Below are 57,671 nucleotides of genomic sequence, written 5' to 3'. Positions count from 1 at the left end.
GCCGTACCCCATTTCCATTTTAATGAATTATTGTCCGCTATCGGAGTAACATCGGATGTCCCACCAATCACAATTAAAATTATTATGTCTTTTGTTTGGGCTATTAACCCCCATTGCCGGATTTGCAGCAGATATTGATGGTTCAAGCCTCAGCCTGGCGTGGGGGATCCCGTTTGTGGGTATTTTGCTTTCCATCGCCTTGTGTCCGCTGCTTATTCCCACTATCTGGCACCATCATTTTGGTAAAATTACTGCCCTGTGGTCGATACTGTTTCTGATTCCGTTCGCTATGACTTTTGGCATGGATAACAGCGTGGGGCTGGTTGCCCATGCTATGTTTGCTGAATATATTCCGTTTATTATTTTGCTGTTCTCACTGTTTACCGTTTCCGGTGGCATTCTGGTGAAAGGCAATTTGCATGGTTCTCCGGCATTAAATACCGGGTTACTGGCGATTGGCGCACTGTTGGCTTCATTGATGGGAACCACCGGCGCCGCCATGCTGCTGATTCGTCCATTAATTCGTGCCAATGACAACCGTAAGCATCGGGTTCATGTGATTATTTTCTTTATCTTCCTGGTGGCCAATATTGGCGGTGGGCTAACGCCGCTGGGAGATCCGCCGCTGTTTATCGGTTTCCTGAAAGGGGTCGACTTTTTCTGGACTGCCCGACATATGCTCATGCCGGTGCTGATTTGTACCCTGGTGCTGCTGACGCTGTTTTATCTGGTAGATAGCTATTACTACAAACGTGAAGATGAGATAGAACCGCGAGATCCAACGCCGGACTCTAAGCTACGCCTCTACGGTAAAGTTAACTTTATTCTGCTGTTTGGCGTGGTGGCCAGCGTGCTGCTTTCCGGCTTCTGGAAACCGGGCATCGAGTTCAGCGTACTGGGTGTGCATATTGAATTACAAAACATCGCCCGCGACCTGCTGCTGTTAGTGATTGCTGGTCTGTCGATGATGCTGACCGCCAAACAGATACGTTCCTCCAATCAGTTTAACTGGGAACCGATTCTGGAGGTAGGCAAACTGTTTGCCGGTATCTTTATCACCATTGGCCCGGTATTAGCTATTTTACGCGCTGGTCACCAAGGCCATATGGCGGGTTTAGTCTCGCTGGTTTCCGATCCTCAGGGGGCACCAATTAATGCCATGTACTTTTGGCTGTCCGGTGCATTATCTGGCTTTCTGGATAATGCGCCGACCTATCTGGTGTTCTTTAATTTAGCCGCCGGTGATGCGGCAACCCTGATGGGGCCAATGCAGCAAACACTGCTGGCCATTTCGATGGGTTCCGTATTTATGGGCGCCCTGACTTACATCGGTAATGCACCAAACTTTATGGTGAAAAGTATTGCCACTCAAAGCGGCATTAAAATGCCAAGCTTCTTTGGCTATATGAAGTGGTCGTTTGGAATTCTGATACCGTTATTTTTAGTGCTGACAGTGATTTTCTTTTTGGGTTAAGCAATATATTAAAATGCCCATAGTTAAAGCTTGAGTAAATTTCGTCCACTAATAGTTCAGTGCTCAACTCACCAACTGTGCAAGTGGCCGAGCAAGGGGCGTTAAAAGGCGAACGCCCCCTGCACCCCCGCGCCTTCGCACCCGAATCCAGGTCGCCTGACGGCGACTTCCCTCCGCCTTCGTTCGGGCTTACACACCGACACTGATTCGCTCCAGGCGAAGCAGTGCCTCGCCAAACATCCCTGTTTGGCGTGCTACCCTCTCTCAGTTGTCGGCTGAATTCCAGTGCTCTGATAGAAAAACAAAAGACCAAAGACCAAAGACCAAAGACCAAAGACCAAAGACAAACCGATAATATCGACTAATGGTATATGCGCTACACCATCCACTTAGTCATCCGTCATCACATAATAATTCAACGCCTGATGCTCAGCAGTAAACAGCTCTCCCGGCGTCAGGCCGGTAAAAAAACGACAGGTTTTAATAAAGTGAGGTTGGTCGGTGTAACCCTGTTCCAGAGCGCTATCCAGCACCGGGTGTCCGGCCAATATCTGGCGTAGAGTATGTTGGAAACGTGCAGTGCGGCAGAAGTAGCGGGCATCAACGCCAATAAAGTGACGAATACGCCGTTCCATAGTACGAGGGTTAAGTGCCAGCGCTTCACGAACCGTAGAGACATGCTCGCCATAATAGAGACGATTCGCCGCCAGTGTCATATGCGGAAGATGCATCAGGCTATCCCCCAGCATCTGTACCAACCAGCGCTCCAGCCGGTAAACCTGACTGATAAAAGGAATGCCCAACAGCAGTGGTGTCGGGTGCTTTAATCGAATATCAGCTAAAAATAGCGGGTTATCACTCAATTCTTCCAGCGATAAGCCAAACAGCGGGAATGTCGTACCGCAGCGCAGGCGCGCCGAAATAAACCTGATATCTGGCTGCCCTGCGGCTGAACTTAGCCGCAGACGGCAACGGCGTGGGCTAAGCAGCACCATATCCCCCGTTTTAACCAGATAGCGGCTAGTCATAATGCCGCTCTCGGCAGCCATAACATCCAGCAGCAGATTTCCACCCAAATTACATAGCAACTCACCGCCGGTTCCGGGAAACAGTTCCGGCAATGCCACACTGGCTGGCAAATGCCAATGCCAGTAACGCGCTATCCACGGGGATAGCGCATTACAAGGCTCTGCGGTTTGCCTCAGCATATTGGCTTACGCCCGGTTAGCATTGGCCATTGCGGTCTGTTCATCCAGACTGTCTCCGCTGCGAAATCCCAACCCCGGATGGGTATCAAAACGCACCACGCCGATTTGCATCCGCCCTCTGGCAGCCTCAACCACACGCGCTACACCCTGATGACCAAATCCGGCACATAATTCAATGGCACTAATCCCCTCTTGATGCAATTCATCTAACAGATTGCAAGCCTGCTGGTAGCTGCTGACAGCGATAGTTTTCAGGTGAATCTTTGGCGTTTTCACCCACGCGCTATTGGTTTGTGGATCCGCATCGGGTGCAGTAAAAATAAACGCTGCTTTAAATACATCAGTCATTGAGCTATCTCCATATTAGTGATGACTCGCTAACTGTATGGTTTGTTCAGTGAATAAGATTGTACCAAACCGACACTGCCCCACTATTTTTTAAGTAATCTACGACTTATAGCGCAACGCCTCGATCAGCAATGAGAAAGCAGTGGTATGCTGTCGGCGGCTTGGATAATAGAGATAATAACCGGAGAAAGGCGCACACCATTCATCCAGCACCCGAATCAAACTGCCATTAGCAATTTCATATTTGACCGAATCTTCAGGAACAAAAGAGATCCCCAGACCAATAACCGCCGCTTCAATACGCTGGCGCAGCGTGTTAAATGTAAGCTGTCCGTCAACCCGCACTTTTAACTCCTGCCCCTGTTTTTCAAATTCCCAGGCATAAAGGCCGCCCATTGTCGGCAAGCGCATATTGATACAACGATGATTTTGCAGATCCTGCGGCGTAGTGGGAATACCATACTTTTCCAGATAAGAGGGAGAAGCCACGACCACCAGCCTGACATCCGGCCCGATGCGTACGGCTACCATGTCTTTGGCTACTTGCTCACCCAGGCGAATACCGGCATCGAAGCGTCCGGCAACAATATCGGTCAATGTGTTGTCGACGGTGATCTCCACATGAATATCCGGATACTCCACCAGAAAAGTACGAAGCACCGGCCAAAGGATAGAATCAACCGCATGCTCTCCGGCAGTGATACGAATATTCCCGGCCGGACGTTCACGCATATCCCTCAACGCATTGAGTTCATTTTCAATTTCAGCAAACTTTGGCTCCAGGCTCTCCACCAGTTTTTCACCCGCTTCGGTTGGTGCCACGCTGCGGGTAGTACGCGTTAGCAGGCGTATCTCCAGCCGCTCCTCCAACCCACGAATAGCATGACTCAATGCAGATTGTGATACCCCCAATTTAGCCGCCGCTTTGGTAAAGCTCCGCTCTCTGGCGACCACCAAAAATGAGATCAGATCGTTGAAATTCTCTTTTAGCATCGTACACCCGGCTATTTATCCGTTGATATTGCTTCACTATATCGATTGATGAATTCAATTCATATACACATGCGCATTTATCTATCTAATCCTCAGGCTGACCATTTGTTACCTTTCTGTCACCGACATGATTAGTCCCCCTCATCGCAGGAGAAGATAAAATGCAAAAACGTAAACTGGGTAACACTGGTCTGGAAGTATCTGCTATTGGTTTAGGCTGTATGGGAATGAGCTTCGGCTACGGCCCTGCAACGGACAAGCAGGAGATGATCTCCCTGTTGCATAAAGCCGTCGACCTCGGCGTGACCTTTTTCGATACCGCTGAGGTATATGGCCCCTATACCAATGAAGAACTATTGGGAGAGGCACTATCACCGCTGCGGGATAAAGTCGTGATTGCCACTAAATTTGGTTTTCAGCCCGACCCTAATGGTGGCCCACGATGGATTGGCCTTAACAGTCGGCCTGAACACATTAAGAAAGTGGCAGAAGCCTCACTTAAACGCCTGAAAACCGATGTTATCGATCTGTTTTACCAACATCGGGTTGACCCCAATGTCCCCATTGAGGATGTGGCCGGTGCGGTTCAGGATCTGATTAAAGAAGGTAAAGTGAAGCACTTTGGTCTGTCAGAGGCCGGTGCCGGAACGATTCGCCGTGCGCATGCGGTTCAGCCCGTCGCAGCATTACAGAGTGAATATTCACTGTGGTGGAGAAAACCAGAACAGGAGATCTTACCCCTGTTGGAAGAGTTAGGTATTGGGTTGGTGCCATACAGCCCACTGGGTAAAGGCTACCTTACCGGCAAAATTAATGAAAATACCCAGTTCGACAGTAGCGACTTCCGCAATACCCTGCCGCGTTTTACCCCACAGGCGTTGAAAGCCAATCAGGTACTTATCGCGCTGATACAGGATATCGCACAGCAAAAAGGTCTGACTCCGGCGCACATTGCGCTGGCCTGGCTGCTGGCGAAAAAACCATGGATTGCACCGATTCCTGGCACCCGTAAACTGGAACGTTTGGAAGAGAATATTGGCGCGGCTAATGTGACGCTCAGTACCACCGATCTGCAAGAAATCGATAGTGCGGCTGCAAAAGTTGAACTGACTGGTGAACGTTATCCTGAAGCGCTGGAAAAGCTGACCGGACTCTGATTTAAAACAAACCCCGCCGGGACAAACTCGACGGGGGTTATTTATGTTTGTATTCGGTCACTTTTTTAAACCGGACGCGGCGTAACCCGAACCGGTTGCCCGCCCTGGTTTATCATCTGAGACTTCCAGTAGAAGCGTGGAGGTAAATCAGAAGTCAACGTAAATGAAGCCTGTTTCAGAAAAGTATGAACAAATCCTGCCAGCTCAACCAGCGCAAAATCTTTACCTCCGCATATGCGAGGCCCGTGGCTAAATGAGATACCAATACCGCTCTCTTTATCATTTAGGGGAGAGTTATTGTCATCCCTGAGGTTGAGTTCAGCCGGGCTCTGATAGATGTTTTGGTTGCGCATAATACCAATAAACGAAATGATAATATTTTGTCGTTCGCTGATTTCATCGCCACCAATTCTATCCTTACCTAATGCCTGCCGAATAATGATAGGTATTGGTGGATACAGGCGCAGCGCTTCAGAAATAAAGGTCATCAACCCCGGCATTTGGCTCAGCTGTTGCCAGTTAGTCGGATGAGGATGATTTATCACTTCCTGATAAAGCTTTTCTTGCTGTTCAGGGTAGCTCGCAAGCAGGTAACACACCCAGCCGATCGTCGCCGCCGTTGACTCTGAACCTGCCGCTAAAAACGCCATCAGTTCATCTTCCAGTATCACCTGATTTTCCGGCTCGGCTTCCGCCTTAAGAATACGTTCTAATAGCGGGTTGGTATATTTGGGATCTCTGAATATTTGCAGATCTGCGTTAACCTGTTGGCGCAGTGCCCGTAGTTTAACCAGCCGTCTCCGGTGTTGAGTATTCAGTGTACCTGCCGGTATAAAAGAGAATTCCGAGCTAAATTCCATCAACTCTGCAATGTTATCAATATTCATGCCGGACTCTTCCAGTGAAACCGGGAAGAAACTCTCAAGAAATACCGCCATGGCCATGTGACGAAATATGCCGTCATCCAGCGTTGTCTGCCCGGCGCGACTGTTATCAATTAGCTGCGCCAACCCTCGCTGTGCATGGTGAATAGAGAGTTTGACCGTTTGCCTGTCATCAAAACGATTTAAAAATGGCTGGGTTAAATTTTTATGCAGCTTCCAGATCTGACCATTTTCAAAAAAACGTGATGCTCCCAAAGCCTGTTTGAACCATGCCATGTTTTTTTCATAGTTCTCATAGTTACGGCGTAAAACATACTCGGCATCCTCTCTGTTTTGAATAATCAAAGTCGGTACGCCATTGAGCTCAAGAGAAACATTCTTACCATTCTGCTCATCGGCTAACGAGTATAAATAATGACAAATATCCGTACTTAAGTGGTGCATCTTGCCTCTTTCTTTTTATAACCATACTAAATATAAGGTTTAAATTATCAACGGCTAACGCCTTGTGAATTTAGTCACAACTATTTGATAAGTTACAGAGCGACTCTTCACTTCATTTTTTCAATACAGTAACAAATCAAATGTGTTTTAATGATTATAAAACCACAACTCCAATATATTTTAGTTATAGCAGATCAAATAAAGATAAGTTAACCAAATAGCGCATCATCACAATCAATGACTTCAATACCAATGAAAGTGAAATAATGTTATAAATAAATTAGTTACAATTAAAATGAATTGAGTATCAAATAATAAAAATTAAAATTACAGATAAAATATAATCGCCAACTATCATGTATATATACCTAATAGTTAGTGTTATTCATATTTATTATATGTATTTCATTAATCAGCCATGAAAATTAGCTCACCCTATTAATGTCATCAATGATTAATGGGTGAGTTCAGTATATTAAGCTATCCAACAGGAATATCCGTGACTGATACCCGAAAGAATTGATAATTTTATCAATATATTCAGTTTATATGATTACTGTTTATACCGATATCCGTCATCTTCTGGCTTAATCATGAAAAGTAACACTTTGATTCAGAGGTGCACGCCCCATTTTAAATTGATTGGCCGGTGCATTTTGGTCTTCATAACCAAATGAGATACCAAACAGCAATTTATATTCTGGCGATATATTCAGGAACTCGCGAATAGTTTCAGCATAGAAACCCAGTATGGTTTGTGGAATACCCGCCAAGCCCCGGGCCGCCAGTGACAGTAAAAAAGTTTGTCCATACATACCAATATCACCGGCAGTGCGTACGTTATCGCCAAACGATGGCATAAACAGAAAAGCAGCATGAGGTGCACCATAAAATGTCAGGTTGTTTTTTACTACCGCTTTTCTGGCTTCCAGATCGTCACGAGCAATACCGATAGATTGGTAATAAGCTTTGCCCTGTTCTTTTCTTCTTTCACCATAAGCACCGCCAAATGCCTGCATATCAAAACTAAAATCGGGAGAGTGCAAACCCTGTTCATCCGCCTGTAATAGCCGTTGGCTCAAGGCTTCTCTTTTGGCACCAGAGACAATATGAACATTCCACGGTTGAGTATTACAGTTTGAGGGAGCCAGTTGAGCATCACTTACAATGCTGGTTAACGTATCCTGAGGCAAAGGGTTAGCCAGGAAATGGCGAACAGAGTGGCGAGCGCGAACCGCCTGATCGAATGGAAGTAGAGTTTGCAAGAGGGTCTCCTTATGCGGTTTGGATAGTCGCTGCATCGTTATCGCGGCGACCTTGAAAACAGGTTGATATTATAACTTTCTCTAATTCAATAATAATCAGCACTTGTTTCCATATATAATGGAATAAAACGCTCGAATAGAACAACAAAGGGGGAACAAAAATGGATAGGCTAAGTGCGCTTAATGCTTTTGTTCGCACCGCTGACCTGGGTAGCTTTGTTGCCTCAGGCCGGGCGCTGGGGCTAACCCCCTCGGCGGTAGGTAAAGCCGTCACCCGGCTGGAACAACAGCTTGGGGTTCGCCTGTTCCAGCGTTCTACCCGCAGTATTCGTCTAACCGATGAAGGTGCTCTGTTTCTTGAACGCTGTCGTAGGATCCTCGACGATCTGGATGATGCTCATGCCGCTTTGACACAAACTCAGGAAGTGCCCGGAGGGGTACTACGTATTAGTGCCCCCAATGTCAGCTACCATCTGCTGCTACCGGTATTGCCTGAATTCATCCGGCGCTATCCGGAAATAGAACTGGAATTAGACTTTAACGATCGAATGGTTGATCTGATTGATGAGCGAATCGATGTGGCTATTCGAGGAGGAGAACTGTCGGACTCTCGTCTGATGGCCCGACCGCTGTATTCATTTCAGTTACTTCTCTGTGCCTCACCAGACTACCTTGAACGTTATGGGACTCCCATCAGTCCGCAGGAGCTTGAACAACACAGTGCTATTCGGTTTCGTTTCCCCAACAGCGGCAGAATGCAGCGCTGGCCATTAAAAACGCCGGATGATGAACACGCACTGCGAATGAAACATACCCTCACCTGCAATAATGTTGATGCGCTGTGCTCTGCTACTATTGGCGGGCTTGGCATTGGTTGTATTCCCGATTTTATGGTGACGGAAGCGCGAAGTAACGGAACCCTGTGTACCGTGCTGGATGAATATATTGAGGGCCCCACTCGGTTTAGCCTGATTTGGCCGTCGAACCGGCATTTGTCGCCAAAGGTTAGAGTATGGGTGGACTTTCTTAGTGAGAAACTGAGATAAGAATACTCAATTGTAGATTTAGAAATATTGGGCTAACTTGCTGATAGACTTTATTAATTACTACCATTCACATTTATTGGAGAATCATTCCTATGGTGCCCTTTGGTCTGACACCGGAACAGTTTGCTCGCCATTATCGACGCAGTTTAGAAAATTGCTCGCTTTTCCTGATCCAGAGATTAACTGAGCTGTTCACACAGCCAATAACCGAAAACGTCGACCGTGCAGAAGTTCAGATATTTCTGGAGCAAGATGGTATCGCCGCCCCCTCTTTTTGGATTTACTATCAGGGAAAAAATAATCGCGTGGACTCCTCTGATCTTTCAATTTTTCCCGGTCGTTCGCTGGAAATTGCTGATTATCTTCCTGGTCTTAAGCCGTTTGATGAACAATATTCCACTGACGATGAATTTGGTGGATTAGATATTATGGGAAACCTGTTGAAAACATGGTTTGCTGAATGTTGGTGGAAAGCCAGTGGATGGTGTTACTCGATTCCTGTCATGCTGTATATTCATGATGGATACGGAGATAACCAAACTATTGCGCTATCAAAACATACCGGACAAGGCAATTAATTCGATTCACATACAGAGATTAAATCGCCATACGTGAATCGAATTGGTTAAGTTTTAGAAGTCAATTTTCAACTTAGCGTAAACACCATTTGAGGTGATATCGCTGTTGTAGGCTCCGGTATATGACACCCCGAATGAAGCTGATTTGGTTATTTGCGCTTCAACACCCACAGCAGCTCCCGCCATAGTCGAAAGTTTGCCGCCCTTGATATTCGCTACACCGGAATCCACAAGATACATGGTCGCCTCCGCGGTGTTATCTCCGGCGAAGTGCATGCCATAGATATCGGCCTTCACTGTCATTGGTAACTCACCAACGGTAAACGGCAGGCCGCCGCGCACACCAAAGGTGGTGACCAACAGATCCTGATCGTCAACTTTGGTTTTGAATGCCATATCGCTGACAGTTTCAGTGTAATCATCAGATTTGATATGCATCCAACTGAAACCCAGATGAGGTTCAATAGAGTAACTATTGGTATTCAGTCCCAAATATGCAGCTTCAGTGAAGATTTGTGCAATATCGGCATCCGCAGAAACCGAGTTGCTACCAATATCATTCACCACCACTAAATTACGTTTTGCATCCGCATCCTGATGGGTATACATCAAACCATAACTCAGTGAAGCGACCTCTGCGAAGTTGGTAATACCGTACAAACCAAGGTGCATATCATTGCTGTCCACTTTGCCATGTACCCCACCTTTAAACTTGGTAGAACCAGCACCGAAGAACATTCCCATCTTAGTACTGGCAGCGATGTCCGCTTCCACACCAATCAGAGCGGCATAGAAATCCACATCCATATTGGACTGACCGTAATCCACCTCAGACCAACTGCCGATACCCGCCATCCACAAGCGAGCAGAACCATCGGCCATTTCCACTTTACGACCATTGCCCGATCCTGCTGCCTGATCTTTAACTACCTGAGTGGTAGTCATGGAGTTAACAATGCTGGCGTTGCGCGTATTCAGATACATATCGCTGCCAAGGGAGTTGAAGGTATTGCGAACCTCATCTTTGGTTGCCGTTAACAGCTTATCGTACAGGCCACCTGAACTTAGAGCGGCAGGAGTCACGGAGCGTGATGCCACTGGCGTAGCGCCGGATGTCTCAATCGCGCGCGCAATTGCCCGACCGTTGCGGTGATCGCCATAGGTCGCAAATGAAACATCGTTATTGCGCCCGAAGGTGGCACTGATGGTATTGTCGGAAATCACTAAATCGGTCTTAAAGAAAGCATAGTCCGGCGTGATTATTGCTTTATCCGCATCGGTTAAGCTATCCGCTGTCACACTCCCCGTTGCGGTAATGCCATGTAAATAGGCATCGTTAAATACGTCTCTGCGAGTGGAGCCTACGGTAATCATTGAGCCATCGTTAAAGGTCAGTGCACCTACGTTGACATCTTCTTCGGCGCTGATCACGTAGGTACCACCGGCGTTTACTTCGATATTGGCTTTGTGGCTTTCCGTCGATGCCAGTTCACCTTTTAGCGTAAAGGTGTCGTTATAGCTGGATATCACGCCAAACTTACCGCCATTGACGATCACTTTGCCGTCACCAAATGATTCCGTGAAGCCATACAGGGAACCCCCTTCTACTGTAGTACCTCCGGCATAAGTATTATCACCGGTCATCACCAACGTACCTGCCCCCTGTTTCACCAGTGAAGCGGTATAAAGACCCGCATCAATTTTGGCCTGAATCGCTGCGGCTCGTTTATCGTAATATTCCTGACGCCATTTTTCAGCATCCGCCAGATCGATGATGTGATCGGTTGGATCGTCATTGCCATCACTGACAACAAAGTCATCACCCAACTCATAGTCACCACCGGCAGCAATTCCGTGAGTTTGATAGGCCTGCAACCACGTCAGATCCTCTTGCTGACGGGTATCCAGCCCTTTCTGGCTGATATCGTTACTCCATACATCCAGCGGGGTAGTCGCCATGTTGTACTCGAATTTGCCAAGGAACTGACCCGGGCCGTACATCCCTTTATCCAGATCGGGAATACCCCAGCCGTAACGAATATCCGGCACGCCATCTGCTGCAGTCCAGCCATTTAATACGCTGCCGTCCGGATTCAGGTGGTTGGCGGTGGTAAACATCACATCACGCACCTGAAGCGCACTCATATCCTGATAGCGGGACAACAGAACGCCCATCGCCCCGGCGACATGCGGTGCCGACATAGAGGTACCGGATGAGTTTCCCCAGCCTGCTTCACCGGTAGTACTATTTACCGTCGTTGAGTAAATAACGCTGCCCGGAGCCACCACCGTCCACCACTTGGCATCACCGGCTTCGTTCCAGGTATAAGACAGTGCATAGTTATCAGTTCCGGCTACACGCTGTAACCCGGCCACTGCAATCCAGTGCTGTTCAGCCTCCGGATTAAAATAGGGGTAAAGTGCACGATAGAATGGGTTAGCAAAATCACGGTTGCCGGTGGTAAAAATCTGCACCACCGACGTGTCTTTTACCGCATCGTAAGCTGCATCAACAAATGATGGGTTATCGCCGTACATTTTGTTGAAATAGAAATACTCATATTCTGACTGATTGATATTATCCGCCGGCAAGTGAACGCCGGTATTACCATTGTCGTTGCCGGTGGTACCCCGATCAACAATACGGATGTTGGTTCCCCAACTGTTATTAATCACTTCAGCACCCGCATCTACCATGGCTTTCCAACCGGTGTAGAAGTACTGATAATCCTGGAATGGGCCATAGTTGTTGCTATCAGTCCCCCCGTTGTTACCGACATAAATATCAGAACCCCAGGCAACGCCGTGCATGCCTTCACCGTCACGGTTGGCACCAACGGTGCCGGTAACGTGAGTACCGTGACCGTCGTTAAGACCGAGAACCCATTCGCCAGTGATATCAAATGCTTCTCCTTTTTCATAAGCACCTTGCTGGCCTTCTGTTGCCACCTGTGGATAGCGTAAACCGGAAGATCCGTATACTCCGGAAGCATGCACCGCATGGAAGCGGTCGCCGTTCAGATCGGCGTGTTTAAACAGCAAGGCTCCGGAATCCATTACTCCCACTCTGACGCCTTGTCCGTAATAACCTAAGGCATAGGCACTTGAGGCTTTCATTGCCTTCAGTCCCCAATCTTTACTGTATTCTTCGGTTTCCCAACTGGTTTTATCGCCAATTTGTCCTGTTTCAACATAGGCAGCAGAGGCACCACCGGACATGGATAATGTTGCCGCAGCAATAGCCAAAGCAACCGCAGACTTCGTTAACCCTGTGGTTTTTTCCTGTTTTTTATTGGTTGTAAGCGATTTTTGGTGAGCACTATCAAAAAATGTGTCGAACATCGTATTCATATAAAAATTCCTTCAAGCGAGGCTTATATAAACGTTTCTGTTAGTGGCGACGATGCCACTTTCTATTTTGATTAAACGCGGTACCAAACTACGGCGGTAAGTTTGCCCACTTATTGAATAGTTACATATTGATAAATATCAACATACATTTTTACAATTTGGGAATAGTTTTGTTTTTGTGATGTGCTTCTTATATTGATATTCACGATATATTTTTTAATATTTTAATAATTATTTAGTTATTTTGTTTGGTTATTCGTTATGAAATGGGATATAGCACGATAGAAAAGCGTTGTTTTTGAGTGAATAGATCAGGAAATGGTGAGTGATTGAAGCGGGGAATATTTCGTCCACAAGATAGTATAGAGCGTTGCTCGGCTATCATGCGGCAGCGGAACAAAAAGCCCTTAGACGCGCACCTCAACTGACATCCTTGTCAGTCGTGCTCTCCTCTCTCCGTCTTTAGCTGATTTCCAGTACTCAGTAAGAAGGACAAGAGCAAGAGCAAGAGCAAGGGAAAAGGCTAAAAGCTAAGAGTCCGGGGGTTATTATAAGTCTTCATAAGCTTTTCGGTCAGCCCAGGCTGGCATAGCGGAGAGGTAAAGAATTGCCCGGCGACGGGACTCTTCCAGACCCACTTTCTGCCAGCTGTCCAGATAAGCGGCAGTACCCGCTATTGCGTCTTCCCAGAGAATCAGATTTCCATCTTTATCCGTACAGCAGGCACAGTAAATATCACTGGGGCCTTTTGCTTCAGGAAAACTCAGCGGCATGCTGCAGGAGAGACAGAATTTTTCATTTTCCAGCATAACGATCTCCTTTGATGATTGAACATTCGAGGATGATTAAACGTTGTGAGGTCATGTAAAGCAGGTGGCTATTCACCTGTTTAATTGCAGCTACTACTATAAATTAAAACCTCTCCCTTTTATTGCGAGAGATCTGGCAATTCTGACAGCTAGTTATTGTGAAATCCTTATGCCATAACATGGTTTTTATTCAGGGAATGATGATCATGGCCAGAGCGAAACGTAGCAACCTGATGGTGACCCTTATTGTTCTTGCTGTTGTTGGGTTCTTCTTCAAATCAGAGAAGCCAGCGACGGTAGATAAACCATCTTCTCCGCCCCCACCAATCGCTTTATCACAGCCTCTATCATCGAATCAAACCTCCCCATTATCACCTGAAACTCAGGCTGTAACCCAATATGTGAATGCCGAAAAACTTAACGTACGTACAGCCCCTAATGGAAAAGTCGTCACTTCACTTAAGCAAGGGCAAAAAGTCTTGGTTCACGAACAAAGAGATAGCTGGTCGAAAATAACCCCCAATACAGAACCGGCCAGATGGGTATCCTCTGCTTTACTGTGCAATACGGATAATTGCTATATAAGCAATAAAAAGCAGGCAATTGCCCCGGTGGTTTATCGTTCTCAACCAAAACCACAGCCAGCATCCCGCTCGATTAACTATTCCGACAGTGGATGTCCATGCTCTTCGGGACGTATTTGTATTGGGCCTCGGGGTGGGCGCTATTGCATTACTTCCGGTGGAAATAAAAGGTATGGTGTTTGATATACGTAAAAAAAACGGCGTGCCATATGACACGCCGTTTTGCATTGCATTACGTTATCGGTTTTTAATTAGAATGCGTACCGAACGTTAATGCCTCCCTGCATACTGCGATAGCTTTGATCGCCAACCTGACCACCTACGCTCACTGTGGTACTCCAGTTGTTATCAAATTCACTCTGAAGACCCAGTTTCAACTCAGCACGGTTTTTCGGCATATCTTGCTTAACAGTATCCTGATCCATCTTAACGGAAGCTCCGTCTTGACTGTACCACCAGTTAACTTCAGCAAACGGACGATGAGTATAACTCTCACCTTTAATTTTGCCCGTTACACGAGAACCTAAACGAGTACTCCAGTTATCATTTTTCTGGCCATCAACTTTAGTCTTACCAGAATCAACAAAACTGTCGGCTGAGTAATCATTATAAACAACCTGGGCCTGAGGAATTAAACGCCATTCGTTCATAACGTTATCGTTAAGTACAAAGCTGTAGCCCGTTTCCAGTGATGATGTCATCGAAGTAGAATCATACTTGTCGGTTGACATTGAATCGCCGCTGGAGGTGTTATTGTACCAACCATACTGAGACCAACCGTCAACATAGGCACCTTTCTGATCTTTAGCATCAGCAAACCAGGTCGCATACATACCCAGACTGAAACCTTCAACCGTACCAGTAGCGCTGTATTGCTTACCGTTCATATTGGCATTGCTGCTGGTATCAGAGTCCACATCACCCCAACTGCCCATCACACCAACAACAGTACCAGTATCACCTGCGGTATAGCTCAGTAAGTCACCACCAACTTGAATCAGGGTGTAATCACTGTTGGTATCAAGAGCGCCATTACCGGCTTTATTATCAACACGACCACCGATAATACGACCCCATGTGCTGCTATCTGCACTTCTGAACTGGCTACCCTGACGATCAAACAGTGTCAGTGATTGTAATACGCTGGCCATTGACTGGTTGCTTAAATAGATACCGGCTTCAGGACGCAGCTGTGGTTTATTCTCTGGGCCAACAGAACGCAGATACCAGTTACCGTTTTCTTCATACGGAAGACCCTGATACAGGCTGTATTCATAAGCACCTGCCACTACGCGGTTAGCCAATGTGAACTGACCGTTTGATTGTCCACCAACACTAATAACTTCGATGCCTTTCTTAGTTTGAGCACCTTCGCCACCGGCGTTGTTCACCACTACGTTAGTGGTACCAGAGGTATCACCAGAGATAACTAACTTATCAGTAATAGAGTTATCGCCACCCAGTACAGTACTCAGGGTTAACAGACCATTGTTACCAATGTAGTTACCTTTGACGATGGTTTGGCTACGTGGATCCGGGCTGGCCATGCGAATTTCACCGTTGTTGGTGAAGTTACCACCAATCGTGAAGTTACCCGCAGGTTCCGCAGCATAACCGTTAGCTGCATCAGCCGTTGCCAGTAAACCATCGTTGATTACGCTACCGTTTACGCCACCGTAACCGCCCAGTTCTGCACCTTTGGCGATAGTAACGTTGCTACTTTCCAGCACTGCATTATTCAGCAGAGTCATGTAACCAGCATTAATGTTGGTAGTACCCTGATAAGTTTGGCTGTTAGTGATGGTTAACTGACCATTACCTTCCTGAACAAAGTTACCCGCACCGCTGATCACACCGCTAAAGGTATTATTTACGTCATTGGTGGTGGTTAACGTTGCGCTACCTAATGTAACTTTACCTGCTCCGTTAAGGTTATTAACCTGCTGGTCAAAGCTGTTCAGATCAAAGGTTCCGGCATCTGCTACGGTTACCTGTGAACTCTTGGCAATAATGTCAGCGCTTCCGGCACGTAATGTACCTGCGTTAATCAACGTTGCACCGGTATAGGTATTTGCGCTGGAGAGTTGAAGTGTACCTTCACCCGCTTTAGTCAGAGTCTTACCATCCCAGCCAGTTGCCGCATTAGCTGCTTCATCTGCCAGAACGGCGCCTAAATCAAAGAACTCTTTCTGGTCAACCAGAGTAAAGCTACCGTGCGCTTTTTCAGGTGATTGAGATTCAGCCGCATACCACGCAAGGCCCAGGCCAATACTGTAGTTTTGATCGTCATGAATTGGGGTCAGCGTCAGATAATCCACTTCACTGGCCGCACCACCTACAGAAACTGATTTGAAATCGCCCGTCAGTTTACCTGCTGCTGAAGTAGTGATAACACGGAATTGATTGCCGCCCAGCTCTTTGCTGCTCATAGTAGCTGGAACACTGTAACCGGACAGGTTAAAGGTTGCACCGCTACCAATTTCAGCTGATTTTGCTGTCACGACAGAAGCTGCATTACCGGCAGCCACATCAAACTTACCGTCGATTTTGAATTTATCAGCAACCGCCAGAGTAGTATTAGCAGCCATAGATAACGTTGCCTGAGCATCGCTGGTTACGTTAGCAGCTTTGAAATCACCTGCTTGTTCAAAGCGCAGTGTGCCGGCTTTTACATTAACATCACCCTGACTTCCGCCATTATGGGTTAATGTCGCTTTACCGCTTCCGGTTTTATTCAGTACGCCTGTACCAGACAGCGCATTAGCTAATACTTCATCGTTAGCAAAATCGAGCTGTAATGTGCCATTGTTAGCGATGTCGCCGCTGCTTAAGGCTTTACTTTGTGTCGCAACTAAAGTACCGGCCTTAACATTGGTGCCGCCCTGATAGGTATTTTCAGCCGTCAGTGTCAGTGAGCCTGAACCGTCTTTGGTCAGACTACCGTTACCACTAATAATACCGTCATAGGTAGTGGTATCCGTGTCTTTAACCGTTAAGTTGCCGGTACCCATAGTGATAGATCCGGTACCACTCAGACTTTTTACCGTTTGATCAAAGTTATTCAGATCAAATACGCCTGCGGTCATTGTCAAGCCGGAACTGGCAGCAATAATATCAACGATATTTGCTTTCAACGTACCGCCGTCAATGGTGGTTGCACCGGTAAAGGTGTTAGTTTTGGTCAGTACCAGCGTACCATCACCGGCTTTATTGAATGAACCTGCATCTTGCAGCAGTGCATCCATAACCAGCTCTTTGCCCGATTCAATATTTGCAACAGTAATGTTTGCCGCGCTGTTACTTAAAGAGATCACTGGAGCAACAAGGGTACCTGAACCGGTGAACAAACCTGCGGTTGAAACCACATTGTTAGCACCTGCTGTCAGATTAAACACACCGTTAGTCAGTACGGTACCGCCGGCGTTGATATTAATGCCTTTAGCCGTCAGCGTCGTTTTATCATTACCCTGAAGGGTTGCTTTATCATTAACCGCGAAAGTACCAAAACCGACGTTACCGTAGCTAACGCCATCTACTAACGTAAATTTCCCGCCGTTAACGTTGGTGTTGTTTTTAATATCAGAGTTGTATAACGCATCACCCGGGTTGCTGCTGTTGCCATGGAAAATCACTTCGCCGTCACCGGTTTTATTGATTTCCATGGTTGCGCTGGAGACAGAGGCAATTGGATCATAGAAATGGATCAGGTTGCTGGCAGCAACATCCATATTCAGGCTGCCTGAACCGCCCAGATAAATAGCGTTAGGATCGCCCGTGCCGGCTACCGGTGCATAAATACCACCACCGATATCGGTAAAGGTTGCGCCCTGACGGTTGCCCTGGAATACGATATCGCCACCGTTAGCATTCAGGTTGATGGTTCCGCCTTCCAGATAGATAGCACCACCCAGTGTTTTCGCTACGTTGTTAGTAACCGTTGAGCCAGGGCCCAGATTTAATACTGCCTTCTTACCGGCATCATAATAAATCGCACCGCCATAAGCATCGCCGGTTAATGAATAAACGTAGTTACCATCAAAAGTGGTCGCTCCGTTAAAGTTCATCAAGTAGTTATAATTACTACCATTGCCGTAAGCGCTGACTGCGCCACCCAATGCATCATGATTATTTTTGGTTTCAACTACAAAGTTATTCTTGAAGGTAACCGCATTATTGAAATCCAAAACAACACCAGCAGAACCTGGGTTCAAATAACCGATATTGATCGCACCACCACGAGAATCCTGCCCATTAACATGGTTTGGATATTCATAAGTGTCTACCGTCGAGCCATAAACATAGTTGCCGGTGAAATTGGTTGGTCCGTTAAACGTCAGGGTCGCAGCACCACCCCAGGAATCGATAGCACCACCAAAAACAGAAGAATGGTTATTGATGAAATTGGCTTCGCCATTAAAATTCATCACACTGCCATCTGTATCATATACGGTTACAGCGCCACCGTAGTTACCGGTCCAGTTACTATCAAAAGTCACCTTACCGTTAAAATTCATTACGTTATCAGAGTAAAGACCTACTGCACCTGGTTGATCCCATAGTCCGTGGTTACCCTTAAATACTAAGCCTTCGGTACCACTGTCAATATTCATCACGGAACCCGTACCGCCACGAATTGACAGGATTGGGCCGTAGTCTGCTGAAGAGCCTGAAGTATAGTTAGTTGGCCCGATATCCAGGAACGTTGTCCCTTCCAGATTCAGGTTAAGCGTAGTTTTTGATGAATCCAGCTTAATTAGTGTTGAATGTGCGCCGGTGAATGGATCGACCGTAATCGTCGCATTCTTAATAGAAATTGAATCAAGCTTTTCGTTGATATCAAACAGGCGTTGTCCATCGTCAGTACTAATGTGAATAACCTTGCCATTACCATCAATAACGATAGTCGATTTCTCTGCGGCATCGATCTTAAACGACTTATTCCATGTGACATCGCCACCTAACACTAAATCATATGCACCGATATTCAAACCATTGGCATAAATATCCTGACCTTCAGTCAGCGTTTGTGCTCCAATGGCACTCATTGAAAAGCCCAGATATACCGCCGGGAAGGAGAGTACAATGGCTTTATGAAGAGAATTAAATCTATAATTACCGTTGGTTTGCTTGTCGAGTCTTTTTTTCATCCTAATAATCCTAATTAAATCGTCCTTTTTCGACACATGAATAGATTCAGATAGCAACCTGAGTCATTTGCCTGATATAAAACAAAATAGATATACATTGTCTAAAAACAACTCTGATAAGAAATAACAGAGCTATTAAGACATTAATTAAAAAACAACAGAATAATAAACAACAATATTTCATACATAATAAAGAAATAAGTTGTTATTACTTTTAACGAATACAACAATAACCCAAGATGGGTAACAAATAATAAAAGGCCAGGCTTCAATATATTGAAATCATCTATTGCTCATATGATTTTCAATATTACTGTTACCATTTGTCAGTGTAAAACGGCCTTCCCAGAGTAGTTCCGGTAGAGTTTATGTCTACGGCAATACTGCCTATAGCCATACTGAGAGAATAAAACATACTCAAACTCATCCATGAATCTATATAAACGTCCTATAACTCAATTATCAATCAGGCTGTAGGTTAATAAAAATGACATCAATGTTAATAATATGATATCAACATTCAAACCCAATAAATTAAGTAATGATGCATAGTAGCATAAGGATTTTAACCCTCTCAAGCAAGAATTCCCCTATTAATGGTAATGGTTGATTCAATATATTTCATTTACAACACATCGTATTTAAAACACGCAAAAAATACACTATAAAATATACAACACATCCTAATTAACCTATTGAATCCGTTTCCGTAAAATAAGAACTCATACCGTATCTATTTCCGTAAAATAACGAAACATACTGTATCTATATTTGTGAAATGAAAGTATTTACTGTACCTATAAGTAAACGAGTTATAGTACAAAATTTACACGAAATTTATTTAAACGTAATATAAAAATAAAAAACCGGTGTGTCGTTTAACAACACACCGGTTTTAATAAAATACTTAAGATGATTTACTACCAGACATAACGAACGCCAATACCTCCTCCTACACTATGATAATTATCGGCGCCCTCCTGAACCCCCAGATTAACCCAGGTGCTCCATTTATTATCAAACTCACTTTGTATGCCCACTTTCACTTCTGCCCTGTTATTTGGCATATCCTGATCGATACGCATACTGTCAAACGTTACTGATGCATCCTGTTTGCTGTACCACCAGTTCACTTCAGCGAATGGATGATGGGTATAGCCTTTACCCTGTATGTTACCCGTCAGACGTGTACCTAAACGGGTACTCCATATTTCATTATTCTGTCCGTCAATTTTGGTATTGCTGGAATCAACAAAACTGTCGGCAGAATATTTGTTATACACCACCTGAGCCTGAGGTATCAGCCGCCATTGGTTCAGGCTATTATCGTTAAGAATAAAGCTATATCCCGTCTCCAGTGATGCTGCAAACGGACGGGAGTCGTAGCTATCCGTTGCCATTCCTTCACCGCTGACGTGGTTGTCATACCAGCCATACTGATACCAGTTATCAATATAGGCTCCGGTTTGTTGTTTCGCATCGGCAAACCAGGTGGCATAAACGCCCAGACTAAAGCCCTCAACGGTACCGGTTGCACTGTGATGGGTTCCATTCAAATCTGCATTGCCGGTTGAGTCGGAGTCTACATCACCCCAACTCCCCATAACCCCGGCAACCAGACCAGAATCACCGATGTTATAGCTCAGTAAATCACTGCCCACCTGAACCAGCGTATAGTCACTGTTCATATCAATATTGCCACCGGCGGCCTTGCTATCGACCCGGCCTCCGACGATACGCCCCCAGCTACTGCTGTCGGCACTTCTGAACTGACTACCCTGACGATCAAACAGTGTTTGCATCTGCAACTGGCTAATAATTGACTGGTTCGCCAGATAGATACCCGCTTCCGGACGCCATTGTGGCGCTTCCCCTGGCCCCTGTGAACGCAAATACCAGTTGCCATTTGCTGCATCAGGTAGCCCCTGATACAGGCTGTAATCATAAGCACCGGCAACCACGCGATTCGCCAGCGTAAACTGACCGTTAGATTGGCCGCCAACGCTGACCACCTCAATACCATTCACCGTTTGTGCTCCGGCTCCGCCGGAATTGTTCACCACCAGACGCGTGGTACCAGAGGTATCACCACTCACTATCAATCTATCGGTGGTTGAATTATCTCCGCCTAAAATAGTACTTAAAGTGAGTAACCCGTTATTACCAATATAGTTTCCTTTAACAATTAACTGGCTACGAGGATCCGGGCTTGCCATGCGAACTTCACCAGAGTTGGTCAGATTTCCGCCGATAGTGAAATTACCTGCCGGTGCATCAACAAACCCAACTGCGGCATCCGCTACGGCCAACAGACCATTATTAACCACGCTACCGTTGACGCCACCGTAACCACCCAGTTCAGCCCCTGTAGCTACCGTAACCGTATTGATGCTTGCCAGCACGGAATCTTTAAGCAGAACCAGTGCCCCCGCATTAACATCCGTGGTTCCCTGATAAGTCTGGTTATTATCGATAAACAGCGTACCAGAGCCTTGCTGAATCACATTGCCGCTTCCGCTAATAATGCCGTTATACAAATGGTCGTTACTGCGGTCGAAGACTAATGTTCCGTTATCGGTGATATTTCCTATAACGCTACCGCTGGTACCACCATTACCCAGTTGCAAGGTTCCGCTGGAGATGGTGGTACCACCTACATAACTGTTATCTCCGGTTAACAGCAGCGTATTATTCCCGGTTTTATTCAGACCGCCCGCACCACTTACCACACCGCTAAAGGTACTGTCTTCGTTGTGATTGGTGGTCAGGGAAGCCTCTCCCAATACTACATTTCCGCCGCCGTTAAGGTTATTAACCTGTTGATCGAAGTGATTCAGATCGAAGGTCGCTCCCTCGGTTACCGTAAGCCTTGAACTATTGGCAATAATATTGGTATTTCCGGCCAGTAACGTACCACCGTTAATCAAAGTGGCTCCGGTATAGCTATTGGCTTTAGATAGTTGCAGTGTACCCGCTCCCGCTTTGGTCAGGGTCTTACCATCCCAACCGGTGGCAGCATTTGCTGCTTCATCAGCCAACACCACATCCAGATCGAAATACTCATTGGCGCCACTTAAAGTGAAAGTGCCGTGAGCACGTTCAGGTGTTGCACTGTATGCGCCGTACCAGGACAGCGCCAGACCAATACTGTAATTCTGGTTGTCATGAATTGCGGTCATCGACAGATAGTCTACCGGGCTGGAAGCACCACCTAAGTTAAATGAAGCAAAGTCACCGGTCAGATTGCCTGGTGCCGAGGTACTAATTACCATAAATTGGTTATAAGCTAACTGGCTGGCACTGGTGCTTTCCGGCGCTGAGTAGCCGGACAGATTGAAAATTGAGTTACTACCAAGCGCTGCGGTATCCGCTGTCACTACCGGAGAGGTATTACCGGCAACCACTTCCAGCGTTCCTTCCGATTTAAACTGATTGGCAACGACCAGCGATGCATCTGCTGCCATAGAAGTAGTAGCCCCCTCGGAAGTCAGATAATCACCAGCATTAAACGCACCATGTTGCGCCAGTTTGAGGGTTCCCTCATCAACCGAAACGCGACCCTGAGATGAGCTCGTATTGGTTAATGTCGCTGTACCCGCACCGGTTTTAATCAGTTCACCGCTACCGTTTAACTGATTATTCAGGGTGTTGTTCTGGGCGAATGCTAACTCAAGCTCAGCACTGTTATTAATCTCTGACAGACCCAGAGCCTCTGCCCGGGTACCCACCAAACGCCCCTGATTAATGGTAGTAGAACCGCTATAGAAGTTAACGCCACTCAGGGTGAAAGTCTCAGCACCGGATTTAATCAATCCACCATTACCACTGATAGAACCGGTAAACGTAGTATCTGTCAGACTATTAACGGTTAAATCGCTATTGCCCAACAGGACACCACCGTTACCACTCAGGTTATTGGCTAGCTGGTCAAAACCATTCAGACTCAGGATGCCCTCATTACCAATAACAACGTTGGCACTATCAGCAAATGCATTCGCCATGCCTGTCTGTAAAGTGCCATGATTAATCAATGTATTACCGGTATAGGTATTAACAGACGACAATATCAGTGTTCCATCACCTTCTTTTGTCAGACTCTGTCCATTCCATCCGGTACTTGAACCTGTTTGATCAGCCAGAACAATATCCACATTAAACGTATCGTTGGCATTAACTAAGGTAAAGGTACCATTACCTAAAGTTGTACCGGCTAACCAGGTCAAGCCATAACCAACGTTATAGTCCTTATTGTCTACACTCTTGCCGGCACTCACTGTCAGATAATCGACTGTACTGGAGACACCGTTCAGATCTACGTTGGTGAAATCACCAGTGATACCGTTGTTAGTATGAATAATAGTGAACTGTGTATTAGGCAGATCGCTGGCCTTAGCCGGATCGGCATCAGCATCGATACCAATGACTTTCAGTGTTCCGCTCAGTGTGGAGGTATCCGCCTGAATCACCGGTTGAGTGGTTCCCAACAGAACCGACAATGTTGAACCACTATTCTGAACCAGCGCACCGCTGAGGTTTAACGTGCTGTCTTCAGCCAGTGAGGTGGTTGCGCCATTACTGGTGGTTAAACTGCCACCATTGAAATCACCACTCTGAGCAAAGTTCAGCGTCCCCTGAGTGACACTGATTGCTCCCTGAGTCGAGCCTGCACCATTCAATGTTGCCGTACCACTACCGGTTTTATTCAGACTGCCATTGCTGCTTAACACATTACTTAACGTGCTATCACTGGCGAAGTTTAACTCCAGCGTTGCATGGTTGGTCACGGTACCACTGCCTAATGCCTGCCCCTGAGTAATAATGGTCGTTCCGGTATTAAGACTGCTACCGCCAGTATACGTATTGACGCCACTGAGGGTCAGACTACTGCTTCCATCTTTAATTACACGTCCATTGCCGCTGATATCCCCACTAAACTGAGTATTGGCACTGTTGTTGGCAGTCAGTGCCGCAGTACCTAAGGTAATATGACCACTGCCACTCAGATTATTGACTAACTGATCAAAGTTGTTCAGATCCAGCGTGGCACCGCCGGCCACCGTCACATCACTGCTGGTGGCAAAGGCATTGGCGATACCGGTTTGCAGCGTACCGGCATTAATCAGGGTACTGCCGGTGTAGGTGTTTACGGATGAGAGCTGTAAGGTGCCCAGTCCGGCTTTGGTCAGGCTCTTGCCGTCCCAGTTGCTGGTAAATGGCCCGGTTTGATCGGCCAGTACCACGTCCACATTAAACAGGTCACCGGCATTGGCCAGCGTGAAGGTACCGTTGCCCAGCGAGGTACCGGCCAGCCAGGTCAGGCCGAAGCCGACGTTATAGTCTGCATTGTTCACCACCCGACCGGCTAAGGTCAGGTAATCCACATTGCTGGCAGCACCGCCCAAATCAAGGGTGGTAAAGTCACCGGTAATGCCACCGGCACCGGTGGTATGAATTACGGTAAATTCGGTATTGGTTAACGCGCTGGCGCTGGTTGGAGCACCGGTGGTAAAGCCGGTGATATTCAACGTACCGCTTAAGGCGGCGCTATCAGCGGTGATCACCGGCTGAACGCTGCCCACGGCGACATTCAGCGTCGAGGTGGCGTTCTGCGTCAGTGCACCGCTCAGATTGAGCGACGAGTCCGCCGCCACCGAAGTGCCGGCACCATTGGCGGTGGTCAGGCTGCTGCCGTTAAATACCCCGCTCTGGGCAAAGTTCAGTGTGCCCTGATTAACGTTAATCGCTCCCTGCGTTGAACCTGTACCGCTAAGGGTGGCAATACCGGCTCCGGTTTTATTCAGGCTACCGCTGCCGCTTAATACATTGCTTAATGTGCTGTCGCCGGCAAAGTTCAGTTCCAGCGTGGCGCCGTTATCAATGGTGCCGGTACCCAATGCGCTGCCCTGAGTGGCTACCAGTGTACCGGCGCTAAGCGTGCTGCCACCCTGATAGGTGTTCACACCGCTTAAGGTCAGGATACCGGTGCCGGTTTTACTCAGGCTGCCGGTGCCGTCAATCACCCCGCTAAAGGTGGTATCCGCACTGTTATTAGCCATCAACTCAGCGCTGCCTAATAAAATGCTGCCTGCGCCGCTCAGGTTATTGGCCTGTTGAGCAAAGTTGTTCAGATCCAGCGTGGCACCGCCGGCCACTGTCACATCACTGCTGGTGGCAAAGGCATTGGCGATACCGGTTTGCAGCGTACCGGCATTAATCAGGGTACTGCCGGTGTAAGTGTTTACGGATGAGAGCTGTAAGGTGCCCAGTCCGGCTTTGGTCAGGCTCTTGCCGTCCCAGTTGCTGGTAAATGGCCCGGTTTGATCGGCCAGCACTACGTCCACATTAAACAGATCGCTGGCGTTAGTCAGCGTGAAGGTACCGTTACCTAAAGAGGTACCGGCCAGCCAGGTCAGGCCGAAGCCGACGTTATAGTCTGCATTGTTCACCACCCGACCGGCTAAGGTCAGGTAATCCACATTGCTGGCAGCACCGCCCAAATCAAGGGTGGTAAAGTCACCGGTAATGCCACCGGCACCGGTGGTATGAATTACGGTAAATTCGGTATTGGTTAACGCGCTGGCGCTGGTTGGAGCACCGGTGGTAAAGCCGGTGATATTCAACGTACCGCTTAAAGCGGCGCTATCAGCGGTGATCACCGGCTGAACGCTGCCCACGGCGACATTCAGCGTCGAAGTGGCGTTTTGCGTCAGTGCACCGCTCAGATTGAGCGACGAGTCCGCCGCCACCGAGGTGCCGGCATCGTTGGCGGTGGTCAGGCTGCTGCCGTTAAATACCCCGCTCTGGGCAAAGTTCAGCGTGCCCTGATTAACGTTAATCGCTCCCTGCGTTGAACCTGTACCGCTAAGGGTGGCAATACCGGCTCCGGTTTTATTCAGGCTACCGCTGCCGCTTAATACATTGCTTAATGTGCTGTCGCCGGCAAAGTTCAGTTCCAGCGTGGCGCCGTTATTAATGGTGCCGCTACCCAGCGCGCTGCCCTGAGTGGCTACCAGTGTACCGGCGCTGAGGGTGCTGCCACCCTGATAGGTGTTCACGCCGCTTAAGGTCAGAATACCGGTGCCGGTTTTACTCAGGCTGCCGGTGCCGTCAATCACCCCGCTAAAGGTGGTATCCGCGCTGTTATTAGCCATCAACTCAGCGCTGCCTAATAAAATGCTGCCTGCGCCGCTCAGGTTATTGGCCTGTTGATCAAAGTTGTTCAGATCCAGCGTGGCACCGCCGGCCACCGTCACATCACTGCTGGTGGCAAAGGCATTGGCGATACCGGTTTGCAGCGTACCGGCATTAATCAGGGTACTGCCGGTGTAAGTGTTTACGGAGGAGAGCTGTAAGGTGCCCAGTCCGGCTTTGGTCAGGCTCTTGCCGTCCCAGTTGCTGGTAAATGGCCCGGTTTGGTCTGCCAGTACTACGTCCACATTAAACAGATCGCTGGCGTTAGTCAGCGTGAAGGTACCGTTACCTAAAGAGGTACCGGCCAGCCAGGTCAGGCCTAAGCCGACATTGTAGTCCACTCCGCCAACAATTCGTCCTGCCAGAGTCAGGTAGTCCACACTGCTGCTGGCGCTACCCAGATCAACAGAACTAAAGTCACCGCTAATTCCACCGGTGGTGTGAATAATGGTGAAATTACTGCCAGCCAGACCGCTGGCATTGGCCGGTATAACGCTGGTATCCAGACCGGATACGTTAAGTGAACCATCCAAAACGGCAGTAGCCGCACTGATGATTGGATAATCTATTCCCAGCGTAACATCTAAAGTTGAATCGGTATTTTGTGTTAATGCTCCACTCAAGTTCAATGTGGCATTCGCCGCCAGCATTGTAGTGGCATTCGTTGCGGTGGTGAGGTTTGCAGCGTTAAACGCTCCTGTTTGGACAAGATTCAGAGTACCACTATTAACCTCAACATCACCCTGTGCAGAGCCAACCGCGTTCAGCGTCGCCATGCCTGCACCACTTTTAACCAGAGTTCCGCTGCCCGACAAAAGATTACTCAGTGTGCTGTCTGTCAGGAAATTTAACTCCAGAGTTGCATTATTACTGATATTACCCGTACCCAGCGCATTACCCTGTGTTGCAATTAATTTGCCTGCGCTGATACTGCTACCACCCTCATAGATACTCTCACCGCTTAAGGTCAGTGTACCGGTGCCGGTTTTACTCAGACTGCCGGTACCATCAATCACACCGCTGAAGGTAGTATCCGCACTGTTATTAGCCATTAACTCAGCGCTGCCTAACAGGATGCTACCGCCTCCACTGAGGTTATTCGCCTGCTGATTAAAGCCGTTCAGATCCAGCGTGGCACTCCCCCCCACAGTAACATTACTGCTGGTGGCAAAGGCATTAGCGATACCGGTTTGTAAGGTACCCGCATTAATCAGGGTACTGCCGGTGTAAGTATTCACCGAAGAGAGTTGTAAGGTGCCCAGTCCTTCTTTGGTCAGGCTTTTACCGTCCCAGTTGCTGGTAAATGGCCCGGTTTGATCCGCTAATACCACATCGACATTAAACAGATCGCTGGCGTTAGTCAGCGTGAAGGTACCGTTACCTAAAGAGGTACCGGCCAGCCAGGTCAGGCCAAAGCCGACGTTATAATCTATGCCGTTAACTACCCGGCCTGCTAAGGCCAGATAATCCACATCACTTTCAGCGCCGCCTAAATCCACCAGCGCAAAATCATTGGTGATGCCATTAACGGTATGAATGACGGTAAACTCAGTGCTGGTTAAGGCACTGGCACTGTTTGGCAAGGTGGTATTAAAACCGGTGATGTTAAGGGTACCGCCTAATGAGGCAGTGTCTGCGTTTACTGCGGTTACACCATTACCCACCACCACATTTAATATTGCACTGTTGTTTTGAGTTAATGCACCGCTCAGGTTCAGAACCGACTCACCCGCCAGCGAAGTGCTGGCGCCATTGGCGGTAGTCAGGCTGGTCGCGCCAAACGCGCCATTTTGAGTGAAACTCAAGGTGCCCTGATCGACACTCATTGCGCCTTGATTTGAGCCAGCGCTGCTTAATGTCGCGATACCGACGCCGGTTTTCACCAGACTACCACTGCCGCTCAACAGATTATCCAACTCACTATCGCTGGCAAAATTCAGCTCCAGCGTAGCGTTATTATCAATATCGCCACTCCCCAACGCTAAACCGTTGGTCGCAATCAATCTACCGCCACTGAGGGTACTGCCCCCCTGATAAATGTTCACCCCGCTTAAGGTTAGTGCTCCAGTTCCGGTTTTGCTCAGGCTGCCGGTACCATCAATCACCCCGCTAAAGGTGGTATCCGCGCTGTTGTTGGCGGTTAACGCCGCGCTGCCTAATAAAATGCTGCCTGCGCCGCTCAGGTTATTGGCCTGTTGAGCAAAGTTGTTCAGATCCAGCGTGGCACCGCCGGCGACGGTCACATCACTGCTGGTGGCAAAGGCATTGGCGATACCGGTTTGTAAGGTACCGCCATTCACCAGCGTGCTGCCGGTATAAGTGTTTACTGATGAGAGCTGTAAGGTGCCCAGCCCTTCTTTGGTCAGGCTCTTGCCGTCCCAGTTGCTGGTAAATGGCCCGGTTTGATCGGCCAGTACCACGTCTACATTAAACAGATCGCTGGCATCGCTCAGGGTAAAGGTACCATCGCCTAACGCAGCACCTGCCAGCCAGGTCAGGCCAAAGCCCACGTTGTAATCCACGCCGTTAACTACCCGACCCGCCAGCGTCAGGTAATCCACATCGCTTTGTGCGCCCCCCAAATCAACGGTAGTAAAGTCATTAGTGATGCCGTTGGTTGTATGAATAACGGTGAACTCGGTGCTGGTTAGGGCACTGGCACTGGCGGGCGCGTTGACCGTAAGACCCGTGACATTAAGGGTTCCATCCAACGATGCGTTATCTGCGGTAATTGATGGCTCTACGGTTCCTGTATTGATATTTAGCGTTGAACCGCTGCTTTGAGTCAGCGCACCGCTGAGATTAAGTGAAGAGTTAGCCGAAACAGAGGTTGCAGCGCCGCTGTCAGTGGTCAGATTTACACCATTAAAAACGCCGTTCTGAGCGAAATTTAAGCCGCCCTGATTAACATTAATCGTCCCCTGACTTGAGCCGGCTCCGCTTAATGTAGCAACTCCAGCGCCGGTTTTTACCAGACTGCCGCTACCGCTCAGAATATTGCTCAAGGCACTGTCGCTGGCAAAATTCAGCTCCAGGGTACCGGCGTTATTAACGGTGCCGCTTCCCAGTGCTCCCCCCTGAGTCGCTACCAGCGTACCACTGCTGATAGTGCTCTCCCCCTGATAAGTATTCACACCACTCAGAGTCAAAGCACCCGTGCCGGTTTTAATCAGGCTGCCGGTTCCGCTAATCACGCCATCAAAAGCGGTATCGGCACTGTTGTTGGCGGTTAATACTGCACTGCCCAGCGTGATGCTTCCCGCTCCGCTCAGGTTATTCGCCTGTTGGTTAAAGTTGTTCAGATCCAGTGTACCGCCGCTGGCCACCGTCACATTGCTACTGGTGGCAAAAGCATTGGCAATACCTGCCTGTAAGGTACCGCCATTAATCAGCGTATCGCCGGTATAGGTATTCACCGAGGAGAGTTGAAGCGTGCCCGCCCCCTCTTTAGTCAGGGTTTTACCGTCCCAGCCGCTGGTAAACGGCCCGGTTTGATCGGCTAATACTACGTCCACATTAAACAGATCGCTGGCATCACCCAGCGTAAAGATACCGTTACCCAATAACGCACCGGCCTGCCAGGTCAGATGAAGACCCACGTTATAATCCACGCCGTTAACCACCCGCCCCGCCAAGGTCAGGTAATCCACATCGCTTTGTGCTCCGCCCAGATCGACGGTAGTAAAATCATTGGTGATACCGTTAGTGGTATGGATAACGGTGAATTCTGTGTTGATTAACGCACTGGCATTATTCGGCACATTCGCGTTGAAATCGGTGATATTGAGCGTGCCGCCTAACGAGGCTGTATCGGCATTGATGGCTGTCTGACCGGTACCCACCCCCACATTTAATACTGATGTGCTGTTTTGGGTGAGCGCTCCGCTCAGATTCAGAATAGATTCCCCCGCCAGATCGAGGGTTGCGCCATTGGCGGTGGTTAAACTGCTGGCGTTAAATATGCCGTCCTGAACAAACGCTAAGCTGCCCTGATTAACTGCAATATCGCCCTGAGTGGAGCCAAGGCTGTCCAGAATGGCAATACCGGTGCCGGTTTTCACCAGATTACCGCTACCATTTAAGATGTTACTCAACGTGCTGTTGGTGGCAAAATCCAATTGCAGAGTGGCATTATTGTTTACTATGCCAGTTCCCAAAGCGCCACCCTGAGTAATCGCCAGTATTCCAGTGCTGATGGTACTGCCACCCTGATAGGTATTAGCGCCACCCAACGTTAAGGTTCCGGTACCGGTTTTAGTCAAACTACCCGTACCATCAATCACGCCGTCAAAGGTGCTGTTTGTACTGTTATTCGCCGTTAAGACCGCACTGCCCAGCGTGATGCTTCCCGCTCCGCTCAGGTTATTCGCCTGTTGATTAAAGTTGTTCAGATCCAGTGTACCGCCGCTGGCCACCGTCACATTGCTACTGGTAGCAAAAGCATTGGCAATGCCTGCCTGTAAGGTACCGCCGTTAATCAGCGTATCGCCGGTATAGGTATTCACCGAGGAGAGTTGAAGCGTGCCCGCCCCCTCTTTAGTCAGGGTTTTACCGTCCCAGCCGCTGGTAAACGGCCCGGTTTGATCGGCTAATACTACGTCCACATTAAACAGATCGCTGGCATCACCCAGCGTAAAGATACCGTTACCCAATAACGCACCGGCCTGCCAGGTCAGATGAAGACCCACGTTGTAATCCACGCCGTTAACCACCCGCCCCGCCAGCGTCAGGTAATCCACATCGCTTTGTGCTCCGCCCAGATCGACGGTAGTAAAATCATTGGTGATACCGTTAGTGGTATGGATAACGGTGAATTCTGTGTTGATTAACGCACTGGCATTATTCGGCACATTCGCGTTGAAATCGGTGATATTGAGCGTGCCGCCTAACAAGGCTGTATCGGCATTGATGGCTGTCTGACCGGTACCCACCCCCACATTTAATACTGATGTGCTGTTTTGGGTGAGCGCTCCGCTCAGATTCAGAATAGATTCCCCCGCCAGATCGAGGGTTGCGCCATTGGCGGTGGTTAAACTGCTGGCATTAAATATGCCGTCCTGAGCAAACGCTAAGCTGCCCTGATTAACCGAAATATTACCCTGAGTGGAGCCAAGGCTGTCCAGAATGGCAATACCGGTGCCGGTTTTCACCAGACTACCGCTACCGTTTAATATGTTACTCAACGTGCTGTTGGTGGCAAAATCCAGTTGCAGAGTGGCATTATTGTTTACTATGCCAGTTCCCAAAGCGCTACCCTGCGTAGCCACCAGCGTACCAGAGTTAATCGTGCTGCCTCCCTGATAGGTATTTACACCACTCAGGGTCAGAGCGCCGGAGCCATTTTGCGTCAGACTACCGCTACCGCTGAGAGTACCGGCATAAGTCGATGCATTATTGCGGTTAAAAATCACCTGTCCGTTGTTGGCAATGTTGCCGGCATAATCACCCGTGGTTCCACCATTACCTACTTGCAGAATCGAACCGCTATTAATATTTGTGGTGCCGGTATAGCTGTTATTGCCGGTTAATAACAGGGTTCCCCCCTGAAGGGTCATATTACCCGCGCTACCGCTGATAACACCGTCAAAAATACCGCCGCCGGTAATGGCTAAGTCACCGGCATTAACATTCAAACTACCTGCACCATTCAGCGAGCCTATGGTTTGAGTTTTACCATTCAGATTAGCCGTTGCACCGCTATTGATAATCAGATCGCTGGTATTACCCAACGCATTATTGCTACCTGCGATCAGAGTGCCGGTACCTACCGTCGTTGCACCACTATAATCATTCGCCAGATTATTCAGCGTAATACTGTTGGTTGCATTGATTAACAGACTACCGGTACCGGTGATTTTGGCGTGCAGTTCGTCCATGCCTGTTGGCGTTGTTGAATCGCCGGATAGCGTTAACGTCTGCCCATTTTGCAAATCCAGCTGTGACAATGAGTAACGGGTATAAAGCCCCGTTGCGTCATTGCCCAGGGCAAAATCATAAGAGCCAATAGCAACCAGATTGCTATTCTGAATAACATCCGCGGTCTCAACTACTGGATTACCGGAAAGATCGGTTAACGTCAGATTTGCTGCACTGCCGGATACACTACTGGCAGTGATTAAGCGAAAATCAACGCCGTCATCCTGCCCCAAAATATTACCGCTAATATTGGTAATCGCACTGGGGTCAATAGCGACGTTTCCGGAAGTCAGCGTTAGCGCTCCGGTGTTAATCACCCCGGTCGACAGATTATCAAAAATCAGTGAACCGCCGTTTAAGGTCAATCCACCGATATTTTGGGTACCGCTTCCAACTGAAGTCGTGCTTCCGCTATCCAGCTGTAAGGTGGCATTGGTTAATGCGGTGGTGTTGTTAGCGGACAACGCAAAACTGCTGTTGCCCAGTTGTACCGTACCGGCAAACGCATTACCGGCTCCACTACTGAACTGGAATGTATTATTCCCGTTGAGTAATCCTACTTGTAATAAACCAGTGCCGGTCAGGGCGTTATTAAAAATGTAATTGCCAGAAGAAGGCGTATCAACAAACATTGCCGCGCCGGAAGCAATATTTACGCCACCGGAGCTAACCGTACCGGCTCCGGTCAGGCGTAGTGTTCCGCCGGAGACTGTTGTGCCACCGGTATAAGTGTTAACGCCGGTTAAGGTGAATACACCACTGCCGCTCTTAGTTAGTCTGCCGGTTCCACTAAAGATATTATTGGTAGCAATATTAAAACCGTTTGAATCAACGGTACCGCCAGTCGCGCCCAATACCAGATCGCCGCTGGCAAATCCGCTGATGAAGTTAGCATTGTCACTCTTAGCCTGTAAGATACCACCGTTAAAGTTGACGACGCCTGAGGTACCCGTTCCTTTTTGCAGGCTATTGGTGAGCAACACACCGGCGTTATTTAAGTTGAGTGTACCGCGCCCGGCTCCATTTCCTACCAACACCGTGTTGGCATCCAGTAGTGAACCGGTTCCGTTAACCAGCACACCTCCCTGTGAATTAGCCAGCGAACCTATATACAGGATATTGTTGATATGCGCCTGAGCACCGCTGTTAATGAAGAAGGTACTGTTGCTGCTGGCTGAATTTCCCACATACAGGTCATTCATCTGAACGTTGGTACCGCTGTCACTAAGATTCAATGCTGCGTTATTATCAACCGTTCCTTTAGTAATCTGAGTTTGGCTACCGCCATTAATATTTAGCGTACCACCCGTTACCTGCAACTCTGAGCCTGGGGCATCAAGCGTGACATTACCGGTTAGGGTTAATGATCCGGTACCTTGCTTCAGTAGATTGCCACTACCGCTAATGGTACCGGCGTAGCTTGTGGTATTGGTGCTATTAACCGTTAAGACGCCGGTACCGGTAGTAATTGCGCCACCGGTACCACTCAGGCTTTTTAGCGTTTGATTAAAGTTATTCAAATCAAATACGCCGCCGGTCATATTTAGTCCGGAGCTGGCGGCAATAATGTTGGTATTGTTGGCCTGTAACGTGCCATCGTTAACGCTGGTTGCGCCGGTATAGGTATTGGTTTTTGTGAGAACCAGCGTACCAGCACCGGTTTTACTAAACGAACCGGCATTGGTTAGCAAACTGTCTAAAATTAGGGTGTTACCAGCAGCAATATCCGCCGTTGAGACGTTAGCGGCACTGGTGCTTAAAGAGATACTTGGCGCAACGATAGTCCCAAATCCGCCAAACTTTCCGGCGGTTGATACTACCCCGCCGGTACCCGCATTCAGGTTAAAGATCCCGCCGTTGGCCGCAACTGTACCACCAGAATTAATATTGATGGTTTTCGCCTGTAAGATACTGTTGTTACTTCCCTGAACCGTACCGCCATTATTTACCGCAAAAATACCAAATCCGGAGTTACCATAGCTCACGCCGTCGGTAAATGAGAACGCACCGCCGTTGACATTGGTGTTGGTCTGGATATCGGAGTTATATAACGGATCGCCGGGATTGCTACTATTGCCATGGAACAGAACTTCACCATCACCGGTTTTATTAACGGTTATGGTTGCGGTAGACACAGAGGCGATAGGGTCATAAAACTGAATGAAATTACCGGCGGATGCGTCCAGATTCAGGCTTCCTGTACCGCCCAGATAGATAGCGTTAGGATTTCCCGAACCGATGACCGGCGCATAAAGTGGCCCGCTACCAATCAGCGCAAAACTTGCTCCCTGGCGGTTGCCCTGAAACAGGATATCCCCGCCATTTGCTTTCAGGTTAATCGTGCCGGTTTTCAGATAAATACCGCCGCCCTGAGTTTTCGCATAGTTATTAATCACACTGGAGCCTGGCCCTAAATTTAAGGTCGCTGCGGCCCCCGCATCATAATAAATCGCCCCACCATAACCCGAGCCGGTTAATGAATAAACGTAGTTACCATCAAAGGTAGTGGCACCGTTAAAGTTCATAAAATAGTTATAGTTACCACCATTACCATAGGCGCTAACCGCACCACCTAATGCGTTGTAACCATTTTTGGGATCAATAACAAAGTTACCGTTAAAGGTGGTGTTGTTATTAAAGTTTAAATTAAGGCCAGTAGCTCCCGGGCTCAAATAACCAATGTTGATGGCTCCCCCACGGGTATGCTGGTCGTCAACGTGGTCAGGGTAATCAAACGAGTTTGTGGTAGTACCGTAAACATAGTTGCCGGTAAATGTCGTGGGGCCATTAAAGGCCATGACGGCCGAAGCCCCCCAAAAGTCAACCGCACCACCGAACACTGAGGAGTGGTTATTAATAAAATTAGTCTCGCCGGCAAAGTTCATCTTACTGCCGGCAACATCAAAAACCGTTATTGCACCGCCGTAGTTAGCCGTCCAGTTGCTGTCAAAGGTCACTTTGCCGGTGAAATTCATGGTGTTGTTTGAATAAAGCCCGACCACGCCGGGCTGATCCGCTAACCCATGGTTTCCTTTAAACAGTACACCGGCAGCGCCACCATCCACATTCATCACACCGCCGGTACTGCCACGAATAGATAAGATTGGCCCATAATCAGCAGAGGCATAAGTGTTGTAATCCGTTGGCCCAATATTCAGAAACGTAGTGCCTTCAAAATTGATATCAACTTTGTCATTAAGCTGATACAACCGGATTAATGAATTACGCGCCCCGGTGAAAGGTTTAGAAGTAATAGTGGCATTAGTGATAGAGACAGTATTACTGACTTGAGTAATGTCGAGTAAACGTTGAGAGCTGCTACCGTTGGCGGTTATCGTGTAGTTATTACCATCAATCGTTATCACTGTTTTGGCAGCACTATTCATGGCAAACATAGTGTTCCAGGTCACATTGCCACCAAGGAACAGATCATACGCACCGGTATTTAATCCGTTGGTATATATATCCTGTCCTTCTGTTAACGTTGTTGCCGCCTGAACCGGAATAGATATGCTGAGATAGATAGCAGGAAATGCAAGGACTATCGCTTTATGCAAAGAGTTAAACCGGTACTCGTTGCTGTTTCTGACACCATGTTTTTTATTCATTTTATTAACCCTGATGAGAACCTGCCCAATGGCGATATTCCTGAAGATAGATAGAATCCTTGTATCTCTATGAAAAAAACAAAATTAAGATCCATTCAAATTTGTTTATAAATCCTGAATTCGCACTGAAAAAAATTATTCATATTATGAATCAATGTATTAAATATAAAAATCAACACACTTTGTCATACAAAAGATCTCTAATAATAAATATAGATTAGAAATGAAATAATGAAAGCTCATAGTTCAATGTATTGCGAATATTTTCACTGAAAAACCCGGCTAAAAAACAACACACCGAAAAACATCATAACTAATTGAATAAAAATGAATTTTAAGAAAGTTTGCAACGCAATTTAAAAACCCTGTTATCTCAACGAAACAAGAGCGCATTCGATCCTATTCTGTATGAAACCATACCACAGGCCATTTTTCGCTAAAAAAAGCGCTAAAATCAGTGCGAATAAGAGAATCATTTATTTTTATATTTTCTTCTGTTTTTATCCTAAATTTAATAAAAACAACCCATTCAGGAATAAAAAATGAACAAACCTTCTTTCGAGACAAAAATACACATTCAGCGTTTAATAGATGCTTTTGCCAGCAGCGACAAAATTGAGAGAGTTATCGTCAAAAAAGGCAATAGTTATATGATAAGTAATAATATTGTTTGCGTTCAGGAAGGCGTTTTTTCTGTGTATATGAGCTATGGAAACCGTTTGCTAACCTATTTTGAAGAATGCGCCATTTTCGGACTGGCTAACTTTTTCACTACTCCTACAGATTTTTATATAAAACCAGATCAAACCAGCATGGTATTAACGCTTGAGACAAACGAAGCCCTACGAATTGTCAAAGAAAGAAATTTATATGAATCAGTCAATTATGTTCAAGCTCATAATATGACCCTGTTTATCAAAATGTATGAAAAAACCATTAGCCCCAATAACTATACGTTTATTCGCACACTCCTTATGGATTTAAATCAAAGCAGTGATGCAATAAAAAACTCTGTCACAGTGGCCTCTTATATAATAAAACGCTCGGGACTATCACGTAGCTATGTGATGCTGGTGCTGTCAGAGTTAAAAAAAGGCGGTTATATCATTATGGAGGATGGAAAACTCATTTCAATAACTTCATTACCTGTGAAGTTTTAAATCATCAACATATTGATCAATACTCTGTTTAAAAAAGTCATAAATGGAATAAAATTATACAAACGGCAGGCAACATGAATATATACCTTGAAAAGGAGTTAGAAACATTATCTTATATTGAAAGTTTTAATTTAAATAAAAGCTAATCATAATAAAAATATAAATTTCCATATGAATTTAAATTTCATATTCAATAGAATCTACTTATCAGGCAAATGGAATGCTAAACATACCTCCCGACCTAAAAATGCATCTTCAAATATTAATGGATGCATTTATTGATAACGAAAAAACCAAAAAAATCACGGTTAAAAAAGGATGTAAATATTTAATAACTGACAATGTTTGCTATTTTCAGGAGGGGGTATTTTCTATTTATATGGATAGAGGAGACCGTTTACTGACCTACACAGAGGGTTCTGCCATTCTGGGGTTGTCTAATACCTACAGTCCTCCCCTAATTCATTTATATATTAAACCGGCTCAAACCAGCACAATATATACATTACCCGCCGAAGAAGCACAAAATATTATCAAATCTAAAAATTTATTTGAGTCAGAAAATTATGTGCAGAACCATAATACAGCTTCATTTTTCCAGCTGTATGAAAAAACGATTACGCCTAATAATTATGCTTTTATTCGTACGTTACTGATGGATTTAGAGCAGAACAGTGATGCCATAAAAACCTCGGTAACGGTAGCCGCCTATATTATTAAACGCTCAGGAATGTCGCGCAGTTATGTGATGCTGGTGCTGTCAGAATTAAGAAAAGGCGGCTATATCCACATGGAAGATGGCAAATTAACCGGGATAACCTCATTGCCGGAACGGTTCTAAGCCCTTAACTGGCTGGTGTTCTGGTAAAAACAATGTACCTTGTCTGTCTTCATTCTTTTTTTATCCTATAGTTAATAAATCGGCCCTCCAGGTGCAACACAATGAAAGACAGATTTCCTGACTATGACATACATCTTCAACGGTTAATCGATGCTTTTGCCCGCAGCGACAAAATCAAAAAAGTTACCGTTGCGAGAGGTAATACCTACATTATGTCTGATGAAATTTGTTGTATCAGAAAGGGGATTTTTTCTGTCTATATGAATCAGGGTGAGCGCCTGTTAAGTTATGGGGAAGGACAGGCCATTATCGGTCTGACTAATTTTTATTCCGAACCCGTCCATTTTTATATTAAGCCAGGCCAAACCAGTACTCTGTTTACCCTAACAACAGAAGAAGCCCGGCAAATTATCAAAACGGAAAACTTATCTCAGTCGATAGGTTACATATTGGCGAATAACACCAACGCCTTTTTCCAGATGTATGAAAAAGTCATTAGCCCGAATAATTATACCTTTATTCGCCTTATGCTAATGGATTTAGACCAGGCCACGGATGCAATAAAAGCCTCCGTGACGGTAGCTTCCTACATTATTAAACGATCCGGATTGTCGCGCAGCTATGTGATGCTGGTGCTGTCAGAATTAAGAAAAGGCGGCTATATCAATATGAATGATGGCAAATTAACGTCGATAACTTCATTGCCGGAGAGGTTCTAGATGTTTAGTTTACTGACGGGTATTCAAATAAAAAATTTAAGATACGTTAGTTATCCACCCTCATTCTTTTCATCTTATAGTTAATACAACCATCCGTTCAGGTGCAAAATAATGACAGATATCACCCCTAACAGCGATACACATCGCCAGTGGTTGATGGAGGCATTTATCCGTAGTGGTAAAAGCCAAAAGCTTACCATTAAGAAAGGTAAGGCATATCCCATGACTGATGATATCTACTGCATACAAAAGGGATTTTTTGCCGTCTATATGAATGAGGAACGTTTGTTAACCTTTTATGAAGGGCCAGCGATTCTTGGCCTGACTAACCTTTATGCTCCCCCGACCTATTTCTATATTAAGCCCGGCGAACCTCTTATCGTAGATGTTCTGACTGTAGAAGATGCCAGAAGTATTATCGCTGAGGAAGATTTGTACGAGTCAGTAAACTATATATTGGCGAATAATATGGCCGAGTTTTATCGTGTGTTTGCAAAAACGATTAACCCTAATAACTATGCTTTTATTCGCCTGCTGCTGCTGGAACTAAACCAGTCCAGTGATGAAATAAAAGCTTCAGTCACCGTGGCATCTTACATTATTAAGCGATCCTGATTATCACGCAGCTATGTGATGCTGGTGCTGTCAGAATTAAGAAAAGGTGATTACATCACTATGGACAATGGTAAATTAATCGGGATAACTTCGTTACCAGAAAAGTTCTAAACTCCCTATTTAATAATCCGCCCCGTGATGCCTGGCACCCGCGAGGCTTTGGATTAGCGCACTGCTGAAGGCAACAGTACCCGACGGGCACCGATATAGTGATCCTGCCAATAATCGTCATCTAACCGACTAATCTGAATATCTTTACCGGTACGTGGCGCCTGTATAAATTCACCATCGCCCAGATAAACACCCACATGATCCGCATAGCCACGGCTGCGGCTGTGGGTTCGGAAAAAGACTAAATCACCGCTGTGCAGTTGCTCTTTCTCAACGGTTATTCCCTGTTCAGCAGACATATGGAACATATTATTAGCGGTTCTTGGCAATGTGGATTTCAGATGATCGCGATAGGCGTAGTTAACCAGACCGCTGCAATCAAATCCGGTGCGGGGCGATGTGCCACCATAACGATAAGGTTTACCTAACTGCTTCATTAAATTGGCTATCACTTCTCGTTTAGCCGTTACCATCTTGTCTTTCTGAACCGTCGAAATTTGAGGGTGCATTCCTTCAGTAATGCGTAGCTCATCAATATTGCGCTGGCGGAATGGGTTACTACCCGCCAGAATGTCTTGTTGTTCGTCAGATTGCTGATAAGCCTTATTGGCACCATTTAATGTAACGCGTTTACGTTTGGTGTTGCTTTTAATGATCACATGGGCTGCCAGCGGCGCTTTTTTGCTGACTTTATGGTGATTAGCCGCATTGGCATTAAAAGAGAGAAACAGCATAAAAATGCAGATAACGCCTCCAATGGAGGAACGAAACAGGCTGTAGAGTGCGGTAGGTATAATGTGTGTCATAATAGTATGATTTGAATTTATATTTCTGTCTCAAAATGAAAAGGGGAAAAAGTGGAACCAGTCTATTCAGTTGAGCAGATTTTAAAACGCCTTTTTTGTAACTCAGGCACATATAAAAATGACAAGATATTTCAACGGGAAACAAGTTTGGCAAAAATGTGACATCCCTTACGTCACTTGTTAACTAAACCACGCTTCGAGACTACAACTGATACTCAAATCTTATTTATTCTCCCGATTTATTCACTTTTTATGCAAATACCCCATCAGTGCCTCGCTGATGGTGTTTTTGGCTTCAGACTGCCATAAAGGTCTGTGCGTTAATGTATCACCTCTATTCGGGCAAATAATTCAACTTCATTTCTGGCGCGTAGTTTGCGCATCAGGTGATATTTATGGGTGCTGACGGTTTTAGCACTGCGGCATAGCTGTTCAGCAATCTGCACTATGCTATAGCCTTGGTACATCAGCTTTAGCACCCGTTGTTCTGCATCCGTAAGCGGTTCCAATTCCAAATCGACACTGGCTGTTGTCGATGACATATACAGTGTTGGACTAATCACTAAATCGCCGGATAGCACGCGATTAATTTGCTCGCGCAGTTGCGCTTCCGGCGTTTGTAATGCCAACAGAGAGATTAAAGGTTGCTTGCATAGTTTGGCCATCTGCTCATCAGACAGTAAATCCGTGATAACCACCATAGGTTTATCATTGCGTATCGATTGCAGCCACAATAGCCAGTTCCCCCCTTCGATAGCATCCTTTTCATCATCCCGCACGTCACTGACCACCAGATCTGCCTCCACTAATCCTGGAATACGCCCCATGGCACTGAAAGACTCTGCAACCTGAAAGGTTATCTCCGGTAATTGAGTACTGAGAAAATGCATTAATCCATGGCGAACTAACGGGCAGGCATGCATCACTACCCCCTTTTTTGTAACCTTAGTAATACCGTCCATTATATCAATATCTCTCTGGCCATCATTCGCCCACCCAGAACCTGAAGCTCGCCGGGATTAATCATATGCAGTTTGTTCATCACCGATTTCTTTTGGGTGCTGATAGTACGCACATCCCTGCCGGATAACTGAGCAACATCACCGACACTCAACCCGGTCAGTAACGCCTGGGCGATATAACGCTCCTGAGGGCTTAATACTGAAACCTTCTCCTTTTCTTTACGAAGCATGATGCTGTGGAGAAACGCTTCTGGATCCGCCGGCATACTAAATACGGCGTTCACACCAAACCCTAATAGCAAATCTTTCAGATAAGATACGGTGCTACATAAATAGGCTGTGATATGAATTTTTTTGTCATAACCAGCGATGGCTGTCAGCTGTTGCAATAACGCCAACGTATCCGTACCGCGACCAATGTTTGTCAGTAGTAGGGTATCGGCCTGATATTGACTCACTGCATCAGCCAGTGTGGCTGTATCACTGATTCGAACTAACGTTATATGGTTTTCTACTGACGTCTGAGCCATCTGTTGAATACCAAACCAGGCGATATCGCAAGGTTCCAGTACCAGAATGGTTTGCGTGGAAATATCTGAACTATTCATCTGTTTTTTAATTAACGACATAATCTATTCCTGTTAAATCTTAATCTACCCACAGGCAGGAACGCTTTATTCCTGCCTGTGGTATTCGTGCATTACTGATACGTGAAACCAACCAGCACGCTGCTGGAAACCTTTCCTGCTCCGGCTTCACCCAGCGGGGTATATAACCGGGCAGCTAACGGAAAGGTTGCACTGCCTGCGCTAATGTTTACCGTCATGGTGCTGTTGTTAGACAGAATGGCATTGTGGTCAGCCTCTTTGACCATCTGCACCGCCATATGGGTGGCGGCACTGGCGGCCGGTTCGGTATTGGCAAACAACGTACTATTGGTCCCATCTGGCGTGCCGCTAAAGGTGACGGTACTCTGCGTGGTGCCCGCCGGGCAGTTGGTCAGATTCAGCGTAAAGTTTTCCCAGGCGCCAGCATCATTAGCCGCCTGGAACTTGGTTCTGCCCTGCGTGCCCAGATTAACCTCCTGACCGGCCGCCAGAATGGGATTAACCGTACACGCTGAAGCTGTCACTTTACCGCTAATATTGACATCGGCGGCGTACGCTCCCGAGCCCGGCAGAACAGCAAGAGCAGAAAGCAGTATATTGAGAAAAAAAGGCGCTTTAACATAGTGGCTCTCCTGCCAGTTAACTGAAGCATCAGTTATAGGTGAAATCCATCATCGCTACAGTTCTAATATTGCCTACCGTTGCGCCGCCAGATGTGCTGTATGGACGAGCATCCAGATCAAAGGTGGCTTTTCTACTGGCGTCGACGTTAACCGTCATGGTGCTGTTATTGCCTTTGTCGGTCACTGAGCCTGAATGGTTCTGTAGCCGAACCGATACGTTAGTGGCATAGCCGGGGCCGGTGGTGTTGGCATATTTGGTGGCATCAAGACTGTCAGGCGTACCGGAAAATTTAGCGGTCACTGACGTGGTACCGGGCGGGCAGTTACTCAGGGTCACATTGAAAGTTGTCGCTTCACCATACGTGTTTGCCGTACTCAGGGTGGCAGCAGTGACATCAGGCATAATGACGTTATAGGTACCGCTGTTATCAATAGTACAGGCAGCGGCTGTCACCTTGCCGGTAATATTAATGGTGACCTGATCGGCGGCAAATGCGTTGCTGCCAATAAGCCCAGCAACTACGGCCAGAGTGATTAATCCTTTCTTATAATTGAATAACATTGACATAATAAATATCCTTATTAATTGAGTTGATTGAGTGTGTGTTTTATCAGGCCAGCTAAATTAACTGGCCGGTTAGGTTTACTGGTAAGTCAAATTAAGCGTTGCGGTCGCATTGGCATCACCCGTAGTTACCGTGCTTTTGGTCTGGAAATAGCGGGCAGTGAAAGCCCCTGCCGGAAACTCCTGACCGCCAGATGAGGTTTTGAGCACAATATTGGTATTACGCTGTAATGGCGTACTGCCATAGAGCAGTTGAATGCCCACGCCGGTTGCAACGCCATTACTGCCGGCACCGGTTAATTTAATTACGCTGGTATTCGAGGTATCGGTATTTTGGTCGAAGCTTAATGAGGCATTAATACGGGCGCCAGCATCACAGCTCAGTCCAATGGTAAAAGGTTTATCGCCTTTAGTGGAGTTAACTCCACTAAAGCTGCTGGCCAGTACGGGGTCCAGAGGAACGTTGACATTTGATGTTGTAATGGAACACGCCACTACTGTGACTGAACCCGTGATATATAACGTCATGTTCGATATTGACGGTGATGAGCTGTAATAGACCCTACTAACTAAGGCATTATTTAGCGGGCCTGAGGTGATCGCACCAATTTTCACAAGTTCAATTGTTGTGTTTGAATAATTTACGCCATCATACAAGTTCATATATGTTTGATATTGGGAAGTTGCAGGTTTTTCAGCATAATATTTATCCCAATACAATACTCTGACACCCACTCCTGGAACATTTGTAGTATAGACATGAGAATAGGGTGTAGAATTACCCATCATTTCTTCATATTGATACCCACCAGCAGTATCACAATAGCCAATTTGGCGTCTTCCTCCGGCATGATAACTTGTTGCAATAACAGTGCCATTGGGAGTATCCCGTTGAACTTTTACATTCGCAAAATTTATCGTATCAGTAACGATTCCATACCCACTACCAGTACAATATGCATAAGAATTGATGCTGAACAGCGTTGATATAACTAATAATAATAAATTTAAATATTTCATTTCTAAATACCTCACTGGCACTGACCGTTAATATTCACAATGCCATTCTCATTCTGCGGCAGGTTATAGTTCACGTGGCACTGTTCATCCGATCCACTCCCCCACTGCACGTTTAACTGCCCGCTCTCGCCCAGCCCGGTCAGGTATACCTGACCCGCATCACCCACGATGAAACCCTGCTCATTTTTAGCCGCCAGATCCACCACCATGGCACCAAATGGCACCGGCTGTCCGTTGGCCCTCAGCAAGGTCATCAACACCCGACCACCTACGCTGGTCTGATAGCTGGCCTTCACCACCGCCCCCCGGGTTGGCACCACGGTTTGAGTGGTAATGGATACTTCAGTATCATCACCAAAGGTTTCGGTATTAAGCGTTACATCATTCTTCCGATACGGGCTGGCATAGGGCACCACAGCATATCCACGGAAGTCGGTTTTCACCCCGGTTTGCCCCTGTACATTCACACCCTGAGCACCCGGTGCAGCCACTAACGTCACGGTTTCGCCGAATGGCTGCCCCAGGGTCACTCCCTCGCTATGGGCAATAATGCCGCCCTGTAAGCCGTAATTCAGACGCTGGCTGTTGTTATCGTCATAGGAATAGCCGCCGTTAATCTCACCATAGGTGGCACGCCAGTCGGCGTTGACACTACCGCTGTTACCCTGCCCCTGTGTGCCATATCCTTCCTGCACGCTCCAGCTCAGGTTGTTATCTTCCAGCAAGGTGCCGCCCACGCTAACGTTATTGGTGGTATTGCCGTTTTTGCTGGTGTTGAGCATGTAGTTGGCATAGGTTGGGTGCTTATTATCAAACAAATTCAATGGGATACTTACATTAAGAGAGAACAACTGATCGTTATCGTAAACCCGTTTACCGTTACTATTATCAGCACCATAATTCATATTAGAGTTACGGTTATAGGTGTAGCTGAGACCATAGCTGATACCTTTCCAGGAGTTGTTATAGCTGGCACCATAAGACTCCATTTTTTGGTCGGTATTCCAGTAATCTTCACGTACCGCACTCAGGGCAATGTTACCGCCGCCCTGCCACAGATCCTGACTCATGGTCAGCTCGGCACGGTTGCGTCGACGCTCCTGCAACCGATAGCTGCTGCCATCAGAGTAGGTATCCAGCACTTCCTGCATGCCCCAGTAACCATCGGTGGCGTAGCGATAACCGGCAATGGCGAAGTTAGTGCCGGTTTCAACAAAGTTCTTGCTGTAGCGCACCCGCCATGACTGACCGCTTTCACGCGTCTTATGGTCCTGATGTTGATCTGACCACGGCTGGTCGTTTCTGCGATCCCACGCCTGACTCTTCTGGGTGGACCATGCCTGAGTGACATCCACCGAGATCGCACCCAGATCCCCCAGGTTTTTACCCACGCCCACCGCCACTGACTGATACTTACTGCTGAACTGACCGCCGCCATAAAGCGTAAATCCTGCCGGTAAACCATACATGGCGGTGGCTTCCGTCAGCGGCGTTTGTTCTATATCTGAATCATAAGAGCGGTATACCCCGCTGGTAATGCTGTACTTCAGGCGACCTTCACGTTGTAAAACCGGTAACGAAGCATAAGGAATAATCAGTTGCTGCTCGCTACCGTCAGATTCTTTAATGGTTACATACAGATCGCCGGAGCCGCCGGTCGGGTACATATCGTCAATTTCAAAACTGCCCGGTGACACATAGGCCTGGTAGATTTCATAGCCATTCTGACGAATGGTGACCTGAGCATTGGTGCGGGCGATACCCCGTACCACAGGGGCGTATCCCTTCAGGCTATCGGGCAACATATCGTCATCCGAGGCCAGTTGCAGGCCGCGGAATGGAATGCTGTCAAACACATCTGATGGCGAAGTGCTATCACCAGCAGTGAACTGGCTTTGAAGCGCCGTGATATCGTGCTGAGCATAGGTATAGACCGTATCCCATTTATCCTGAGTTTCACTGTTCTCGTCATCACTGGCCGAACGGCTCCAGGTGGTGTAGTTACGCAGCCGCCATCCGCCAATATTCACACCCGGACGCAGGTTAACGTACTGACTGTTGCTGTCCGAGCCGTTGCCGTTTTTAGCATAGTTATTGGCACCAGTGACGCTGTAGTTAAGCAGAATTGCCGGAATACCCTGATCCCACTGTTTGGGGTCAACCCAACCCCGGGCGGAGTTATTCACTGACGACTGGGGTAAACTCAGCAGCAGTTGCTGACGTTCGAAGCGGAAATCGCTGCTGGCCTGCGGGATAGCCGTCAGATCGCCGCAGGTGCTACCCGGCGCGCCAATTTCAGGATATTTCTTGACCAATACACCCCACAATTCCAGATCGTTAACCGGAATACAGGGCTGTAATCGCTCATTGCCTTGTGCATCTTTACCCATACGGAATTCAACGTTACGGGTATCCATTCTTTCGTTATTGAGATAGACATCCACCATATAGGTACCCGGCATCTGTCCACCTTTGTTTTCAAAAGCTGACAGGTCAACGGACTTTTGCCCCTGAGTGCCCAGCTCTAATAACTCAGGGTTAAAGTAATCTTCCGCCTGGACATTCATTATGATTCCTGTCGGCAATACCAGTTGGGCAGCGACAAAACAGGCTATCTTGCTTAAGCGCAGCCTGGAACTGCCCCTGTTAGTATTCTTCATCCTTAATTGCTCCGTTGCCTGTGAAAAGCGCGATGGCTTTCCTTAATCCTTGTTAGGGGTATTTTTATTAGTGTCCCGGTGAGTGTTCATCACCCACGCCACCGTAGTCGGAAATGATTTTCCAGGTGACTGAGCCGGATGCTCCGGCAGGGGCCGTAAAGGTGGCCTGACTCATCGGGGCGACGTAAGTCACGTCTTTCACTTCGCGTCCACCCACTTTCACCTGATTAAAGTTCATGTAAAACGGGGTCGGGTTGTTGACGGTCAGTTGGTTACCGCTCTGTGTCCAGGTCAGCTTATTGGTGACATCTTCAGGTACGCCCTTTAAATCCTGCGGGCGATAAATCAGCTTGATGCGGGTTTTAACCGCAATTTACAGAGTATTAGCTGCCCCATTTTTACTACCGGCTGGAATAGACTTAACGTTAAGCCAGTAAAGGGATTCACGATCTTCAGGCAGATCGCCACCGGTACGCACAATACGCAGCACGTTCTGCTGATTACCCTCAAGACGAAATAGCGGAGGGGTAATAATAAAGGGGGCTTTCTCAGCGCCACCATTTTGAGTCTCCGTCCAGGACTGGATGAGATAAGGGTTGGTATCCGTATTGCTGACGCTTAGTGAAGCCTCCTTTTTGCCACCGTTATAAATAACACGGGTACCGCCTACGGTGACGCCGCCCGTTTCGGCCGCCTGGGCCAGGGTGCTGCTCAGCAACAGGGGAATAAGAAGGGTTTTAAACAAGATATTCATAGAAACTCGGTGCTCCAAAAAATGCAGGCCAGCCAAAACTGGCCTGTTAGACACAACTTCCCATCCGCTAAATAAACGGGAAGCCACAACTTAATTAGTTGTAAACAACGGTGAAGTTACTGGTGGAGTTTGCCGGACCCGCTGTTACAGTCGCAGCAGTGGCATAGTAACGAGCAACGAAGTCAAGTTTGTTATCACCAGTGGTCAGCGGATAAGATGAAGATGCGGTATATAACGGAACAACGATGTTCTTGCTGTCAGTCAATTGAATACCTACGTTAGTTGCCACACCGGTTTCCTGAGTCAGGGCCAGAATGGTGTTAACATTGCTGTCAGCGGTACCATCAAACTTCACAACAGCAGACTTAGCAGTAGCCGGGCAGTTTTTCAGAGCAATCGTAAATTTGGTTGGTGCTGCAACATCACCCGCGGCTTTAAATGACTTACTGGATACGGTACCCAGCGTCACGGTCAGCGGATTGCTCATGTCATTAACGATGGTGCAAGCATCATCAGTAATAGCACCAACAAAGTTGATTTTGCCATCAGCAGCAAATGCAGAAGCGGCAGACAGAGAAGCAGTAGCGATCAGTGCAGCAACAATCAGATTCTTTTTCATTTAACTCTTCCTTTATATTAAGATGCGTACATCTATTTGATTTATATGCATTGTTATGCATATATTCCTTGGATTGTCTGGTTAATAAATGAACGACTAACTGTTCATTATGTTCCAATTTGACCAGTTAAGCGTTTATCGCTGAATTCACCCGATGAGCTAGTGTTTTTCTGATTTTTTAACTATCTTATTTTTATAAGGCAGTTTTTTATTCTGATTTTGTTTTTAACAAAAAAATGTCCTGATGTTTTGTTTTTGTTAAAAAAATGGAAGTATTAAGCAGATAAACAGAAAGGATGGTTCGCTGGAATATTCGTAGCTTATTGATTTTAAATTGATAGATATTTTTCTGAATGCAGTGAAATAGCGGGGATTGACAAGGAAAATATTAGTAATTAGTATGGCGGACAGTTTGGAACAATTTGTCCATAGCGTTACAAACTCTTACACTCCCTTTGAGCTAGCATTTCTCCGGTTGAACTACTTACCAGGCCCGTAAAAATCGCTGAGCATTTGTTGCTGTATAAAGCACAGTGTGTTGAATATTACGATGGCCGAGATAGTCCTGAATTAAACGCGTATCCATTCCTTTGTCCGCCAACGCATAGCCACAGGCATGGCGTAGCATATGAGGATGAGCATTTACCTCCAATCCTGCACGATGACCGCAGTCGCGCAAAATATCATAAATTCGCTGGCGTGAAAGCCGATTTCCCTTCTGCGACAGAAATAACCATTCTTTAGCCGTATATCGGTGCCGGGCACGAACATTTAACCAGGCCGTTAATGCATCACGTTCAAGCTCGTACAGAGGATGAATGGTAGAAAGTCCGTTTTTTAAGCGTTGAATAAATATTCGATTATGTGTCAGATCGATATCAGACAGACGCCAGCTGTTAATTTCACTGACCCGGCATCCGTGGATAAAACACATTCGGATTAAGCAATAATCCCTTTCCGGATTGGAACCCTGGCGGGATACTTCCAACAGGCGTTCAATCTCACTGGTGGTAAGATATTTGCGGTTTGTCATAGAGACCTCTTCAATAATAGCAGTATGAGCGCGTAAATATCCTTATTCTTATCAAATAGAAATCATGCCCTATCACAGACATGAATGTATTCCATACTTCTTGAGTATATCTGGTGATGAGTAAAAGTGTTTTATCTTTCTGTCATCGCGGGCGCAGGCTATGTCATTCTAAGTCAGATAAAAACGCAATTATCTTTTTCAACATAACATTATGTTTTTCTGAACGATGAATATGCGCATAAAATAAGATAGTCTCATTAATTAAAAAATCATATTCAATAGTGCGTAAATTAAATTTTTGACAAACCCATGGCGCCAATACAGCAGGAATAAAAGCAATCAATTCTTTGGTTGATACCTGAACAAGTACAGTAACAATAGAAGAGGAACGAAACTGTTTAAATAAAATAGAACTATCCGCATGCTGAAATATCGGTATTTCTTTGCCGAATTTTTCATCCGGTGAAATTAATCCCAACGGGGACTCTTGTTTATATTGTTCCAATGTAATTCGTTGGTTAATTCGTGGGTGATCTTTTTTGCATACCATAACCAAGTTACCATAATTCAATGGGTAACTAAGTAGCGAGCTATCTTTAGGTAAATTATATCCAATATCAATATCAATTTGTTTTCTACGTAAACGCTCTATACGTGTAGTTGGATCTTGAGGAATTGAAAATATATCCCAACTGCTACCACCACAAAAATCAGGATCATCCAAAAATTTATCAACAAGCAGTAGATCCAGTAAAGGGATGGTGGCAATACGCAGCTTTGGTGGTGCAGCTAATTGTGACGTATCCCCCTTATGTTTATCGGCCTCATCAAAAAGATTTAATGCCGGGCGGTAAAAATTATACAACTCCAGAGCCAGTGCAGTTGGCTGCATACCATTTCCCTGTCTGAATAACAGGATATTATTATGATGTTTACGCAACTTATTCAGCCCGGTACTTATTGTCGATATATTGCTCTTCAGACTTTCCGCCGCCGCAGACACTGAACCGGTATCAATAATCTCACAAAGGATGCGCGCAAGGTTGAGATCCAACTTTGATTGCATAATTCACCTCAACCAAATGCATATAGTTGAAGCATAGTTGATTGTTTCAAAAACGCTTTCTTATTTTCAGAAAGTGAGTTTTCACAATAACGGGTATCCTCTGACCGACTTGCTCTGTAAATTGCAACACGTTCCCGGTTCGCATTGAAAACCTTTATGAGAGTAAAAAATGACGCAGAGAAAATACCTGAGTGCCAGTGAAGTAGAAGCCATGATTAATGCCGTTCCTAAGGGCACCAATTATTATCGCGACCGCTGTCTAATTATGATGTGTTATTTTCATGGATTACGGGCCAGTGAATTATGCCATTTAAAAACCACCGATATTCAGGGAGAACACATATTTATTTCCCGGCTAAAAAGAGGTTTATCAACCACTCATCCTTTACAGAAATGCGAGCAAGAAGCAATTAGTCAATGGTTGAAAAGTCGCAAAACATGGTTGAATAGTGATACTCAATGGCTGTTTTTATCTCAGCATGGCAACCCATTATCCCGCCAACAGTTTTATGAGTTAATCAAAAAGTATGGCATCGCGGCAAAACTGGATATTAAGGCCCATCCCCATATGTTACGTCATGCCTGTGGATTTTCTCTGGCTGATGCAGGAAAAGATACCCGCCTGATTCAGGATTATTTAGGCCACCGTAATATTCAACACACCGTGCTGTATACCGCGACAAACAGCGCCCGATTTAACAGCATTGAATTCAAGGTAAGTTAATCAACAATCGTTAAAACCCGATAGTAAACATAAAACAGTAACAACGCTTGATCAGCGTTAATAGAAAAATATTATCAATCGATGTCGCAGTTAAGCTATGCTGTTCTCTATGATGGAAATACATCCGGCCGGATTTAAATCATAGTAAAATCAATTAATAAGACTCATTCTAAAAAAACAAAAACTGAAGAACTATAAAACTCAGCATTTACTTAATCTTTCAAAATAACTACCATACAACTTGTTGAATCAAATGGATAATATCAAATAATTCATTTTTGAATAATTTGATGTTGGTAATTTATAAGGGAATATGATGAAAAAAGTAGGTAAAGCATTATTGTTTGGCACTCTGGTTTTTAATGCCTCATTACTGGCAGGTTGTGATGACAAATCAGAAGCGTCTAAAACGTCACCCACCGCACCAACCAGTCAAAATTCTACCTCTGCCAAAAAATCTTCTGCACCGGAAACCAATAATTCAGCAGCACAAAAACCGACCATCAGCGATGAAAAGGCGGCTTATAAGCTATCTGAAAAAGTCTCTTACTATGTAAAAGCCACTAACGCTTATGGTGGTGGCGTGCTGGATGGTACGTCTTCCTGGCCGGACAAAGAAAAAAAGGTAAAAGCGGGTATTGAGAAAAAAGATTATCGGGTTATCGAATCCTGGCTCTACTTCAGCTCTCGCCCTTACAGCAGCTTAAACAATAACCTGAAAAAAGCGCTGAAAATCACGGAAGTGAATATTGATAATATCGACTCTAAAGCTGAGGCAATTGTCGCTTCTATCGACAAGCTGCTTCCGGTATGGGAAGAGTTAGAAAAATACAACAAAATGAAGAAGTATGAAGACGACGATGGCGCTAAAGGTAAAGCGCTGATGGAGATCTTCACTCCTGGTTTCAATCAGATTAATGAACAATACAAAGCGCTGGAAACAGAAATTCGCGTAGCCAGCGAAGAGATGAAACAAAAACGTATTGAGCGCTATAAGCAAGAAGGCCGTTTGCTGGAGCTGTATACCGAAGAGTCTCTGGAGTTGGCGCGTTCTATCGTAGGGCAATTCTCCAGCCTTAACGATTACAAAGATAAGACCAGAATTGAGCAGGCAAACAAGTATCTGGCAGAGCTGGAAGAAAAATTAGAGCTGCAAACTGCTGAATACAACAAAGCCAAAGAAGAAGGTAAAAAAATCGATTCTGGCTACTCCCGCGTTAACGACCGACTGGTTAAGTTTGTTGGTACCTACCGCGATGCCAGAAAGAAACCCGGCACTTATGCGAATACTCTGGTGAAAGACTTTAACAGCGCTATTGATACTTATAATAGTATTCGGTAGGTCAGTGATGTTTTTTGTTGGGATTTTACTTTAATGAAAGAAAACCGCTATTAAGATAACACCGTTCACTTGAGATGTTTTGAGTGAACGGTGTTAGCCTTTGTGCGGTTTTTGCTTTTTAGGGAAAGCTCAAACCCGCTACACCCGTTCCTGCTTCATCACCTTCACCGCCAGTTTGACTTGCTTCAGTTGTTCTCGCTGTTCCTTCACTTCGTCATTATCAGCAATAAGCACAATGCAACCTTCGGTGATTTTCACGGTGACACCCGTGCCGGTATCGAATCCGGCTTCTGTTAGCCATTTTCCACTAAGATTAAGCAAGGGTGTACTGGTATCGCCCCTATTGGGTACATAGCCGATTGTGTAGCGGCGCTGGGTTTTGGAGAGGGGGGATGTTTGGGTGAGCGTTGTAGCCATAGGACAACCTCCGATGAGTAATGTTTATTACCGCCAGCGGAGAGGTCAATCTCACGGGTGGCGGAGCCGGACGGGGTTGACCTTACCGGCCTCATCGACACCGGCGCGTCTTGCGACGCCCCCGCCCGGCCCGCCATTGAAGTGTAGCCGTGCGCACGACACAAAAAAAGCGCTAACGCGCTTGTGTCGTCGATGAAGGATTTCAGGAGGTCAAGCCCGACGCCTGATTTTGCAGGCGTGGAAGAAAGATACCGTTATCGATAATCAACGGCAAGCGGTTTTGCTGCGGTGAGCGCGGCACAATACGGATCTGGAATGTGCTTCGCGAAACGCGCAGGGAGGTTAAGCTTCATGAGGGCGATGCGGCTTAGACAGGATGAAGAAATCTGGTACACATTGGACAAACCGGTAACAACTCCGACGAAGTTGAGAAAAATGCGGGAGAACATGAAACCATTTATCTTGCCGGAAAAAAGAAAACGGCCCCAAAAAAGGGCCGTTCGAATATCAAAAAACCAGTATTACGTTCACTTAAAACATCTTAAGTAAATGGTGTTAACCATGACGGCAGTTTTTCCATTTTCACATCATCTTAATCAGCAATAACCGGCGCAGCGGGAATTGCATCAGGCTGCTTTTTTGCTGTCCAGCCTTTGTATGCCAGCGGCAGGAAAGCAACTGCAACAGCTAGCAGAGAGACGATGCCTACATAGTAAGCTGGAGCCATGGCACTTTGCTGTAACCATGCACCGGTAATCATTGGTGTTAAACCACCAAATACCGCGTAAGCCAGATTATAGGCAAATGATAAACCAGAGAAGCGAATCGCCGGTGGGAATGCACGGGCACCAACGATTGGTGTAGTGGCAATCGCCCCTACAAACAGCCCCATCAGACCATAATTAAACATCAGCTCCCCGGCACCAATTTCCGGATGCAGTGAGCTATAGAAATGGTAAGCCGTAATAGCCAAACCACCCCACGAAGCAGCCATACAGATACGTGTACCTAACTTATCGCTGATCCAGCCCCAGAAAATACACCCCAGCGTTAGCATTAAGGTAGCAACACAGTTAGCTTCCAGTGAAATGGTTCTGTCCACCTGATACATCTTCTCTACCACCACAGAAGGCGTCATCAGAATGGTAACCACAATCGCAGTAGACAGCGACCAGGTCAAAATCGCGGTGATGCCACAGGCTTGCTTATGGCTTTTAATCACCGTTTTAACCGGAAGCTCTTTTGCCAGCGCATGCTTTTCTGCCATCTCTTTAAAGATCGGCGTTTCTTGCAGGAATTTACGCAAGTAAACAGAGATAAAACCAAACACACCACCCAGAATGAACGGAATACGCCATGCATATTCGTTAATTTCTGCCGTGCTGTAACTGCGCTGAATAAAGATTGCCACAATCGAACCCAGCAGAATACCGCCGGTAATACCGGAGGTTAAGGTACCAACACCTAAACCATAGCGTTGTTCAGGAGTATGCTCGGCAATAAATACCCATGCACCCGGCATTTCACCACCAATCGCCGCGCCTTGCAGAATACGCATCAACAACAGAAGAATTGGCGCCATCACACCAATAGACGCATAGGTCGGCAGCAGGCCAATCACTAACGTTGGTAATGCCATCAGGAAAATACTTAAGGTGAACATGCGTTTACGGCCAATTTTATCGCCGTAGTGCGCCATAATAATCCCACCGAGCGGACGAGCCAGGTAACCGGCAGCAAAAATACCCAGGGTTTTCATCTGAGCGATAAATTCATTATCACCAGGGAAAAACAGATGGGTTAATGTTCCGGTAAAGAAAACAAAGATAACGAAATCATAAAACTCCAGGGTGCCACCAAGGGAGGATAACCCTAAGGTCTTATAATCATTCTTATTCAACGGTCGCGCTTTTGGCTGGCCAGTTATTGTGGGAGAAGACGCTGTCATTTACTTGTAACCTGTTATCAAATTATTGTATTTGCAAAAAACTTGCCTAAAAATCTATTAATTAGTTTTTCAAAAGTGACCAACGCGCACACATTCCGTAGCCGGAAAATAAATCGGGAATGCATATATCGTTCAGAGATGTTCTGTCGCTGAAGGCACTCAATCCATTGATTCGCGGTCAGTATTGCGCAGCTTTATGAATGGTCACTAGATACTAGTTATAGCAGTAAATTCGACATACTGTAAACCACACAACTGAAAATAGGTCATCGTGCTTTATTTGTCAGCAAAAACCAGAACATTTCCCTAAATTATCTCTATTTAAGAATGATTCATAACAAATAGCATCAATTCCACCGTTTACCGGAGGTAAAAGACGCTGGTGTAAACCGGGCATTGCAACACTTTGGTTGAAAAATATTACCCGTCAACAGATAACTATAATTTCCCCAAAAAATAGAACCTGCACCGATACTTTAAAGCTTGATGGTTTTATATCCAAAACGAATAAAAAACAACCACCAGCAATAATTCATTCTATGCTTCCGATGATGAAAAATTAAAACATTAATTATCAATTCGTTGCTAACATTTACCCCATAAATAACAATTAGTTAGTTAAATATAATTATTTAGTAAATATTTTTATAATAATTTTGAGATTAATGTTTCACTAATGAATACAAAACCGTTATGATGAAGGCGTGTTTTTAAATCTAATTTATTGATTTTAATAAAAATGAGATGGAATTCATGGCTAAAGATATAATGGTGTGTGGCGTCAGCGTTAAAGTAAAAAATAGCGTCAGTATCTATAATCAAATCGCCTCATTGAATTTAAACCAATCTTTATCTGCTGTAATTGACCAGCTCGATGAAGATTTGCTGCAAATAGAGTTCAGTAACGGCAACATTGTCGATGTAGGTTGGTATCCCTCTTTTGATGAGCAGGGGGAATTTATTATCTATACCATTTCAGATAATAACTGGGATGAGCCCTGCGCAAGATTGACTACCCGGGATGGTCGCGAACTGATTACCCTGCTCAAACAATCTATTGCGATGGCATCAAATTAATCATACGGCCAGCCTTCTGATAACCTTATCCTGTATAAACACTTATCTGTGCGCCTGATCTTCTGTCATTAATATCCTGTACCTGAAACGATTTATGTAACAAATTTGATAATTAATTGTTATTAATTGTTTGCTTTTAGGCTATGGTCGACACTTTGCATCACCCTACTCTTGTCAGGGTTATGGATATCATTACTCAGGAGCGTTACGTGTCTGTCAGCCATCAGGAACAACAAGTCACTCCTTCCGCCACGCAAGCTTTTATCGTTTTTCTGGCGGGTGTCAGTGCCGCATTGCATATCTGGAAGTTACCTCCGGCACTGCCAGTTTTACAGGAAACGCTGGAGCTTAGCCTCTCACAGGCTGGGTGGTTGATTTCCGTATTTCAACTGGCAGGCATGTTACTGGGGCTGGTTTTTGGTCTGTTTGTTCAACGTATCGGACAAAAGCAAAGTATTCTGATTGGGCTCTGTGTGTTATCCGCCGCCTCTTTTGCCGGAGCAACCGCCAGCGGCATAGCGACACTGTTAGTCTTTCGCATTATCGAAGGCTTTGCTTTGTTAATGGTCACCATGTCTGCCCCGGCATTAATTAAGCATATTGCGCCTAAAGCCCGATTAAGCTTCTTTGTGGCGCTGTGGAGTGCTTATATACCAACCGCCACGGTGTTTGCGCTCTTTGCCGGTGCTTCAATGCTTAACTATTTTGACTGGTCGGCACTATGGACGGGTTCTGGCATTATCACCCTGATGATGGCGCTGTTGGTGTGGCGCATGGTTAAAGAGAACGGTTCAGGCCATGCTCCCGGGCATAATCAGCTGCATCAAGCCTGGCTGTCAATCAAACAGACGCTGACGGTAAAAGAGCCCTGGCTGGTAGCCGTGACCTTTTCCATGTATACCAGCCAGTGGGTTGCGATCATTAGTTTTTTGCCCATTATCTATCGCGAGGCGGGAATTTCAGGTGCGCTGATGGGAACCTTCACCGCCATTGCTGCCGGAGTTAACATCGTCGGCAATTTACTGGCAGGAAAACTGTTACAGCAAAAGGTATCCGCCAATCTGCTGTTAAATATCGCCTTCATTACCATGATAGTGTCTGCTTTTGTCGCCTTTGGGCTGAACAGTTCTCCCTGGACTCAATTTATTGCTATCACGTTGTTCTCTGCCGCCGGAGGGCTGGCTCCGGCAACCCTGTTTAATCTGGCGGTTAAAGTCACGCCATCAGCACAAAATATTCCCGTCACCATTGGCTGGTTGCAACAGTGGATAAGCTTCGGTCAGTTTGCCGGCCCGATTATTGTCGCTTTGCTGGTGGATTACACTCAGGGTTGGCGTTCTGTCTGGCTGTTAACCGGTGCCTGGGGAGCATTAGGAATTATTCTGAGCTATTTGCTGTGTCGAACGGCGGCAGTTAAGTCATAAATTAGCGTAACAAAAAGCCCAATGATTAAATGAGAAAAAGTCATTCCATCATCGGGCTGGCCTGCGGTAAATCATCAGAAGCTATAGCGCAATCCTAAATTGCCCTGAATCGGCACTTCAACTTTACTGCCTTTGGCATAATCAACTTCAGCAAACAGAGTGACCTGCCGGGATAGACGGGCATCCATCCCCAATCCTGCTTTAGCCATATCACCGGATAAGTCGGTAGTGAACTTATTACGCTGGTTAATGACGGTACTGTTATTATCAATATATTCATGCACCCAGGCCGCTTTAATATAGGGGGTTATTATGCTGTTTTCCCCTACGCTGAAGCTTTTACCCAGGCTAAAACCCAGCTCGCTGACCAGAGAATCCTGATGGTCAATATTGGCCTTCATATCGTTATTCAGCGTAATGTTGTTACCATCAACCTGTACATACGCTAATCGAACATAGGGTTCAATCCAGATATCGGCTACAACCGGGGTGTTATAACCCACCTCTACCGAGCCACCCAGTGCATTCTGGCTATAGTCGCCTTTGATACCTGCACCATTGGTTGAAATGGCCT

35 protein-coding genes and 3 pseudogenes (1 of these 38 only partly in view) are annotated in these 57,671 nt (G+C 46.4%); 15 read left to right on the top strand and 23 right to left on the bottom strand.

Annotated features, from left to right (window positions below; genetic code table 11):
* The first annotated feature begins 55 nt into the window (after nt 1-55).
* Nucleotides 56-1,474, top strand: coding sequence for a sodium:proton antiporter (locus I2494_RS05080; RefSeq protein ID WP_218468214.1), 1,419 nt, complete (start codon nt 56-58; stop codon nt 1,472-1,474).
* A 389-nt stretch (nt 1,475-1,863) separates the two neighbouring features.
* On the opposite strand, the gene I2494_RS05075 is transcribed toward I2494_RS05080, so the two are convergent.
* The 3 genes from I2494_RS05075 to I2494_RS05065 form a co-directional block, all read right to left on the bottom strand.
* Nucleotides 1,864-2,682 (bottom strand): helix-turn-helix domain-containing protein, encoded by an 819-nt coding sequence (locus tag I2494_RS05075; protein WP_218468213.1) that lies wholly within the window; start codon nt 2,680-2,682, stop codon nt 1,864-1,866.
* Between the two features lie 6 nt (nt 2,683-2,688).
* Complete coding sequence (locus I2494_RS05070) at nt 2,689-3,030, bottom strand: DUF6506 family protein (RefSeq protein WP_218468212.1); 342 nt, start codon at nt 3,028-3,030, stop codon at nt 2,689-2,691.
* Nucleotides 3,031-3,129: 99 nt separating this feature from the next.
* On the bottom strand, nt 3,130-4,023 hold the full coding sequence (locus I2494_RS05065) for a LysR family transcriptional regulator (RefSeq protein WP_218468211.1): 894 nt from the start codon (nt 4,021-4,023) through the stop codon (nt 3,130-3,132).
* Between the two features lie 161 nt (nt 4,024-4,184).
* Between I2494_RS05065 and I2494_RS05060 the strand changes: the two genes are divergently transcribed.
* A complete protein-coding gene (locus I2494_RS05060; RefSeq protein ID WP_218468210.1) occupies nt 4,185-5,180 on the top strand; it encodes an aldo/keto reductase in 996 nt (331 codons plus the stop codon).
* Between the two features lie 65 nt (nt 5,181-5,245).
* Here I2494_RS05060 and I2494_RS05055 read toward each other — a convergent pair whose 3' ends face one another.
* Nucleotides 5,246-6,508, bottom strand: coding sequence for a cytochrome P450 (locus I2494_RS05055; protein WP_218468209.1), 1,263 nt, complete (start codon nt 6,506-6,508; stop codon nt 5,246-5,248).
* A gap of 587 nt (nt 6,509-7,095) precedes the next feature.
* On the bottom strand, nt 7,096-7,773 hold the full coding sequence (locus I2494_RS05050; protein ID WP_228350846.1) for a nitroreductase: 678 nt from the start codon (nt 7,771-7,773) through the stop codon (nt 7,096-7,098).
* Nucleotides 7,774-7,934: 161 nt separating this feature from the next.
* Here I2494_RS05050 and I2494_RS05045 point away from each other — a divergent pair, with 161 nt between their 5' ends.
* Together I2494_RS05045 and I2494_RS05040 are read left to right on the top strand one after the other, a co-directional pair.
* Nucleotides 7,935-8,819: a LysR family transcriptional regulator gene (locus tag I2494_RS05045; RefSeq protein WP_218468207.1), complete on the top strand. Its 885-nt coding sequence runs from the start codon at nt 7,935-7,937 to the stop codon at nt 8,817-8,819.
* 92 nt (nt 8,820-8,911) lie between these two features.
* Nucleotides 8,912-9,397, top strand: coding sequence for a hypothetical protein (locus I2494_RS05040; protein ID WP_218468206.1), 486 nt, complete (start codon nt 8,912-8,914; stop codon nt 9,395-9,397).
* A 54-nt stretch (nt 9,398-9,451) separates the two neighbouring features.
* On the opposite strand, the gene I2494_RS05035 is transcribed toward I2494_RS05040, so the two are convergent.
* The gene (locus tag I2494_RS05035) at nt 9,452-12,748 is read right to left on the bottom strand and encodes a S8 family serine peptidase (protein ID WP_228350845.1); all 3,297 of its coding nucleotides are present in this window, start codon (nt 12,746-12,748) and stop codon (nt 9,452-9,454) included.
* Between the two features lie 548 nt (nt 12,749-13,296).
* A complete protein-coding gene (locus I2494_RS05030) occupies nt 13,297-13,557 on the bottom strand; it encodes a hypothetical protein (RefSeq protein ID WP_218468205.1) in 261 nt (86 codons plus the stop codon).
* 206 nt (nt 13,558-13,763) lie between these two features.
* Between I2494_RS05030 and I2494_RS05025 the strand changes: the two genes are divergently transcribed.
* A complete protein-coding gene (locus I2494_RS05025) occupies nt 13,764-14,324 on the top strand; it encodes an SH3 domain-containing protein (RefSeq protein WP_218468204.1) in 561 nt (186 codons plus the stop codon).
* Nucleotides 14,325-14,392: 68 nt separating this feature from the next.
* On the opposite strand, the gene I2494_RS05020 is transcribed toward I2494_RS05025, so the two are convergent.
* Together I2494_RS05020 and I2494_RS05015 are read right to left on the bottom strand one after the other, a co-directional pair.
* On the bottom strand, nt 14,393-19,288 hold the full coding sequence (locus I2494_RS05020; RefSeq protein WP_218468203.1) for an autotransporter outer membrane beta-barrel domain-containing protein: 4,896 nt from the start codon (nt 19,286-19,288) through the stop codon (nt 14,393-14,395).
* A gap of 920 nt (nt 19,289-20,208) precedes the next feature.
* Nucleotides 20,209-36,003, bottom strand: coding sequence for an autotransporter-associated beta strand repeat-containing protein (locus I2494_RS05015; protein WP_218468202.1), 15,795 nt, complete (start codon nt 36,001-36,003; stop codon nt 20,209-20,211).
* Nucleotides 36,004-36,545: 542 nt separating this feature from the next.
* On the opposite strand from I2494_RS05015, the gene I2494_RS05010 reads away from it, so the two are divergent.
* The 5 genes and pseudogenes from I2494_RS05010 to I2494_RS20665 all read left to right on the top strand — a co-directional run.
* Nucleotides 36,546-37,163, top strand: a complete 618-nt coding sequence (locus I2494_RS05010) for a helix-turn-helix domain-containing protein (protein ID WP_218468201.1) — start codon at nt 36,546-36,548, stop codon at nt 37,161-37,163.
* Between the two features lie 379 nt (nt 37,164-37,542).
* The gene (locus I2494_RS05005) at nt 37,543-38,004 is read left to right on the top strand and encodes a helix-turn-helix domain-containing protein (RefSeq protein ID WP_218468200.1); all 462 of its coding nucleotides are present in this window, start codon (nt 37,543-37,545) and stop codon (nt 38,002-38,004) included.
* 101 nt (nt 38,005-38,105) lie between these two features.
* Nucleotides 38,106-38,723 carry a helix-turn-helix domain-containing protein gene (locus I2494_RS05000; protein WP_218468199.1) on the top strand — a complete coding sequence of 206 codons (618 nt, stop codon included), beginning with the start codon at nt 38,106-38,108 and terminating at the stop codon, nt 38,721-38,723.
* A 111-nt stretch (nt 38,724-38,834) separates the two neighbouring features.
* Nucleotides 38,835-39,338 (top strand): hypothetical protein, encoded by a 504-nt coding sequence (locus I2494_RS04995; RefSeq protein ID WP_218468198.1) that lies wholly within the window; start codon nt 38,835-38,837, stop codon nt 39,336-39,338.
* Nucleotides 39,339-39,350: 12 nt separating this feature from the next.
* Nucleotides 39,351-39,449: pseudogene (locus I2494_RS20665) on the top strand (helix-turn-helix domain-containing protein); the annotation flags it as partial.
* Nucleotides 39,450-39,502: 53 nt separating this feature from the next.
* Here the strand turns inward: I2494_RS20665 and I2494_RS20590 are convergent.
* From I2494_RS20590 to I2494_RS04940, 11 genes and pseudogenes are all read right to left on the bottom strand, one after another.
* Nucleotides 39,503-40,255 carry a C40 family peptidase gene (locus tag I2494_RS20590; protein ID WP_218468196.1) on the bottom strand — a complete coding sequence of 251 codons (753 nt, stop codon included), beginning with the start codon at nt 40,253-40,255 and terminating at the stop codon, nt 39,503-39,505.
* Between the two features lie 320 nt (nt 40,256-40,575).
* Entirely contained in the window at nt 40,576-41,217 is a 642-nt protein-coding gene (locus tag I2494_RS04985; protein WP_218468195.1) for a response regulator transcription factor, read from the bottom strand.
* Complete coding sequence (locus I2494_RS04980) at nt 41,217-41,846, bottom strand: helix-turn-helix transcriptional regulator (RefSeq protein WP_218468194.1); 630 nt, start codon at nt 41,844-41,846, stop codon at nt 41,217-41,219. Before I2494_RS04980 ends, I2494_RS04985 begins: the two co-directional genes overlap by 1 nt.
* 71 nt (nt 41,847-41,917) lie before the next feature.
* Nucleotides 41,918-42,349 (bottom strand): fimbrial protein, encoded by a 432-nt coding sequence (locus I2494_RS04975; RefSeq protein WP_218468193.1) that lies wholly within the window; start codon nt 42,347-42,349, stop codon nt 41,918-41,920.
* Between the two features lie 127 nt (nt 42,350-42,476).
* Complete coding sequence (locus tag I2494_RS04970) at nt 42,477-43,016, bottom strand: fimbrial protein (RefSeq protein WP_228350844.1); 540 nt, start codon at nt 43,014-43,016, stop codon at nt 42,477-42,479.
* A 75-nt stretch (nt 43,017-43,091) separates the two neighbouring features.
* Nucleotides 43,092-44,033: a fimbrial protein gene (locus I2494_RS20660; RefSeq protein WP_407657861.1), complete on the bottom strand. Its 942-nt coding sequence runs from the start codon at nt 44,031-44,033 to the stop codon at nt 43,092-43,094.
* Between the two features lie 11 nt (nt 44,034-44,044).
* Nucleotides 44,045-46,693, bottom strand: a complete 2,649-nt coding sequence (locus tag I2494_RS04960) for a fimbria/pilus outer membrane usher protein (RefSeq protein ID WP_218468191.1) — start codon at nt 46,691-46,693, stop codon at nt 44,045-44,047.
* A gap of 67 nt (nt 46,694-46,760) precedes the next feature.
* Nucleotides 46,761-47,447 (bottom strand): annotated as a pseudogene (locus I2494_RS04955) (fimbrial biogenesis chaperone).
* A 94-nt stretch (nt 47,448-47,541) separates the two neighbouring features.
* Nucleotides 47,542-48,066: a fimbrial protein gene (locus tag I2494_RS04950; protein WP_218468190.1), complete on the bottom strand. Its 525-nt coding sequence runs from the start codon at nt 48,064-48,066 to the stop codon at nt 47,542-47,544.
* A 484-nt stretch (nt 48,067-48,550) separates the two neighbouring features.
* Nucleotides 48,551-49,099: a tyrosine-type DNA invertase gene (locus tag I2494_RS04945; RefSeq protein ID WP_218468189.1), complete on the bottom strand. Its 549-nt coding sequence runs from the start codon at nt 49,097-49,099 to the stop codon at nt 48,551-48,553.
* Between the two features lie 163 nt (nt 49,100-49,262).
* Nucleotides 49,263-50,165, bottom strand: coding sequence for a LysR family transcriptional regulator (locus tag I2494_RS04940; RefSeq protein WP_218468188.1), 903 nt, complete (start codon nt 50,163-50,165; stop codon nt 49,263-49,265).
* Between the two features lie 169 nt (nt 50,166-50,334).
* On the opposite strand from I2494_RS04940, the gene I2494_RS04935 reads away from it, so the two are divergent.
* Nucleotides 50,335-50,889 (top strand): tyrosine-type DNA invertase, encoded by a 555-nt coding sequence (locus I2494_RS04935; RefSeq protein ID WP_218468187.1) that lies wholly within the window; start codon nt 50,335-50,337, stop codon nt 50,887-50,889.
* A 316-nt stretch (nt 50,890-51,205) separates the two neighbouring features.
* Entirely contained in the window at nt 51,206-52,231 is a 1,026-nt protein-coding gene (locus I2494_RS04930; RefSeq protein WP_228350842.1) for a DUF3829 domain-containing protein, read from the top strand.
* Nucleotides 52,232-52,369: 138 nt separating this feature from the next.
* Here the strand turns inward: I2494_RS04930 and I2494_RS04925 are convergent, their stop codons facing one another.
* On the bottom strand, nt 52,370-52,648 hold the full coding sequence (locus I2494_RS04925; RefSeq protein WP_218468185.1) for a SymE family type I addiction module toxin: 279 nt from the start codon (nt 52,646-52,648) through the stop codon (nt 52,370-52,372).
* 339 nt (nt 52,649-52,987) lie between these two features.
* Here I2494_RS04925 and I2494_RS04920 point away from each other — a divergent pair.
* A pseudogene (locus I2494_RS04920) lies at nt 52,988-53,197 on the top strand (IS4 family transposase); the annotation flags it as partial.
* 43 nt (nt 53,198-53,240) lie between these two features.
* Here I2494_RS04920 and I2494_RS04915 read toward each other — a convergent pair.
* Nucleotides 53,241-54,596, bottom strand: a complete 1,356-nt coding sequence (locus I2494_RS04915) for an MFS transporter (RefSeq protein WP_218468184.1) — start codon at nt 54,594-54,596, stop codon at nt 53,241-53,243.
* A 753-nt stretch (nt 54,597-55,349) separates the two neighbouring features.
* Here I2494_RS04915 and I2494_RS04910 point away from each other — a divergent pair.
* Nucleotides 55,350-55,673 carry a hypothetical protein gene (locus tag I2494_RS04910; RefSeq protein WP_218468183.1) on the top strand — a complete coding sequence of 108 codons (324 nt, stop codon included), beginning with the start codon at nt 55,350-55,352 and terminating at the stop codon, nt 55,671-55,673.
* A gap of 209 nt (nt 55,674-55,882) precedes the next feature.
* Nucleotides 55,883-57,097 (top strand): MFS transporter, encoded by a 1,215-nt coding sequence (locus tag I2494_RS04905; RefSeq protein WP_218468182.1) that lies wholly within the window; start codon nt 55,883-55,885, stop codon nt 57,095-57,097.
* Nucleotides 57,098-57,171: 74 nt separating this feature from the next.
* Here I2494_RS04905 and I2494_RS04900 read toward each other — a convergent pair whose 3' ends face one another.
* Nucleotides 57,172-57,671 carry the 3' end of an autotransporter outer membrane beta-barrel domain-containing protein gene (locus I2494_RS04900; protein WP_218468181.1) on the bottom strand. It continues 1,102 nt past the right edge of the window, so 500 of the gene's 1,602 nt are visible here — the last part of the coding sequence; its start codon lies beyond the right edge, outside the window — the gene reads right to left on this strand; the stop codon is at nt 57,172-57,174.

It is taken from the genome of Limnobaculum allomyrinae (assembly GCF_016649425.1).
Classification (GTDB): domain Bacteria; phylum Pseudomonadota; class Gammaproteobacteria; order Enterobacterales; family Enterobacteriaceae; genus Limnobaculum; species Limnobaculum allomyrinae.
Note: the sequence above shows the minus strand (reverse complement) of the source record. Positions and strands in the feature narration are given on the sequence as shown.

Coding starts and splice junctions, on each gene's coding strand:
- I2494_RS05080 (WP_218468214.1), top strand. CDS start 56: ATGTCCCACCAATCACAATTAAAATTATTATGTCTTTTGTTTGGGCTA.
- I2494_RS05075 (WP_218468213.1), bottom strand. CDS start 2,682: ATGCTGAGGCAAACCGCAGAGCCTTGTAATGCGCTATCCCCGTGGATA.
- I2494_RS05070 (WP_218468212.1), bottom strand. CDS start 3,030: ATGACTGATGTATTTAAAGCAGCGTTTATTTTTACTGCACCCGATGCG.
- I2494_RS05065 (WP_218468211.1), bottom strand. CDS start 4,023: ATGCTAAAAGAGAATTTCAACGATCTGATCTCATTTTTGGTGGTCGCC.
- I2494_RS05060 (WP_218468210.1), top strand. CDS start 4,185: ATGCAAAAACGTAAACTGGGTAACACTGGTCTGGAAGTATCTGCTATT.
- I2494_RS05055 (WP_218468209.1), bottom strand. CDS start 6,508: ATGCACCACTTAAGTACGGATATTTGTCATTATTTATACTCGTTAGCC.
- I2494_RS05045 (WP_218468207.1), top strand. CDS start 7,935: ATGGATAGGCTAAGTGCGCTTAATGCTTTTGTTCGCACCGCTGACCTG.
- I2494_RS05040 (WP_218468206.1), top strand. CDS start 8,912: ATGGTGCCCTTTGGTCTGACACCGGAACAGTTTGCTCGCCATTATCGA.
- I2494_RS05035 (WP_228350845.1), bottom strand. CDS start 12,748: ATGAATACGATGTTCGACACATTTTTTGATAGTGCTCACCAAAAATCG.
- I2494_RS05030 (WP_218468205.1), bottom strand. CDS start 13,557: ATGCTGGAAAATGAAAAATTCTGTCTCTCCTGCAGCATGCCGCTGAGT.
- I2494_RS05025 (WP_218468204.1), top strand. CDS start 13,764: ATGGCCAGAGCGAAACGTAGCAACCTGATGGTGACCCTTATTGTTCTT.
- I2494_RS05020 (WP_218468203.1), bottom strand. CDS start 19,288: ATGAAAAAAAGACTCGACAAGCAAACCAACGGTAATTATAGATTTAAT.
- I2494_RS05015 (WP_218468202.1), bottom strand. CDS start 36,003: ATGAATAAAAAACATGGTGTCAGAAACAGCAACGAGTACCGGTTTAAC.
- I2494_RS05010 (WP_218468201.1), top strand. CDS start 36,546: ATGAACAAACCTTCTTTCGAGACAAAAATACACATTCAGCGTTTAATA.
- I2494_RS05005 (WP_218468200.1), top strand. CDS start 37,543: ATGGATAGAGGAGACCGTTTACTGACCTACACAGAGGGTTCTGCCATT.
- I2494_RS05000 (WP_218468199.1), top strand. CDS start 38,106: ATGAAAGACAGATTTCCTGACTATGACATACATCTTCAACGGTTAATC.
- I2494_RS04995 (WP_218468198.1), top strand. CDS start 38,835: ATGACAGATATCACCCCTAACAGCGATACACATCGCCAGTGGTTGATG.
- I2494_RS20590 (WP_218468196.1), bottom strand. CDS start 40,255: ATGACACACATTATACCTACCGCACTCTACAGCCTGTTTCGTTCCTCC.
- I2494_RS04985 (WP_218468195.1), bottom strand. CDS start 41,217: ATGGACGGTATTACTAAGGTTACAAAAAAGGGGGTAGTGATGCATGCC.
- I2494_RS04980 (WP_218468194.1), bottom strand. CDS start 41,846: ATGTCGTTAATTAAAAAACAGATGAATAGTTCAGATATTTCCACGCAA.
- I2494_RS04970 (WP_228350844.1), bottom strand. CDS start 43,016: ATGTCAATGTTATTCAATTATAAGAAAGGATTAATCACTCTGGCCGTA.
- I2494_RS20660 (WP_407657861.1), bottom strand. CDS start 44,033: ATGAAATATTTAAATTTATTATTATTAGTTATATCAACGCTGTTCAGC.
- I2494_RS04960 (WP_218468191.1), bottom strand. CDS start 46,693: ATGAAGAATACTAACAGGGGCAGTTCCAGGCTGCGCTTAAGCAAGATA.
- I2494_RS04950 (WP_218468190.1), bottom strand. CDS start 48,066: ATGAAAAAGAATCTGATTGTTGCTGCACTGATCGCTACTGCTTCTCTG.
- I2494_RS04945 (WP_218468189.1), bottom strand. CDS start 49,099: ATGACAAACCGCAAATATCTTACCACCAGTGAGATTGAACGCCTGTTG.
- I2494_RS04940 (WP_218468188.1), bottom strand. CDS start 50,165: ATGCAATCAAAGTTGGATCTCAACCTTGCGCGCATCCTTTGTGAGATT.
- I2494_RS04935 (WP_218468187.1), top strand. CDS start 50,335: ATGACGCAGAGAAAATACCTGAGTGCCAGTGAAGTAGAAGCCATGATT.
- I2494_RS04930 (WP_228350842.1), top strand. CDS start 51,206: ATGAAAAAAGTAGGTAAAGCATTATTGTTTGGCACTCTGGTTTTTAAT.
- I2494_RS04925 (WP_218468185.1), bottom strand. CDS start 52,648: ATGGCTACAACGCTCACCCAAACATCCCCCCTCTCCAAAACCCAGCGC.
- I2494_RS04915 (WP_218468184.1), bottom strand. CDS start 54,596: ATGACAGCGTCTTCTCCCACAATAACTGGCCAGCCAAAAGCGCGACCG.
- I2494_RS04910 (WP_218468183.1), top strand. CDS start 55,350: ATGGCTAAAGATATAATGGTGTGTGGCGTCAGCGTTAAAGTAAAAAAT.